A 57,671-nucleotide genomic window follows, 5' to 3' on the forward strand; every position below is an offset into this window, starting at 1 on the left:
GACAAAAGAGGTCCAAGAACACTGTCATGCATAAGATAAAAGAACTCCCGATATGATCGACCGTCCAAGGATCGAAGCATATCGGGAATTTTGATTCAAGGCGTGTCGCCACGGCGGGCTTACTATTCCGCTGCGGTGGAATATGAGAGTACCCACGATGAGCTGACTGGTTTACTAAACTACCGGGCCTTTTCCGAATTCGTTGAAAATACCCGGGGCAACGATATTCGCGGTGACCTGAAACTAGGGGTCGTGGACATTGATCACTTCAAGTGGGTCAATGATCGTTACGGCCACTTAGCTGGCAATGAACTTCTGAAGGGCTTTGCCACCTACCTATTGACCAGTTTGCAGGAACGTTTTCAACAAAATGTGGCTGTTTATCGGTTCGGGGGCGAGGAGTTTTGTATTGTTTTTGACGGGATTGAGGAGACCAAATGCACCCAGGCGATGCAGGAGATTGAAAAGCATCTCCAAAACCATCCCTTTGTGCTTGATGAGGGCCAGCGATTAACGATTAGCTTCTCATGTGGAATTGCTCGTTCTGAGGAAACCGATCCACACCGTAGTCTTCGTGCGGCCGATGAACAACTATATCGGGCTAAACGTCAAGGACGAGCTCAAATTTGTACCAATTTTGCGTGATTGGTACTATCATAAAGGTTAAGAAAGGTATTCGGAGGATAATTGTAAAAGAGTGGGGTGAGTAGATGGTGAGTTCAGCGGTTGACTGGCAATTATTTGCCCAGCCAATTTTAAGAGTTGATAGTTGTACAAAATACTATCCCCAAGACTATGAATTGCTGATTCGTGATGCAAGTGGCCGGGTACCACTGCAGCAGCTTCAGCGTTTATTAGGCTCGGAAGAAGGAAATTATTGTTTCTGGGGATGGAAACGGAATGTTTTGCGGCCATTGATGGAAGAACATCAAGTGGGGATGCCTAGCTATTGGATTAATATTGATCCGGTCCAATTGGCCTTTGACAGCACCTGGCAATTCCTGCAGGATTTTTCCTGTTACCGGGACACGATGATGATTGAGGTGACGGAACGCCCGATTCAGGATGCCGCGACCGTTGTTGATCTGCCAGTGGCCATTCACCAGCTCCATCAGTTAGGATATTAAGTGGCGATGGATGATGTTGGAACCGGCCAAAATCAATGGCGGGCAATTCAATTGGTTAGTCATGATATTCAGCGAATTAAGCTCTCACTGTGGAAATTTCGCCAAAATTGCATTAACTGGCATTCGACCTTTCGGAAGTGGGATGATTTTGCTCACGCACACCGGCTCGAAATGGTGGTGGAAGTAGTGGACTCGCTTGAGATTGCTCAGCAAGTTTTTGAGGCCGATCCCCAGTGCTTGCAACAGGGCTTCTATTATGAGGAGCCGGTTAGGTTAGAAAATTAAAGATAGAATAAAAGAGCTGCGTCATTTTTGGCGCAGCTCTTTTTGACGATTGATTATAGTAAGTGTTGTTCACGCATTAATTGCCCGATCCAGTTGTTTTCCAGTTTTTTAAGCAGCGGTTTTTCGACCATCTTCGGGATCGGCAGGTCGATGTCTTCCAGCGGCTTCTGGTCGTTCATGTAGTACATCGCCCGCATCAGGTCCCGGATGTCATAGACTGAGCCGTAAACCTCTGGGACACCTCGGTCGACGTCAAGCAGGGTGTAGACGGCTTCCATCGCGGTCCGGACGGAGTATTCGGTCGTGAAGACGGTGTCCCGGCTCGGCGATTCGGCGAAGTTGCCGATGAAGGCCAGGTTGGCCGAACCCTGTGGTACGACTGCCGGCCGGTCGCCCTTGGTCCGCGGCATGAAGTAGGAGGTGACAAACGGCATGTAGACCGGCACGGTGTTGATCGAATCCTGGGCGGCCAACTTGTCGATCAGGGCCACCGGAACGCCGAGGTGGTAGAGCCATTCCTTGGTGATCTCCTCACCGGTGCAGTCGACGATCCGCTTCTTGATGTAGTTCCCCTTGGTGTTGGAGTAGAGTCCGTAGATCCAGACGATCGTTTCGTTGTCCTTCTGGGTCTTGAAGTGCGGCTGACGGTGAATCGTCCAGGAGAGCATCCAGTTGGAGTCGGTGACGGTGATGATCCCACCGGTGTTGACCTTGCCGTCGTGGAGGTCCCGCTTGGTCAGGCGCTCGATGTAGGGTTCAACCTGCGGATTCTTGACGGTCGCCGTGGCCGAAATGAACCAGGAGCGGTCCGGCAGGTTCTTGCAGAAGACGTCCGGGTTCCCGAAGGCCGGTGACTGCTTGGCGATGTTCTCCCAGAGCTTCCAGGAGCCGCCCAGCTCGTGGGTCGGCTTGGCGGCCTCGTGGTGGCTGCCGTAGGTCGTGCTCTCGGTGATTGAACCATTGGTGACGAAGACCAGGTCGTCGTCGGTCAGGTCGATCTCCTTGTGCTCGCCGCCCTGGGTCATGACGATCTTCTTGGCGTGCTTCTCGCCGTCCTTGGTGTCGACCAGGACGTTCTCCACCTGGGTGTCGTAGTCGAACTGGACGCCGTGGTCCTTGAGGTAGGCCAAAAGCGGCTTGGTCATCGACTCGTACTGGTTGTACTTGTTGAATTTCAAGGCGGTGAAGTTCGGCAGGCCGTCGATGTGGTGGATGAACCGCATCATGTAGCGCCGCATTTCCTTGAGGGAGTGCCACTTCTCGAAGGCAAACATGGTTGCCCAGTAGGTCCAGAAGTTGCTTTCGAAGAACTCGTCGGAGAAGTAGTCACCGATCGTCTTCGTACCCAGCTGGTCCTCCGGCGTCAAGACTAACTTGGTCAATTCCTTGATGGCCTTCTTGGAGAGCAGGTACTTGCCATCGGTCGGCACCTCGTTACCGCGCTGGTAGGTCAGCCGGCAGTTGGAGCTGTTCGGGTCGTCCTTGTCTAGCCAGTAGTACTCGTCGAGGTAGGATGCGCCCGGGATCTCCAGGGATGGGATCGAGTGGTACATGTCCCACATGCACTCGAAGTGATTCTCCATCTCCCGGCCGCCCCGGGTGACGAAGCCGGCTTCCGGCCGGTCCGCACCGTCGAGTGAGCCCCCGGCGATCGGTAATTCTTCCAAAACGTGGATCTGCTTGCCCGGCACCTGACCGTCCCGGACGAGGAAAACGGCGGCCGAGAGCCCGGCTAGCCCAGCCCCGACGATGTAAGCGTGCTTCTTGTCCGCTCCGGCCGGCTTGCGTGGCCGAGCGAAGGCTTCATAGTTTCCGTTGGAATAATACATGAGACAGACTCCTTTCTGTCAAAGACACAACGATACACACCTTAATTGTACTGTAAGCGCTTACCTGAGTCAATCAACGGAAATTGAAGGCGGTAATCAGGCGGGAAAAAGCTTATAATGAAGGTATTAACAAATGCGGGTGAAATTATGATTGAGATCAGCGGACATAAGTATTCATTTCCCAAAATTCTAACCTTTGGCTTCCTCTTGGTGATCATCCTCGGCACGGCCCTGCTCAAATTGCCCTTTGCGACCCGGCCGGGACTGGCTACCAGCTTCATGACGGCCCTCTTCACCTCGACCAGTGCGACCTGCGTGACCGGGCTGACCCTGGTGAGCACCGCTACGCACTGGACGCTCTTCGGCCAGGTGGTGATTGCCGCCTTGATGGAGATCGGTGGTCTGGGCTTCATGACCTTTGCCGTCATGATGTCCCTAATGATTCGGCGGCGGATGAAGATGTCGACCCGCTTGTTGACCCAGGAGGCCTTGAACCTCGACCACCTGTCGCAACTGAGCGTGGTCTACCTGATTATCCGCCTCTCGATTTTGATCCAACTGATCGGCAGCGTCTTCTTGTTCTTTGATTTCTACCCGAAGTACGGCCTGACGCGGGCAATTTGGTACAGCCTCTTTCACGCCATCTCGGCCTTTTGTAATGCCGGCTTCGACCTCTTCGGCAATAGCATGGAGAATTACGCCAACGACCCCTACATGATCTGCGTCCTGGCGGTCCTGATCCTGGCTGGGTCCTTTGGTTTCCTGGTCTGGAAGGATATCCTAGGCTATCATAAGTACCACCATTTGTCCCTGCATACCCAGCTAGCCCTGCGCACCGGGGGGGGCCTGATGGTTACCTCGGTAATCGTCTACTTCCTGACCGAGCATAACCTGGCCCAGCTTAGCGGCCAGCTCTCGGCACCGCAGCGCTTTCTCAACACGATTTTCATGGCGATCACGCCGCGGACCGCGGGGCTGATCACCTTTCCTTACAATAACTTGAGTGCGGCCGGGCTGAGCTTCACGATTTTGCTGATGTTCATCGGCGGGACCCCCGGATCGACGGCCGGCGGGATCAAGACGACCACGGTCGGACTCCTGGTCGTTCAGAGCATCGCCACATTGCGTGGGCAAAAGGACACCGAGTTTGCCCACCGGCGCTTCACCCAGGAGAACGTCTACCGGGCGCTGACCCTGCTCTTCGTGGCCCTGCTGATCCTCTTCGTCGCCGTCCTGCTGCTGGTTGAGACCCAGGCCCTGCCGAAGCACGATTCGCTGTCCTACGTGACTTTCGAGGCCGTGGCAGCGTTCGGGACCACCGGGATTTCGCTGGGGATCACGCCCCAGCTGAATTTCATCGGCCAGATCATCATCATGATCCTGATGTTCGTCGGCCGGGTCGGCATCTACACCGTCATGTTCTCGGTCTTCAACGCCCGGCCGAAGACCAAGAGCTACCGTTATCCAGAGGAGAGTGTTTTAATTGGCTAAAAAAGAAAGCTACGCCGTCATCGGCATCGGCCAGTTCGGCGCATCAATCTGTGAAGCACTGGTCGCCGCCAGCCAGGAGGTCCTGGCGATTGATATCAACGAAGAAGTTATCAACGAACTGGCCAACTCGGTCATGCGGGCTGTGGTTGCCGATGCCCAGGATGAGGACGCACTGCGCGAACTCGACATTGGCAGTTTCGACCACGTCTACATTTCAATCGGACAGAACATCGAGGCCAGTATCATGGCTACCCTGATTGCTAAGGACCTCGGTGCCAAAGACGTGACCTGCCGGGCCGAGAATGCCAACCACGCCCGGGTGCTGGAACGGGTCGGCGCCGACCGGGTCGTCCGGCCGGAGCACGACCTGGCCAAGCGGCTGGTTTTCCAGCAGCTCAACCCGAGCGTCGTCGATTACGTCACCCTGAGCAAGGAGACCACCCTGGCTGAAGTGGTGATCGACAACCCGAAGTTCGTGGGTCGGAGCCTGGACGAGCTGGATTTTCGGAATAGGTTTCACGTCACCGTGATCATCATCGTCAGTGCCGACGATCAGGTCAACCAGATGCCCCAGGCCAACGACGTGATTCAGGAGGGCGACAAGGTCACCGTGGTCGGTAAGTTGGAAGATATTCAGCGCTTGAACGATATTGTCAGTTGATAAGGAAGCAAGCATTATGAAGTTACGTAGAATCAACGTTATGACCCTCTTAGCCGTGGACATCCTGGTAGTGGTCGGTGGACTGATTTACAGCCTGATCAGCACCCACTATTGGAACTTGCTCTGGGGTGTGCTATTGGCTGCCTGGGGCCTGATCCTCACCCACACGATGACGGCCGGGCACCTGCGAGTTTGGCAAGGATTGATTGACCGCTTTGGCTTTGGCGGCCACGATCAGATCTTAGACCTCAGCGGCGGACGGTTCAACGACCTGCTTCTGATAGCGAAGAGTTTGACAGCCCCCGCCAAGGTTACCGGAACGGGGGACTGGCGCCAGGACCAAAAGGAGCTCCAGGGACGAATCAACGCGGCTAAGGTGGCCGACCGGGTTAAGCTGGTTGACGCCGACGTCTTCAACCTGAACTTTGCGGACCGCTCCTTCGACTACGTCCTGGTCGACCTGGCCTTCCACAACATCGGCCCCGCCTTGGAGCGCGGCCGGGCGGTCCAGGAGGCCAGCCGGGTACTGAAGGCCGCCGGGACACTGGTAATTACCGATTGTGCCTACATTGATGAGTACCAACGGGCGTTAGGCAATCTCGGCTTCAACGATATTCGGGTGCTGTCGACCGGCTTCAATGGCTGGTGGGGTAGCCCCTGGACGACGACCAAGGTTTTGATTGCCAAGCGTTATCCACGAAGGAGGTAGAAAAAATGAAGTATTTAACGATCAAGGGTGAGAAACTCAGCCAGATTGGCCTGGGTGGGGCGGACCTGGGCCGCCAGCCCGAAGATGAGGCCGCCGCAATTCGCTATGGCCTGACCCACGGGATCAACGTGGTCGACACGGCGGAAAGCTACCCGGGCAGCGAGAAGATTATCGGTTGGGCGATGCAGGGCCTCGACCGCTCACAGACCTTTATCGTTTCCAAGGTTCTGCCAAGCCACGCGACCCCGGATCAGGAGCGGCGCAGCCTGGAAGCCAGCCTGAAGCAACTGGGGACTGATTATCTGGACCTCTACCTTCTGCACTGGCGGGCCAATGCCGACCTTGCCCAGGCGGTGGCCGGCCTGGAGAGTCTCAAACAGGAGGGCCTGATCCGTCACTGGGGAGTTTCCAACTTTGATGTTGCGGACATGGAGGACCTCCTGAAGGTGCCGGATGGTGACCAGGTCTTTGCCAACGAGGACCTCTATAACATCACGAGCCGCGGCGTTGAGTACGACCTCTTGCCGTGGCAAGCTCAGCGGGGAATTGGCTTCCTCGGCTACTCGCCCTTCCACGCGGTCGGCTGGAACTATCTCCACCCGACGCTGGTCTTGCGCGAGATCGGCACGGCCCACCACGCGACGCCATACCAGGTGATGCTGGCCTGGATTACCCGCAATAACAATGTCCTCAGCCTGCCCAAGGCCAGTTCCGTCGATCACGTCAAGGCCAACATCGCGGCCTTGGACCTGGAGCTGACGGAAGACGAACTAAGGATGATCGATGAGGAATATCCGGCCCCGACGACCAAGGTATCGCTGGAGAAAATTTAGACGAACGAAAAAAACACTCTTCTCGAAATGAGTTGAGTGGTTTTTAAAACTGTTGTCATGTTGGCAACATGAAAGTAAAATGTTAATATATAGATGTAAGCTATTAAGTGCTTACAGGGCCACACATCAACACCGATTCTAGATAAAGGTGGTGGAGGTCTTGTATGACACACTCTTGAAGATCGGTACTTTATTATCGTTATATAGCGGCTCATTTGTTGCCATTTTCACGATAGTCGAGTACCTTACCCAGCTCATTCGCTGGATAAAGAAAAAGGCACGTTCGAAACGGCCTTAACATAGCTTATAAAAGGGGTTGAGCGTTGCACCGCTTACCCCTTTTTCAATTAATGTTATTATACTAAATAAAATGGAGAATGTAAAATGAAGTATCTTTTGCTAATTGCTATATATGGTTTAGCTGCTATCTTTATAATTATAGGAATAAAGCAATGCAAAGCTTTATATCAAGAGATCAAGGACATGATTAAAAAGGGGTAATAGTTTGCCACGAGCTAGGAAATATACGCCAGAAGAGGCTTACCAAAGAAAACTGGAAAGCAATAAGCGCTACCAGGATAAACATAAAGAGGTAATTTACCGCAACCAGCTAAAAAGCAAGGCGAAGAACTTCATAACCAAAAAGGCCACGCGAGACGAACTGCTGTATTTTCAAAATTTGATTACCGATAAATTAAACGAAAAGGAATAGTATTCTTACTATTCTTTTTTGATTTGGCGTACAATTGACGATAAAACTAATTGAGAAGGGAATTTATCAAATGAAAATTACTAATGTCAAGCTCTCCCAGGCTGACTCCTCACTCGATATCTACCAGAGCAACAGCGATGTGGACCTGCCGGCGGTCGTGATTATTCCTGGTGGTAGCTATAAGCAGATCAAGGAGCGCGACTCGGAGCGGGTGGCCTTGACCTTTGCCACCCACGCCTTCCAGTCCTTTGTTGTCCGCTACCCGATCCTGAAACACCGGGATTACCAACAAGCCCAACTGGCGATTAGTCAGGCGTTCGACTACATCGTTGCTCACGCGGCCGAACTGCGCGTCGACACCGCCAAGCTGGGGATCATCGGCTTTTCCGCCGGTGGTCAATTGGCCGCAGCCTATAGCAACCGCCCGGATACGAAGGCCAAGTTTGCAGCCCTTGGCTACCCGGTGATCAAGCCGACAATTGACGATCGGATGAAAGTTCAGACGGAAGACGTCAGCCAGTTGGTGACCGCCAGCACTCCGGCGACCTTCCTGTGGGGCTCGATCAACGACGGCCTAACCCCGTTTCTGGACCACGTCAATGCCTACGCGGTGGCCCTGGCCAAGCAGAGGGTGCCGTTTGAACTGCACGAGTTTGGGACCGGTAACCACGGGATTGCCCTGGCCAACAAGTACACGGGGATTGTCAACCGCGAACGGATCGACCGTCACATGGCCCAGTGGTTCCCGCTCTTTCTGGAATGGCTAGATGAATTGAATTTGCGTTAGAGTAAAAATTGCACCCGATAAATCTGCGGATTTGTCAGGTGCAGTTTTCAATTATTAGAGTGCCGGGTGAACCATTTTGATGTGGGGCGAGCCGGCGTGGTTGTATGGTTCGCCGACCGTGGTGAAGCCAAACTTCCGATAATAGCCTTCGACCGGCACCTGGGCATCAATCTCGATTTCATTTCCCGGGAAATAATCCTTGATGGCCTCCATGATTTCCTGGAGCAATTCATTGCCCAGCCCCTGGCCACGAAAGGCGGGAGCGGTGACTACCCGGCCGAAAGTGACCACGCCGGGCGCCTTCAAAAAGACCCGGGCGTAGGCGGCCAACTGGCCGTTGAGCTCGTCATAAACGTGAACGGCCTTCAAGTCGTTGTCGTCGACGTCATTGACGATCCGCTTCTGGTCGACGATGAAGACCGCGCTGCGCAGCTTGTAGATTTCAAATAGTTTCTTGGTGGTTAATTCATCAAACGTTTCTCGTTGCCACATAATTAGTGCCTTCTTTGATTGGGATTACCTTAGATTGTAACGCGTTTCGTGGCGATCTCATCAATAAAGTGCCGGTCGTGCTCGATAATCAGCATTGCCGGCTTTTCCTGCTTGATCAACCGGATCAGCTGGTTCTGGTTATAAGTGTCAAGATAGTTGAGCGGCTCGTCCCAGAGATAGAGCTGGGCGGGGGTCAAAAGCGACCGGGCCAGCTCGACCTTCTTTTGCTGGCCCATGCTCAGAGAGTCGAGCGGGGTCGTGAAGCTAGACCGCTCCATCCCCAGTTTGCGCAGCGTGTTAAGCAGCTGGTCTTCCGGCAGGTGGTTGTCTTGAGCAAACTGCTTCAGGCTGCCATGAAAGTCAGCGTAATCCTGGCGCACCAGGCTGATTGTTGTGCCATGGGCAATCGTAAGCGTCCCGCCTACCTGGCCTTCAAACCGGCCCAGGATCGCCTTGAAGAGGCTGGACTTGCCAGTGCCGTTATCGCCGCAAAGAACGACCTGCTCGCCCTGGTCGACAGTTAGGGAAAGCTGGTCAAAAAGTCGGCGGCCGGGTAGATCGAGGCTAACGTCGGCGAGGGTTAAGAGGGGCGACTGGTGGCTGGGCTGTTGGTTGATCGTCAGCGGGACGATGGTTTCGACCTCCTGGAGCAGGCCGGTCTTTGCTGTGGCGGCCTTGTCCAGTCGTCGGGCCATCGCCGTCGACTTCTTCATCATCCGGGCAGCCTTGGCCCCGATGAAGCCCTTGTCGGCGTGCGAATTATGTTTCTTTTCACCCTCGGCGCGCTGGGCCCACTGGAGTCGTTGTTGTTTGGCGGCCTTGAGGTTCTTGATGTCGGCGTGCAGCTGCTCATTCGTGCTGATCGCCTCCCGGTCGCGGCGCTCTTTTTGGGCAAAGTAGGTCGAGTAGTTGCCCCGCTCCAGAACCAGCTGGTGGCGCTCAATTACCAGGGTGTGGTCGATCACCCGGTCAAGGAAGTCCTGGTCGTGGCTGGTGATGATGAATCCCTGGCGCTTGCCCCGCAGGTAGTCGGCGATCTGTTGACGGCCGTGCTGATCCAAGTGGTTGGTCGGCTCGTCTAAGAGAGGAAAACTGGTCGGGTCGGCGAAGAGGGCTGCCAGCAGAACCTTGGTCTGTTCGCCGCCGGAGAGGGTGCCAAAGGGCTGCCAGAGGAGGGCCGGGTCGACGCCCATCAGATTAAGTTCCCGCTCCACCTGCCACTGCTCCAGCTGAGGTGCGCCTGCACTGATCGCGTTCCAGGCAAGGTCGTCCGGGTCGGTGATCTCCTGGGGAAAGTAGGAGAAGGTCAGGTTGGCGGTGATTTGGCCCTGATAGTCGCGATGGCCGAGGAGGATCTGCATCAGGGTCGTCTTGCCCCGACCGTTGCGGCCCAGCAGGCCCAGCTTCCAGGAGCCGTCGATGTCAATCTGGCTGTGGTCAAAGAGCGGATCCTTACCCGGATAGGCGAAGGTCAGCTGACGAATTGAAATGTTTCCCATTATTGTCTCACGTTCCTTTCTGGATTGGAACACGAAAAGGGCCTACCACCCCGGGTAGACCCTTTTTTGATACTAAAAACAACCGACCGCTGCCAGTCGCCGTGATCAAGATTAAGCTGCAATTCTACCTAGAGCACCCCTTGCCGTGTCAATTAACAAACGATGCTTTAACTTGTGTAGAATTAGAACTTCAATGCTTGATCCCTCCGTAAATTAACTACCAGTAGCATAGCAAGCCACCGGAACCTTGTCAACTACTTGTTCAATTCGCCGTCCGCGATCTTTTCCAAGAGTGGCCGGGACGGAATGAAGAAGAGTTGACCGGACAGGATGTCGGAGAAGGAAAGCAGGTAGTCGTGCTTCTCCACCATGTTTTCCAGCATCTGCTTGGTGACCTTCCAATAACGAGAATAGCCGATGAAGTAGGTCCCAGTGATGCCGGAGGCCGGATCGGAATACGGCACGTTCATCCGGACGATCTTCTGCTCCACGCCATTGATCTTGGCCTGGGAGGCAACATTGTGGGCGTTCTTGAACTTCTCCTGGTCTTCCAATTCCAGGTCGCTGAACTTCTTCCGGCCCACGGCCTTTTCCTGGTCCTCGGTGGTCAGCTTGTCCCAGATGTCCATGTGGTGACGCCACTTCTGGGCAAAGGCGTAGGAGCCGTTTTCAAAGAACGGATCCTCGTCGCCAATGATGGCGTAATCAGCAGCATCCTCGACTTGCGGGGCCTCAGTGCCGTCGATGAAGCCGATGATCGCCCGGCCCTCGAAGTAACGGAAGCCCTTGGTCTCGTCAACGACGGTCGTGTAGTCCTTCAAGAAAAGCATGCACTGGGAGACCATCTCGTAGACGACGGCCTCGTCGTTGGCCCGAATGTGAAGGAAGATGTCACCCTTCGTGGCCGGCATCGAATACTTGTCACCGGAAATGGTTTGATAAGGTTCCAACTCCTTTGGCTTTGGGGCGTCCGGGAAGAGGTAGTCCCAGGCGGCACTGCTGAAGCCCAGGGAGGCCTTTAGGTTCCCCTTGTTGTCCCGGATCCGCAGCGACCGGATGATCGCCTGGTAGTGGTCGACGAATTCTTGGATGGCCGCCTGTTCCTTTGCTTGGTCGTCCCGGTTGAGCTCGAGTACTGTAAATTGAACGTGTTCACCGGCGTCCTTCCAGACGTCCTGTGCTTGACTTGGATTCATTGCCATAAAAAAGATCTCCTCTCACATCACAAAAAAACTCCAATAACACTATAATTATAACATTTTTTGTCAAAAACCAGGTGAATTAGTACCCGTAATCTGTTCAATTGGTGTTGAAGCCGCTTCCAAATCAAGCTACAATTAAATTGTGAAATTATTTGCTTGATTTTGCTGCACTAATTTTTAGATTTGGGGTGAGGATTTTGCCAGAAGCAAAGAAAAAGCACCGGTTCCATATGCCGACTGCTTATACGATTCTGTTTATTATCATTGTCATTATTGCCATCCTGACCTGGATTATTCCGGCCGGGACCTACGCCACGGATAAGGCCGGGAACATCATTTCCGGGACCTATAAGGCCGTTTCCAGCAAACCACAGGGGATCTGGGACGTCTTCATGGCACCGGTCATCGGGATGGTCGGGGACAAGAAGACCGAGGGTGCGATCTCGGTTTCCCTGTTCATCCTGGTTATTGGGGGCTTCTTGGGGGTCGTCAATAAGACCGATGCTTTGAACGAAGGGATCAGTTCGATCGTTCGCCGCTACAAGGGCCGCGAAAAGCAGCTGATTCCAATCCTGATGATCCTGTTTGCCATCGGGGGATCAACTTACGGGATGGGTGAAGAAACGATCGCCTTCTACCCGCTGTTGATTCCGGTTATGATGGGGGTCGGCTTCGACTCACTGGTTGCCGTTGCCATCGCCCTGGTCGGGACCCAGGTTGGATGCCTGGCCTCGACCGTGAACCCGTTTGCCACTGGAGTTGCATCGCAGACCCTGAACATCTCGCCAGGTGACGGGCTGGGCTCACGGCTCCTTCTATTGATTATCACGACCGCCGTCAGCATCATCTACGTCTACCACTACGCCTCCGTCATTCAGAAGGACCCGACCAAGTCACTGATTTACGACCAGCGGGCCGAAGATGAGAAGCGGTTCGAAATCAAGACGCGGACCGACGACGAGCACCAGATGACTGGTCGGCAAAAGGCCGTGCTTTGGCTCTTCGGTGCGACCTTCGTCATCATGATCCTCGGGCTGGTTCCGTGGACCAACCTGAACGCCCACTGGAACTTCTTTGACAAGTTCACCAAGTGGCTGACCGGGATTCCGTTCCTGGGCAACCTGGTCGGTCATGATATTGCTCCACTGGGGACCTGGTACTTCAACGAAATCACCATGCTCTTCCTCTTCATGTCCGTTCTGATCATGTGGGTCTACCACATGACGGAAGGCGAGTTCATGGATGCCTTCATGAAGGGGATGGCCGATTTCCTGAGCGTTGCGATCATCGTTGCTGTCGCTCGTGGAATTCAGGTCATCATGAACAACGGGATGATTACCGGGACCGTCCTGCACTGGGGTGAAACGGGCCTGCGGGGACTTTCCCAGAGTGTCTTCATCATCCTGACCTACATTTTCTACATTCCAATGTCCTTCCTGATTCCGTCGACCTCTGGTTTGGCCGCTGCGACGATGGGGATTATCGGGCCGCTGGGCCACTTCGCCCACGTCTCCGGTAGTCTGGTCATCACCGCTTACCAGGCTGCTTCCGGTTGGGTTAACCTGATCACGCCGACCTCCGGGGTTGTCATGGGTGCCTTAGCGATCGCTCACGTCAACGTCAGCGTTTGGTGGAAGTGGATGCTGAAATTGATGATTTATCTCTTTATTGTTACCTGTGTATTCTTAGGCGTTGCCGCCGTATTATAAAAGGAATGAGTAAACATGACACAATTGGTAAACGAACAAGAGCAACAAGAAGCCGTTAAAACCTTGGAACGGCTGATTTCCGTGCAGTCCTACAACCAGCCGGCAGAGGATGGGGCACCATTTGGCCGGGGGATCCGCAACGCCCTCGACGAAATGATGAAGATCTGCGACGAGCTGGGCTTTAAGACCTACGAAGACCCGGACGGCTACTACGGCTATGCCGAGGTCGGTGAGGGCGAGAAAGTCTTCGGGGTGATCTGCCACCTCGACACCGTCCCAGCCGGGGATCTTGCTACCTGGGACCACGACCCGTTCAAGGGCACCGTCGTCAACAACGCCATCTATGGCCGGGGTTCCCAGGATGACAAGGGACCTGGCATTGCGGCCCTCTATGCCGTCAAGGCCTTGATGGATGCCGGTTACCATTTCAACCAGCGGATTCGTTTCATCTACGGGACCGACGAGGAAATCCTCTGGCGGGGGATTGCCCAGTACAACAAGAAGGAATCCCAGATCGACATCGGGATTTCACCGGACGCCGAATTCCCACTGATCTATGCCGAAAAGGGCCTGGAGCAGGCCTACCTGGTGGGCCCGGGCACCGACAAGCTGCACATCAGCCTGAAGAACGCCTTCAACGCCGTTCCTGACAAGGCCGTTTACGATGGTCCAAAGCAGGACGAGGTCAAGGCCGCCCTCGACCGGCACAACTTCAAGTACACCAGTGATGACAAGTCCATCACGGTGATTGGGAAGTCCGTCCACGCCATGCTGGCGCCGGAGGGAACCAACGCCGTTCTCCGGCTGGCCATCGCCTTGGACGAGGTCTTTGACTTCAAGCCGCTGGACTTCTTTGGCAAGCTCTTCAAGGAGGACGCCACCGGGACCAACGTGCTGGGGGACGTTAAGGACGAGTCCGGTCACTTGACCTTCAACATCTCCAGCCTGGAAATCAATGAGAAGGAGACCCGGATGCAGATTGACCTGCGGATTCCGGTCACCGTCGACCGTGACAAGCTGCTGGACAAGCTGAACGAAAACGTGGCCCCATACGAGCTCAAGTACGCCCCGTTTGACTACGTGGCTCCGCTCTACGTGCCAAAGGACAGCAAGCTGATTCAGACCCTGATGGAGGTCTACAAGGACCAGACCGGCGACACCACGGCCACTCCACAGATTTCAGGTGGGGCGACCTTTGCCCGGACCATGCACAACTGTGTGGCCTTCGGGGGGATGCTGCCGACGACGCCGGACTACATGCACCAGGCCAACGAACAGTGGCCACTGCCGGACATGTTCAAGGCCATGGAGATCTTTGCCCAGGCAATTAAGAAGCTCTGCGTGGACTAAGTAAAAGTAATCTGAATTAAAGAAGGACGAGCACTTTTGATGGCGCCCGTCCTTTTTTGATTGGGGTAATAAAACAGCCCCTGCCTGGGCGGCAAGGGCTGAAAACCAACATCCGTGGTTTTAATTAACAAGCTTTTAGTGAATTGAATTGAGAGAGATTGTAGATGGGTGCTTGCTAATTATGGAAACGTGATTGAGAAATTACTTTTGAGCGAAGACCTCTTCACCGTTAGCGGTAATGGTGAAGGTCTTGTTAGCTGCGTCGGCGTCCAGAACGGCGACGTTTGCGCCATCCTTGTCGGTCCGGGTGATCTTGATGGTCGTGTCGGTTGGCGTTTCCACCTTGATGGAACCATCCAGGTCAAAGGCAGCGAACTTGTTCCGCCAGGACAAAAGCTTCAGCAGGTTGGCAACGACTGGGCGTTGAACTTCCTTGGCAACTTCTTCCTTGGTGTAGTAGTGACGGTTGATGTTCCGACCTTCCTTGGTCTTTTCGAGGAGTTCCAGGTCGTTGGAGCCGGCCAGAAGACCGACGTAGTAAACCATTGGAATACCAGGGGCGAAGATCTGGAATGCCCGGGCCATCAGGTAGGCACGGTCGTCGTCACCGAGGGCGGAGTAGAAAGTGGTGTTGATCTGGTAGATGTCCAGGTTGTGGTATTCAGCGCTGGAGTACTTCTTCTTAACGTTGGCACCGACCTTGTAGAGTTCCTTGGAAGTGTAGTCGATTTCGTCGTCAGTCAGGATGTCCTTGGCGTCGACAACCCCGATCCCGTCGTGGGTGTCCAGGGTGGTGAACTGCTTCATTGGGCTCATCTTCAGCCAGTTGGCCAGGCGGTTGGTCTTACCGGAGTACAGGGTGTACAGGGTGGTCATTGGCAGCACGAAGTCGTAGATGAAGTAGCCGTGGTTCGAGATCTTTTGTGGCATCGTGTAGTGTTCGTGGATCTCTGGCAGGATTTCAGCCTTGTAAGGGGCCAGGATCTTGCGAACGTCTTCGAGCAGGTCCCAGATTTCTGGTTCAACAAAGAAGTCGTTGGTGTCGGCCTTCTTAACGGCGTAAGCAAAGGCGTCCAGCCGGATCAGGTCGGCACCGTGCTTAACCATGCTGGTCAGAGTTTCCTTGAAGAATTCGTTGGCTACCTTGGACTTGACGTTGATGTCGATCTGTTCTTCACCAAACGTGTTCCAGAGGTGTTCCTTGGTCCCGTCGTCAAAGTCGATTTCCTGTTCAGGAGCCCGATCCTTCCGCTTGTAGATCAGGTCAATGTCCTTTTGGGTAGGACGGCCCTTGCCGGCAGCTTCCCAGAACTTTTCCCAGCGAATGAAGAAGTCGCTGTACTTGGAAGCGTCGTGGTTCTTCTTGAAGTCTTGGTACATCACGGACTTCTTGGAAATGTGGTTGATCATGAAATCAAACATCAGGTAGTAGTCCTTACCCAGGGCTTCAACATCGTCCCAGTCACCGAATGCGGAGTCAACAACGTCGTAACGGTATGGAGCAAAACCACGGTCACCGGTTGATGGGAAGAATGGCAGCAGGTGAACACCACCAATGGCGTCACCGATGTATTCCTTCAAGACTTCATGGGTTTCCTTAATGTTCTTGGCCATGGAGTCAGAATAGGTGATTAACATTGCTTTGTTTTGAATAGGCATGGTAGAAAACCTCCAAATAAATTAAATCTAGTGTTGAGCAGAACGACGAGTTGCAACAAAAATAATCAAGGCGATGATCAGCAGCACGATTCCGTAGATTGGGAACGGTGCGGCCAGTCCCATCCCGGCCAGCGGTTGGCCTAACAGATGATTGGTCCACTCGGCAATCGTTGGTGAGAAGAAGGAACCAAAGTTAAAGCCGATCAGGCACAAGGACGTTACCAGTGGCTGCCGGTTGGCCGGCGCCAGGTCTGGTAAGAGATTGAAAATCAACGGCGAAACCAGCTGCAGCGGGAAGCCAATCAGCAGGAGCCCAATGACCATCAGGACGAAATTATGGCCGGCAAAACCAAACAGGAAGTTCGACAGAGCCATTAAGCCGAGGCCGAGGTAGACGGTCCCGAAGCCGAGCCGCTTTTGGATTGCCCCGTAGCAGATCCCACCCAGCGTGGCCCCGATCAGCATCAGTGACAAGAACATTGAGGAACCGGTGTAGTGGCTGTCCTTGATTGTGACCGCCAGACCAGGGAAACGGTTCTCCATTCCAACATAGTCGACAACCAGCAAAAATGCAAAGAAAACGAGCAGGTAGACAACTGGGCTGATTTTGGTGATTTCCTTGGTTTCATCCTCACCCAGCTCGTCTGCCAAGCTGTCTTCGTCAATGTCGACATCCTCAGAGGCCGTATCCTCAGGAACCCGCATTGCGAAGAAGACCAGGACGATGAAGGCCAGGGCGTAAACCAGGAAGGATGCATGCCAGCCGGCCACGCTCAGGATCAACCCAGCGATCGATAGGGTGCAGGCCTGACCGATCTGTTCGGCTGCGGCCCGCCAGCCCAGCATTTGTGCCCGCTCGGTGCCGTCATACCAGACAGAAATCAGCGAGATCGCCTGCGAGTTGTAGAGCCCGAATCCGGCTCCGAGAATCAGTCGCGAGATCAGGATCGTCAGATAGTTGTTGACAAAGAAGGGAACCAACCCGGCGACCCCGACGATGCCCACCCCAGCCATGATAATCTTCTTGTCAGAAATGTGGAACCATTCCTGAATCAGTGGGGAGAGAACCACGAAGATCATGACGGCAAAGGATGGGGTGGTGACCAGGTATTCCGATTGCGTCTGGCTAATACCCAGTGCCGCTTTCAATTGGGGTAAGGACCCCTGAATGGCGTAGGCACTCGTCACCACGAATGAAACGGAGAGGAATGCCAGTTTGGTAATCATAGAATGTTTAGTGTTCATAATTTATCAGTTACTCTTTCTTTCCTTGAATTCTTGATTGCTAAACGTTTATCATTTTTGAATCCGTGATTAATATACTATGTCCAAACTAAAATGTCAAACGTTTATCAAAACAAAATGGAAACATTTCCATTGCCAGTGTTTCAGCACTTTTTGAAAACAGCATGTAAGCTTGCCGACCGTAGGATTCAACCGACTTCGTGAAAGAGTACATAAAAAAACGACCGCCGCTTGGCAGTCATTTCAAGTCCCTTAATATTGTTTGTCATATTCGTAGGTCAGCTCCGGCTCACGTCCGGTCCGCTGATATTTATTGAGGGCGTCGATTTGGGCCATCTCATCGTCCGTGAGCGTGAAGTCATAGATGGCGGCATTTTGCTGGATGCGGGCGGCGTGGACCGACTTCGGAATGAAGGAGACGCCGTTTTGCAGGTGCCAGCGGAGGATGACCTGGGCTGGTGACTTGTGGTGGACATCCGCAATCCGTTTTAAGACTTCCTCACCCAGCACGGCGCCGCGGCCAAGGGGGCTCCAGGCCTGGGTGACGATTTGCTGGTCCTGATTGAACTTCAGCAGCGGCTTTTGGGTCAGCAGGGGATGAAGCTCGATTTGGTCGACCACCGGCATTTCGCGGGCCTTGGTGGCCAGGTACTGGAGGTGGATCATTTGATAGTTGCTGACACCGATGGAGTGGGTCAGCCCGGCTTTTTTCATGTCTTCGAAGGCCCGCCAGGTTTCGAAAAAGGCCCGTTCGATCGGCCAGTGAACTAGGAGCAGGTCGACGTGGTCCATTTGCAGCTTCTTCAGCGACTCCTTGACCGAGGCGATGGCCTGATCGTAGCCTTGATTATTCTCGGCTACCTTGGTCGTGACAAAGATCTGGTCGCGCGGAATTTCCAGCTCCTTGAAGGCGGTCCCGACCTCCTGCTCGTTGCCGTAGAGCTGGGCGGTATCGAAGAGCCGGTAGCCGGCATCATAGGCACTCTTGATCGATGCGTTCATTGTCTCCTGACCGTCGACCTTGTAAAGTCCGAAGCCTTCCTGGGGCATTCGGTTGCCATCGGCGAGATCAAGATAATTGGTTTTAATATCCATCACTGACACTTCCTTTGCGGTTATTCTACCACGGCTATTTCATCAGCGGCTTAGTGACCCGGGCCAGCTGTTCGATCGTTTGCTGACCAGTGACCATGCTGTCGTTGTTGTCGGTGTAGATGGCGATCGTATAATCCGTGCCATTGTCGTTCTTGACGTAGCCGATACTGTTGACGATCCAATTATCATTGCCGTAAGAGAGCCAACCGTTTTTGATGGCGTAGTGCTTGCTGCCGGCAGAGATTCCCCAGGCCTGGTCGGATTCGACGTTGCTCATCATGCTGCGGATCAGGGCCCGGTCCTGGCTGGTGAGGACCTTAGAACGATAGAAGATATTGTTGAGCAATTTAATCTGGTCGGCAGGGGTGGTAGTGGTGAGTCCCCAGGTTTGGCTGGCCACTGAGTTTTTCATGCCAAATTTATCGAAGGTTGCCTGCAGTCCGGCCTTGCCACCCAGGTACGTCGTAAATAATTCGGTCGTAGCGTCGTTATCGCTTTGCTCAATCATTGCCTTGGCAAGTGCCTCCTGAGTACTGGTTAGCGGTGCGTGCTGCTTGGCCAAGATTCCCGCCAGGATGCTGACCTTGACGGTGCTGGCGGTGTGGAACTTATGGTTCGGCGCATTGGTGGACTGGTAAGTTTTATGCGTCTTTGGTGAATAAACGGCGATGCTAACCCGGTCGCTGGAGGTGTAGACGACCTTATTCCAGCTGGATTTGAGCCGGGCGTCTAGTGATGTGAAATGGTGGATGCCGATAATGGCCGCTAAAATAATGATAATTAGTAGAATTAGTCGGCCTTTTTTGCGGTGACGACGAGTTCGCTGTGGAACACGCTGCATGAATGATACCCCTCTCTAAATGTTGTACAGATTTATCATACTTGGGAACGGCGGAAAAATAAACCATTCTGGCTGATAATCCTGATAGTAGCAGTTGAATTTAACTTGAAAGTAAATCATTTTTCACTGATAATTCATATTTGGAGGTTTATCCTAATTAGTTGGGAAAATTAAAACGTGAAAGGACAGCGAAATGCATAAATTAGGTCGGAAGTTATTTTATTGCTTTTTAGTAGTGCTCACCATCAATCTGAGCCTGGGAGGACTAGTCAAAGTGGCCAGTGCCAGCACTGACTCTTTCTACCGCATGGACGCGCGGGCAGCATACGCCATTGATGCCGATACCGGTCAGGTTCTCTACCAAAAGAATGCAAATAAGACCTACCCGATTGCTTCTTTGACCAAGATCCTGACTTTGGCGGTGATCGAACAGGATATTCGCGATCATAAGCTGAGCTGGAATCAAAAGATCAAGATTACCCCGGCCGTTGCCAAGGTGGCCAACGACTGGCATTTCTCGAATGTCCAGTTGAATGCCGGTGAGAGCTACACGGTTCGCCAGCTGGCCGAGTCGATGATGATCGTTTCAGCGGACGGCAGCACCGAGGCCCTGGCCTTGGCCGATGCCGGCAGTACCGCCGCTTTTAACAAGAAGATGCAGGCGATGGCACGCAAAGCCGGGGTTACCGATGCCAAGATCTATAATATGATCGGCTTGCCGAATAAAGATCTGGGTAAAAACAAATTAAAGGGCGTCGACGGGGATGCCGAGAACAAGCTGTCGGCCAAGGATTTGGCGCTGATTTCACAATACATGATCAAGCATTATCCAGAGACACTGAAGATCACCAAGAAGAAGTTCGCCAACTTCAAGATCACTGAAGGCCAGGAGTACCAGATGGTCAACATCAATGCGCTCCTGCCGCAAAACGGCTACGCGCCGAAAGATTGGGAGATTGATGGGCTGAAGACCGGAAACACCGACGCGGCCGGTAAGTGCATCGTGACCACCGGAACCTACATGGGCCACCGGGTTATCCTGGTGGGCCTGCACACCAAGGGCGACTGGAATAATCAATCGAAGATGCAAAAGGAATTCTACGAGAAGCTGGCGGCCTCCTACCAGCCGGTAGAATTGCAGAATATTCAGCAGTTGTCTAAACGGGTTCAGCATACCCGAATTGTTCATGCCAAGAAGCACCGCACCGTTTCTTTGGCGCTGGCTAAGAAGTCGACTTGGATTTGGGTGCCGCGCAATACTACTTGGAAGCAAACGCATCCCACGGTCGTCATTAAGCATAGCAAGCAGTCGCTCACGGGTCGGCTTGAGGCGCCCGTGAAGAAGGGCCAGCGGGTTGGGTATCTGAATCTTCAGCTGCAGGGCCTCCCCGAAATGCAAATTCCGATTAAGGCCACCCAAACGATTGCGAGTCGGGGCTTTTGGAAGTAAAAAGATATGAAAAAATCCGCATTTATTGCGGATTTTTTTGTTTGCATAAACTTTCTTGACTGGGACTACTGTCGCATATATATACTATCAACGGACGCTTAACCGGATCTGTCGCGACGTTTTTGTATAGGGAATACAGAAGAAATGGGATCGTCAGCAATCTTGTTTGTTCCTGCACAAAACGGGTGGTACCTTTATCAATGTAAGCGTTACCACGAGGGAGGAATGAATCATGGTTAACCGATTTAAATGTTTAGTAGGTTTAGCAACGTTCGGGATGGTAATGGGGACCGTCAGTTCTGCGAGTGCTTGTACGACCGTGCTGGTTGGTAAAAAGGCCAGCGCCGACGGGTCGACGATGATCGCACGGAACGAAGACGTTGATACGGCTTGGGCCAAGCACTATGTTTATCACGCAGCCAACAGCAATGGCCCGACCGAGTATGTTTCAAAGGACAATCAATTCACGGTCTCACTGCCGGCCAACCAGCAGCGCTACACGAGCACGCCGGACTGGCAGCAGGTCGACGGCCAGGATCAGTTTGGTGAGGACGGGATCAACGGCAGCAACGTCGCCATGAGTGCGACCGAATCCGGCACCACCAACAAGAAAGCCCAGAAGGCGGATCCGTTCGTCAAGCACGGCCTGGAGGAGCAGTCAATGCTCGACGTGGTCTTGCCGTATGCCACCTCTGCTAAGGACGGGGTCAAGCGTCTCGGCCACATCATTGAGACCAAGGGCTCAGCTGAAAACAACGGGGTGATCTTCAGCGATAAGAATTCGATCTGGTACATGGAGATCGTCTCTGGTCACCACTGGGCCGCAGTGCGGGTACCAAACAACAAGTACGCGGTTATTCCGAACCAGACCATGATCGGCAATGTTAATACCAAGAAAAGCAATTACATGTCCTCAAAGAACCTGGTTTCCTTCGTCAAGAAGCACAATTTGAAGGGCTACGTCAATGGTCATCAGATCAATCTGGCGGAAGCATTTGGTACCAACGGTAAGGAAGATGCCGTCTACAACCGGCCACGGGTTTGGGATGGTCAACGGATCCTGACGCCAAGCAAGAAGCAGTCGATCACCAAGAAACACTTCACGATGTTCATGACGCCGGACCACAAGATCACGGTTACCAAGGTTCAAAAGGTTCTGGGCTCGCATTTCAACAACACCAAGTATGATAACAATGGCAAGTGGGTCGGCGGCTACCGGCCGATCAACGTTCCAACCAATGTTGAATCACACATCCTGCAGATTCGGTCCAACGTTCCAGACGAGATTGCCGGTGTCCAATGGTTAGCGATGGCTTCACCAGCCACCAGTGTTTACGTGCCGTTCTACACGAACATCACCAACACGCCAACCAACTACCAGAAAGGGACCAATAAGCCGGACAACACCTCTGCTTACTGGACCTACAAGATGACCCGGATTCTGGCCGATCCATACAAGAACAAGCTGGTCAACAAAGACGTTGTGCCGGTTAAGAATCACGTTCAAAAGCATCTGGATCAACAATTGGCAACCAATGATAAGCAGGCTGAACAACTGCCAAGCGATCAGGTTGCGGACTTCTTGACCCAGTGCAACCAGCAGAATGCTGACTACGCCCAAAACAAGTTTAAGAAGCTCAACCAGAAGCTGACGGTTGACGCTTCGAAGCAAACGAAGATTGTTCAGGACAAGAATCTGTAAACCAATAGCACCATTGAAACCAATCAAAAACAACCGCCATTCGCAAGTTTTGCCAATGACGGTTGTTTTAGTCAGTTGTTAAATTTTTAGTATTCAACGTGCCACTTGATCGTGTAGTTCTTTTCTTCGTTGGCCTTCAGGGTGATGTCACCAAATTCTGGGTGGTGAGGTGCGTCCGAAAGGGTCTGAGCTTCCATGGCGATCCCAAGGTGCGGGTGAACCTCACCGTGGTTGTAAACAGCGGAGTCGTCGGAGTTCATGGTGTACATGATCAAAGCATTTCGGTCGGAGTACAATTCCATCTTCCGGCCGCTCTGCTTGTCTTCCAGGGTGGCAACCGGTTCAGTCAGGCTTGGTTCAACAACCCAAATGTCGTCGAAACCGTTCTCCTTCGTGGAAGCCATCTGCTTAAGGGCGTCCCCCAGCAGGGTTGGCTTGGAGAAATCGAATGGCGTGCCGGCGTTTTCGATCATTTCGCCGGTTGGGATCTTCCCGTCGTCAACTGCCAGATGGTGCTTGGAGTTCACTTGCAGGGTCAGACCATCGACGGTCTTGGCACTGGCATCGGACAGGTTCCAGTAGGTGTGGTTGGTTGGGTTGAAGAGCGTGTCGCCGTCGCTGGTAGCGCCAAACTTCAAGGAGAGGTTGTCGTCGTTGTCCAGCGTGTAGGTGGCGGTGACGTGGATGGTTGCTGGGAAGGTGTCATCCTGTTCGCTCAGGGTCAGGCTCAGCGTGATGCTGGCGCTGTCGGCAGTGGTAGCCGTCTTGTCAACGTGCCAAATGTGGTTATAGAAGCCATTCGTTCCACCGTGCAGGGTGTTCTTGCCTTCATTTTGTTCCAGCTTGTAATCGTGGCCGTTGATCTGGACCTCACCATCGGCAATTCGTCCGGCAACCCGCCCGATCAGTCGGTTGGTGCAGAAACCGTTGTTGGTGAATTCATCCAGGTTTTCTGAGGTCAGGACCATGTCGGCCTTGCCGCCGTCCTTGGTTGGGACCTTGAGGGATTGGAGCAGACCGGCAAAGTCAAGCACGCTGGCCTGAACACCGTTGTCATTGGTTAAGACATACTTGGTAACGGGATCACCCTTAAAACTGCCGAATGGCACTTTTGTAATATCCATAATGAAAAAAACCTCCTTGAAAGTAAGCGCTTTACGCTATACTTTATATTCTACCACACTTTTTTTACTATTGTGCAAACGGTTGCAGTGGGAGAGAAGGCTTTGACAGGCCTGAGCTAGCCATTTAAAATTAAAGCAATTAGATCAAGAAAAGCGGGGCATTCAGGATGAAAACGACACGGTGGGAAAACTTTAAACGTGCCTTCAAGCGCAATTTCATAGACTTTTTGCTCATCTTTGCGGCCGAGGATCAGTTTATCCACAAACACCGTCGCAAGAGCAGCCAGATTAATGAACAGGCACGCTACGGTTCGACTAAGAAGGAAAAATAGCTTATCATTATCAAGATAAATAATTTTGGGGGATGAATGAACGTGGCAGAAAAGAAAAGCGACGACCAAATTCAGAAAGTATTGATGGACACTAAGGAAACGCTGGCTGAGGCTGAAAAAGAACTAATTCGGGCGAAGAAAAATAAAGAGATTACCGAAGACGATCAGCTGATGAAGATCATCACCACTAATTACGAGGTAGCCAAGAATAACTTGGCGACGGTCAAGCAATTGGCCAAGGCTGACAAATAAATGAACGGGGACTAGCGAGCCATTTTTTCGCTAGTCCCCGTTCTTATTTTTAAGTCGATTTAATCGTTTTTCTGAACGTATTCCTGAAAGGCCTGGAAGTCCCGGTCAACCTGTTGAACATATTGATGGGCCCACTGGGCTAATCCTGTGTCTAGCGCCTTTTGGTGACGCAAATATCCCCGTAGCATTGGTGAGGTCGGGCTCTGAGCATGGGCCATCGCCAGGCAGAGGGCACAGGTCTGGCAGTACAGCTGGTAGCTCGGTAGGTCGAGACGCTCCAGTTTAATTGATTCCTTCATGTCCCGGAACTGGCGAACGTAGTAGGAACGGTTGCCGAAGCGGGTGCTGGCCAGGAAGGGATCGGAGGTCGACTGCAGGACCCGCTGAGCGGTGACGATCCGCCGTCCGGCCAGCATCCCGTTGTCGATCGCCTGCTGGACCTTGAGATTGAGCAGGTTGTAGCGCAGCGGCATGGCTTCTTTGACCTGGAGGACCAGGTGCGACCCGTCGATCCCGGTCAGCATCAGGAGGTAGCAACGGGTCCCAAAGCTGCCGACGCCGACGCTATAACGGATGATGTCAGTGATGTGGAAGTTAGCGAGGAAGACCCGGATGTCCTGGCGAACGTTATCCCGGTAGTGTTCGTAGCCGGCAACCACCTGTTTGTACTGGAGCGGGCTGAGGTGCCGGGCGCGTGGCGGATTATCCCGGAAGACCAGCTGGCCGCGGTCGTTGATGGTCCCCATCTTGCGAACAATCTCCTCAGAGTTGCTGTGCTGGCTCTTTTTGATGATGTTTTGCAGGATTTTTTCCATCTGGGACGGGGCGTCGCCGAACTGGTTGATGCTGTTGATCATGTCGTGGATTTCAAACGAAAAGTAGAAGACCTCCGGGAGGGAGAGCTTATTGGCATTCTTGATGGCGTGGCGGTAGGTCTTGGTGGTCAGTTCAAGGACCTTGGTGAGCTCGTCTGGAGCAAAGCCGTTCTCATTGCCGGCCAGTTCGATGCTAACCAGGAGACGCTTGAGGTCGGACTCCCAGTTGCCAATTCGGGCCTCGTCGAAATCGTTAAGACCGAAGAGCAGCTTCCGTTCGGGGGAGGCATAGAAACCGAAGTTGTTGACGTGGGCGTCACCACAGATGACGATCGGAATACCGCTCTGGGATTGTTGCTTCATGTCTTGCTCCATCAGTTCGGCCGTGCCGCGGAAGAAAGCGAAGCGGCTGGCGGTCATTCGCTGGTGTCGCAATGGCAAAAGCTCAGGAATCATCTTGGCTTCAGTCTGGCTGATGGCGGCCACGGGGTCTCGTTTGACCGGAACGAAGGTTGACAGCTTTTTGCTGGAGACTTCCTTGAGACGCTGTTTGCCCATCTGTTCTAGCTCCGCCTTGGTGTGATTAATTTTGATTCGTTTCAGGTCAAAAAGATCTAGGGATTGTTCGTTCACGATAACCCTTCCTTTCGGACATATTCTAATGATTTAGTGAAAGTTGGCGGAAGAGTTTGAGTTCTGCCGGCAACTCTGTCACAATTATTATAGTAGAAAATAAAGGAGTTGGTAGGGGTGTTTATTGCAATTGAAAATCGGACTGCAGCGCATCTGCATGTCAATCCGGGTCCGGTGGCTCGTGACCAGTTTGACAGTCCTGCAACCTGGTCCGTCCGTTCCGCGGGCGATTTCATTATTTTTGTCAACAATGCGCTGGCCCTGCCGGTGATTGTCCGTCATCCGCAGCGCTTCAACGATTCCCGGGCCTTTGTGACGGCCTTTAAGCGGGAATTCATTGAATTATTGGGGGAGCTGCCGGTGCCACACGCCAAGATCAGCATGATCCGGTCACAACAGTTCCAGGAGATTGAATTTACCCGGCAACTCTCGTCGTCGGCCCAGCAAAAGCTGCAGCGCTACCAGAACCTGTTGACCGGGCCAAATTCGCCAATCGACTGGGAGGAGCAGCCGACGAATGCCCAGCTGGCTCTCCAGCTGGCCGAAAACACTGCGCTGACAAATCCGCAGACCGGCGATTCGGAAACGGTGATCGAACGCTTTGAGGACCATGTCGCCCAGCGCTACCAGTTGCCGGCCCATCCGCAGCTGAACGAGCATAACCGTTCCTATCTGTACCGGAGCGCTTCGCTCAACGACGTTATGAATGCCACGGCGGTCAGCGAGCTCTTCTTAAATGATTACCGGCGCTATTTGACGAACCGGGACAAGAGCGACCAGATTATCGATCGGGATCTTAATGCGGCGGCCGACTACCTCAGCTTTTGTGAGGGCGAGGGGGTCTCGTTGCTGGCAGACCTCGGTCTAGTTTACAACTATTTGCTGCACTATGAGGAGCTCAACGATGTTCAGATGAGTATGAGCGCGATGCGGAGCCTAGGGACGGCCTTGCGGGAACTGGGCCGCTTCATGCGCAACCAGCAGCTCTTCTCTTCGGCGGACTTCGACCAGTTTGTTCAGTCGGTCGGCCAAGGAATCAACGATCACTATTCCCATCAGCGGGTCTACCACCTGCAACGGCTGCTTTGCAATCTGCAGCAACAGGCTGAACAGCAGCGTGAGGCAATGGATCGGGGACGGCACTACCGGGGTGATGCCTATACCCTGACGGTGACGCTGGCGGACTATCAGCCGGCCATGTGGCGTCAGCTGCGGGTTAGTGGGGCGACCCGGTTGGACATGCTCTGCTACCAGATCCTGGCCAGCTTCAGGGCTAACGGCGGCCACCTCTTTGAACTCAGTGATGGCAAGCGTCACTTCCAGCTGCCGGTATTTGAAAGCGGGGCTGGTAATGAACAGGACATTGAGCTTCATTGGTTGGGCGAGTATCAACCGGGCGACGTGTTAACCCTGATCTATGACTTTGGTGATAGTTGGCGCTTCGAAATTAAGGTTGAGAGCGTGCAAAAGCAATCTCGGCTCCGTAACGCTGGCATGAGTGGAGCGGTTGTGCTGGACGGTGCCGGAGCTGGAATCATTGACGACATCGGCGGGACAACCGGCCTGCAGGAGGCGGCTTCGGATGATCCGTCAATCAACCGGACCCCGAACTTTGCTCAGGAGCAAGAAGAGTGGCGCCGCCGGGTGGAACAGCTCCAGGAAATTTACAACTAACGGTGCGCAATTCTTCACAAGCTGGTGAAAAGGACTACAATAGCCTTGTAAAGTCCAATTAAGCGAGGTTGATAGACATGGATAAGCAAATGGATGATTTACCGAAGACAATGAGGGCCTGGGCCGTCACCACGCCGGGGCCAATCGACGGGGAGCGGGCCCCACTCAAGATGGTAGAGAAGCCGGTGCCGACGCCGGGCCGGGGTGAAGTTTTGGTCAAGGTTTTGACCTGCGGGGTCTGCCACACCGACCTCCACGTCACGGAGGGTGACCTGCCCGTGCACCAGGAGCACGTCACCCCGGGTCACGAGATCGTCGGCCGGGTCGTTGCCCAGGGACCGGAGACCCAGCGCTTTAGCCTCGGCGAGCGGATCGGGATTCCGTGGTTCCGGCACGCCTGTGGAGTCTGCAAGTTCTGCCGGTCCGGCCGGGAGAACCTCTGCCCGCACTCCGTCTACACCGGTTGGGACCACGACGGCGGCTATGCCGAATACGTCACCGTGCCCGAGGGCTTTGCCTACCGGATCCCAAAGAAGTTTGATTCTTTAGAGGCAGCGCCACTGCTCTGCGCTGGGATCATTGGTTGCCGAGCCTTTGAACGGGCCAACGTTCCAGCGGGTGGCCGGCTCGGTCTCTACGGTTTCGGTGGCTCGGCCCACATCACCGCCCAGATTGCCCTGGCTCAAGGAATTGAGGTCCACGTCTTCACCCGGGGTGTCGATGCGCGGAAATTTGCCCTCCAGCTCGGCTGTGCCTCGGCCCACGGCGCCTACGACCTGTCCGATGTGCCGTTGGATTCCTCGATCATTTTTGCGCCGGTTGGCGACATTGTCCTGCCAGCGATGGAGAGCCTGATTCCGGGTGGTACCCTGGCCCTGGCTGGGATCCACATGACCGACGTGCCAGCCCTTAACTACCAGAAGCACCTCTTCCACGAAAAGACGATCACCAGTGTTGAGAGCAACACGCGGCGTGACGGCGAGGAGTTCCTAACCCTGGCTGACCGGCTCGATATTCACCCTGAGGTCCACGAGTACGCTTTTGATCGTGCCGACGAGGCCCTGAAGTACGTTAAGCGGGGAGATATCAAGGGCGCCTGCGTGCTGCGGGTTAGCCAGGACGACTAGTCCCGTGGTATGATTAAAAGAAAAATGAAATGAGGAATGACAATGGATTATCCACAACTAGCACTGGACCAGGTGAAGGGTCCAAAGGCCGAAATCAAGACCAACCTGGGGACGATCACGGTTCAGCTCTTTGACACCCTGGCTCCCAAGACAGTCAAGAACTTTGTTGAGTTGGCTAAAAAGGGCTACTACAATGGTGTGATCTTTCACCGGGTAATTCCGGATTTCATGATCCAGGGTGGGGACCCCACTGGAACCGGCCGCGGTGGCGAAAGCATCTATGGCCACGCCTTTGAGGACGAATTCTCCGACCAACTGTTTAACTTCAACGGGGCCCTCTCAATGGCCAATGCCGGCCCGAACACCAACGGCAGTCAGTTCTTCATCGTTTCTAACGAGCACGTGCCAGCCAACATGGTTGAGCAGATGAAGGCGGCCGGCTTCCCGCAAGAGGCAATTGATCACTACGCCAAGGTCGGCGGGACACCATGGCTGGATCACCGCCACACCGTCTTCGGTCAGGTGGTCTCCGGCATGGATGTCGTCCAGCAGATCAGCAAGGTGGCCCGCGACCAGATGGATAAGCCGAAGGACGACGTTGTGATGGAAAAGGTCACAATTGACGAATAAATGATTAAGGTTTCTGGAAGATTTCCGGAAGCCTTTTTAGTTTCGGTAAAAACGGGGCGCGGGCTTTTTCTATTAACTAGTGAGTTGTTATAATGGAAACATTAGGAGTGAGGAAAATGTCAATCTATGGTTCTTACGACCAGGTTCTGCCCAAGATCCTGGAAACGACGCGCATGCGCATCCAACAACTGAATGACCAGGTCGTAGCGGCCGACCAACCGAAACTATACGAGCACCTGATTGGCCGGGTCAAGGAGCCCGCCAGCATGGAGGAAAAGTGCCGGCGCAAGGGCTACCCGGTCACGACCGAGTCGGCCCTGCGCCGCTGCCGGGACGCAGTTGGCTTACGGATCGTCTGCAACTTCATCGACGACATCGACCGCTGCCTGACCCAGTTGCGTCAGGCCGATTGGTGCACGATTGTCAAGGAGAAGGATTACATCACCAACGCCAAGCCCAACGGCTACCGCAGCTACCACCTAATTCTGGACGAAGAGACCCCGTACACGGACATTGAGGGACAAAATCCCGGTCATTTCTTCGTCGAGATCCAGCTGCGGACGATTGCCATGGATTCTTGGGCCAGCCTGGAACACGAAATGAAATATAAACACGATATCAAAGATCCAGAACGAATCAGCCGGGAGCTGAAGCACTGCGCCGACCAGCTCGCCTCGTGCGACGTTCAGATGCAGACGATTCGTCAGCTGATTCACGAAGACGATGAGGGGATGGGACAATGAGAATTTTAGTAGCGGAAGACGAACAACAACTGGCCCACGTCCTGGCAACCGCCATGCGGACCAAGGGCTACCAAGTTGACGTGGTTGGTGACGGCCAGGCCGCCGTCGATCGCGCCCAGGAGAATCCCTATGACGTTATCATTTTAGACATCATGATGCCGGTCAAGACAGGCCTGGAAGCCTTGAAGGAGATCCGGGCCAGCGGCGATTCAACCTACGTGATGATGTTGACGGCAATGGGCGAAGAGGACGACCGGGTGAACGGCCTCGACGCGGGGGCCGACGACTATCTGACCAAGCCCTTCTCCCTAAAGGAGTTGCTGGCCCGGCTGCGTTCCCGGGAGCGCCGCAGTGAGGAATTCAACCGCGACGTCATCCAGTTTGGTGACCTGACCCTAAACAGCAACGATCAATCCCTGGAAAGCCACAATTCAATCAGCTTGACCAGGAAGGAGAGCCGTTTGCTTCAGTACTTGATCTTAAACGCCGGCAAGAGCCTGACGGCGGAGGAACTGGTCAACCACGTCTGGTCCGATGAGGAGGCCGACGCCGAGGACGTCTGGATCAACATCTCCTATCTCCGGCAAAAGCTGCAGTCGATCCGTTCGGCCGTGACGATTGTCGGTGAAAAAGGCGGCCCCTTTTCGATTGAGCAGGCGGTGACCAGTAAATGATCCAAAAGTTTCGCTATAAGTTCATTGCGATGTCGACCACAGCCCTGCTGGTGGTCATCATGACGATTGTCGGCAGCATCTGCGGGCTGACCTACTACCACGCCCGCCAGGAAATAAACAACGTCTTAACCATCCTGGTGGATAACGAAGGTCAGCTGCCAAGCGGTGGACAGACGAAGCACTACCCGCAGCCGCAGTACACGCGCGAAGGCCTTCAACAGTACCGTTATTTCAGCGTCACCTTTGACCGGGCCGATCAGCTGACCAGCGTTGAGGATGATCATATTACCAGCATCGGCCCCCGGACCGCCAAACGGCTGGCACAACGGGCGGTCAAACGCAATTTAAAGAACGGGCAATTGCGCTACCAGGGGGTGACCTACGCCTACCGGGTTCGCAAGCAAAAGAAGGCGACCACCGTGGTCTTCCTGGATGAGTCGCTGCTGATGGCACGGACGACCGAGCTAATGCACACCGGCAACCTGCTTGGGGTGATTGTGCTGCTTCTTTACGCCCTGCTTTTGACACTCTATTCACGGCGGGCGATCCGACCGATCATCCAGGCCGAGCACCGGCAAAAGCAGTTCATCACCAACGCCAGCCACGAATTGAAGACGCCGCTGACGGTCATCGCCGCCAACACGGAGATGCAGGAGCTGCTGGGGGGAGAAAACGAGTGGACTAAGAGCACCCGCCAGCAAGTTGATCGCCTGACCAAACTAATCAATAATCTGGTTTCCCTGGCCCGGATGCAGGAACAGCCGGACATCACGATGGCCCCGGTTGACATCAGCAAGCTCGCTGAGGACGTTAGCAAGAGCTTTTCCAGTGTGGCTAAGTCAGGGGACAAGCAATTCGTGACGAAGATTGCCCCGAATTTGGTGGTGACGGGGGATGAGAACCTCCTGCGCGAGCTCTTCAACATCCTGCTCGACAATGCCAACAAGTACTGCGATCCCCAGGGGACCATCCGAATGATCGTTCAACCGGCTAAGCACACCAAGAACGCCATGATCACCGTCGCCAACACCTATAAGGAAGGCGAAAACGAGGACTACCACCGCTTCTTTGAACGTTTCTACCGGGCCGACGAGTCCCACACCAAGAACGGCAAGAGCGGCTTTGGAATCGGCCTTTCGATGGCCCAGTACCTGATCAAGCTGATGAAGGGCAAGATCAGCGCCAAGTATGCCGACCATTCACTGGCTTTCGTGATCACTTTGAAATTAAACGACAAGTAATTCTCTTTTTTCACTGAATCGTGTAATTACTTTGTGATCTTGATCTTAAATTACAAAAATCTCAAGAAATTAATTTAACACTTTCTTGGGATTTTTTATTTGACTGGCTTGTGAAAAAATAATTAGTTCCCTGGTAAAAGCCAGCTGTGATAGTGCTTACAAGAATTGATATAAGTGAATTTTATGAAGTGCTAAAGGTTTGACTATGCCCTGGTTCGGGCGGTAGGATAGTGGTGTAAATGATGTGTAGCATTTCACAATCTACATCATAGCACTGATTGTTAAATTAATTTGGAGGTTTTCAAAATGACAGAATACCGTACTGAAGAAGATACTCTCGGCCCCGTTCAAATTCCCGCCGATGCCCTGTGGGGACCACAGACGGAGCGGAGTCGCCACAACTTCCCGACTGGCCAGTACATGCCTCTCGCCATCATCCGCGCCCTGCTGAACATCAAGAAGGCCGCTGCTCAGGCGAACATGGAAACCAAGGCAATTTCCACCGAAAAGGGTGAACTGATTGTCCAAGCCATCGACGAGCTGCTGTCATTAAGCGACGAGGAACTGCGCCGTGACTTCCCACTGAAGGTCTACCAGACTGGTTCCGGGACTCAAACCAACATGAACACGAACGAAGTAGTTGCCCACAAGGCCCACCAGCTCAACCCGGACATTGAGATTCTGCCAAACGACGACGTCAACAAGGGTCAAAGCTCCAACGATACCTTCCCAACGGCCATGAACGTGGTGGCCCTGGAGGCCTTAGATAAGCTGAAGCCGGCCGTTCAACACATGATCGACGAGCTGAAGGTTAAGCAGGACAAGTACTGGAAGACGGTCAAGGTTGGCCGGACCCACCTGCAGGATGCCGTTCCGCTGACGTTTGGCCAAGAAATCTCTGGCTACGTGGCTGCCCTGGAACACGATTTGGACTACATCAAGACTCTGGAGCCAACGCTGAACGAACTGGCCATCGGTGGAACCGCCGTTGGGACCGGACTGAACGCCGCCCCTGGCATGCCGGAAAAGATTGCCGAAAAGCTGAGTGAAGTTTACGGCCTGCACCTGACCGCCAAGAGCAATAAGTTCTTTGGCCTGGCCAACCACTCCGGCTTAGACGTTGTCCACGGTGCCCTGAAGACCCTGGCCGCCGACATGTTCAAGATTGCCCAGGACCTGCGTTTCCTTGCTTCTGGTCCCCGGGCCGGCTACGATGAATTGAACATTCCGGCCAACGAACCGGGTTCCTCCATCATGCCAGGGAAGGTTAACCCAACCCAGGCGGAAGCCGTTACGATGGCTGCCATCCGGGTCTTTGGGAACGATACCGTAGTTACGATGGCCGCTTCCCAGGGGAACTTTGAAATGAATGTTTACAAGCCAGTCATGATCGACGCCTTCCTGGAATCCGCCGACCTCTTGACTGGGACGATCACTGGCTTTGCGGACAAGCTGGTCCACGGCCTGACCGTCAACGAAAAGCGGATGGCCGAACTGGTTGACAACTCCCTGATGACCGTGACCGCCCTGTCACCACACATCGGCTACCATGACAGCGCCAAGATTGCCCAGGCCGCTGACAAGGCTGGCAGCACGCTGAAGGAAGCGGCATTGAAGTCCGGCAAGGTTACCGAGGCCCAGTACGACGAATGGATGGACATGCTCAAGATGACCAATGTTGATCGTCAGGATTAATTAAAAAAGGAGCAAAGCGCAATGGCAGAAGAATTTCAACCATTATCCGTTAGCAAATTAGAGGACAGCTACGATGCCGTCATCATCGGTTCCGGTGGGACTGGTCTGGCCGCCGCCATCCAGGCTCATGAGCTGGGGATGAAAGTTGCCGTCTTTGAAAAGGAAGAGCAGCTGGGTGGAAACACCAACCGGGCCTCTTCTGGAATGAACGCTGCCGAAACCAACGTTCAACTAAAGCACGGGGTGATCGACAACGTTGCCGATTTCTACCACGAAACCTACAAGGACGGGGGCCGGCTCAACGACAAGGACATGCTCGGCTACTTCGTCTACCACACCGCGCCAGCAATCGACTGGCTGGCTGACCACGACATCAAACTGGATGACATCACCGTGACCGGAGGGATGTCCAAGAAGCGGACCCACCGTCCGGCCAGCATGGCGCCAATCGGTGGCTTCCTGGTCAAGAGCCTGTTGAGAGTGGTCGCTGAAGAAAAGATTCCGGTCTTCAACCAGACCAAGGTCACCAAGCTGCTCCGGGACGACACCGGTCGGATTAACGGGGTGCACGTTAATGCCAACGGCCTGATCAAGACGATCAACGCCAAGGCGGTTATCCTGGCTACCGGTGGTTTCGGGGCTTCTAAGGAATACATCGAACGCTTCCGTCCCGACCTGAAGGACTACAAGACGACTAATCAACCGGGGGCGACCGGTGACGGGTTAAAGCTGGCCGAAAATGTCGGTGCCGAATTGATGCAGATGAATCTGGTTCAGGTTCACCCAACTGTTCAGCAGGACCACCCGCACGTCTACCTGATCGGTGAGGCCGTTCGTGGCGAAGGAGCCATTCTGGTCAACGCCGAAGGGAAGCGGTTCGTCAACGAGCTGAACACCCGGAAGATCGTTTCCAACGCGATCACGGCCCTGCCAGAGCACAGTGCCTACCTGATTTTCGATCAGGGCATCCGTGACCGGGCTAAGGCAATCGAATTCTATGACAAGGTTGGCCTGGTCGTTCACGGCGACACGATCGCGGACCTGGCGGATAAGCTGAAGATGGATCCGGCCGTCCTGGAAGAGACGGTCAAGACCTGGAATACGGCCGTGGCTAACCACGACGATGCTGCATTTAACCGGACGACTGGAATGGACCGGGGCATTGACAAGCCGGGCTTCTTCGCTATCCACATCGCACCAGCCATTCACTACACGATGGGTGGGATCCACATCACGCCAAAGACACAAGTTCTGGACGGCAATGGTGACGTGATCCCTGGACTCTTTGCAGCTGGTGAAGTTGCCGGTGGCCTGCACGGAAACAACCGGGTTGGTGGTAATTCAATTGCCGAAACGATCGTCTTTGGGCGGCAGGCCGGCCAGCAGGTAACCCTGTACGTTCGCGGCGAACATTAAGGCAAATGGGGAATTGCCCCCGCACAGCAATCATTGACATTTAAGAGAGAATTGGAAAATGAAAAAATTAGAACACGTTAACTATAAGGGCTTCATCCTGCCCCTGGTGGTGGGGATCGCCCTCTGGCTGATGACGCCACTCAAGCCCGCGGCCGTGCCGGTTGCCGGCTGGCACATGTTTGCCCTCTTTGTCGGTACGATCATCGCCTGCATCACCCGACCCCTGCCGATCGGTGGGGTCTCCATCGTTGCCTTTGCCCTGACTGTTTTAACCCAGACGGTTCCGATGGAAAAGGCGATTGTCGGCTTCGGAAACGCCTCAATCTGGATGATCGCCATGGCCTTCTTCATCGCCCGGGGCTTCATCAAGACCGGCCTGGGCCGCCGGATCGCTCTGAACTTTGTGAAGGCCTTTGGGAAGCGGACGCTGGGGTTGGCTTACTCCCTGATCGGTGTTGACCTGATCCTGGCCCCGGCCACGCCAAGTAACACGGCCCGTGCCGGTGGGGTGCTCTACCCAATCATCGAATCGCTGTCTCAGTCCTTTGGTTCCGACCCGAAAGATGGGACGGAGCGGAAGATCGGTTCTTTCCTGATCTTTGCCGAATACCATGGTGACATGATCACGGCGGCCATGTTCATGACCGCCATGGCCGCCAACCCGCTGGTCCAGACGCTGGCCAAGGGGAGCGGCGTGAACATCACCTGGATGGGCTGGTTCCTGGCCGCCCTGGTGCCCGGCATCATTTCCCTGATCGTCGTGCCGTGGCTGATCTACAAGATGTATCCACCGGAAATCAAGGAAACGCCGAACGCCAAGGAATGGGCGGATAAGCAGTTGGCAGAGATGGGCCCGATGACCCTGCCGGAAAAGATCATGGCAGTCGTCTTCGTCGTCGCCCTCCTGCTTTGGATCACCGGGAGTTTCATCGGAATCGACGCTACTCTGGCGGCCTTCATTGCGCTGGCCCTGCTGCTCTTGACCGGGGTGCTGAGCTGGCAGGACGTCCTGCACGAGACCGGGGCCTGGAACACTTTGACCTGGTTCTCCGTCCTGGTAATGATGGCGGGCTCACTGACCACCCTCGGCTTCATTCCGTGGCTGAGTAAGGCAATCAGCGGCTCGTTGCACGGGATGAACTGGGTCTTAGTCCTGATCATCCTGATCGTCTTCTACTTTTACAGCCACTATCTCTTTGCCAGCTCGACGGCCCACGTTACGGCGATGTACAGTGCCCTCTTGGCCGTGGCCATCTCCGCTAACGTGCCACCAATGCTGGCGGCCCTCTTGCTCGGTTTCTTCGGTAACCTGATGGCCTCCACGACCCACTACGCATCCGGCCCCGCACCGGTGCTCTTCGGTTCCGGCTACGTGCCGCAGTCGAAGCGGTGGTCGCTAAACCTGATCCTCGGGGTCTTCTACCTGGTCGTTTGGATCGGGATCGGCAGTCTCTGGATGAAGGTCATTGGTATGTGGTAAAACATAACATCTAACTACTAAAACACGCGAATTAGCGATTCAAATCGCATTCGCGTGTTTTTAAATTTGCTATAATGGGAGCTGACTATTGATACGGTGAAATGATTGCCGAGACGGAGGAATGAGATGAACACGCGTGACTTACAGTATTTTGTCGCCCTTGTTAAATATAAGAACTACACCCAAGTAGCCAAGCAGTTTCAGGTGTCCCAGCCGACGATTACCCAAGCCATCCAACGCCTGGAGCGAGAATTCAATGCCCAGCTGGTGCGTAAGGACCGGGGGCATCGGGACGAAATGATTACCAGAAGTGGCCAGCTCCTGTTCGAAAATGCCCGGCTGATCAACGAACGGATCGACCTGGCCCACCAGGAAATTTCCCGGGCCAACCAAAAACAGATCCGCTTCGGCCTGCCGCCGATCATCGGGAAGCTTTACATTTCCCGGATCGTCCAGGAATTTTCGGGGGATCTCCTGTCCCGACTGAAGATCACCTCGGTGGGCTCCCGGGACCTGCTCAACCAGATTCGCAGTGGAAAGATTGACATTGCTATCCTAGGTTCGACCGCCCCAATTAAGGAGCCCGGGGTTTTCGCGGACCTGATCACCACCCGGCCCTTTGGCATCGTCGTCAGTGACCACCATCCCCTGGCCCGCCGCAACCGCGTCAGTTTCAAGGAACTGGCCAACGAGCGTTTCATCAACTTTGACCAGCAGTACATCCACCAGGCGGCTTTCCAGGCCTACTGTACCTACAGCCGGATCAAGCCGCAGGTGATGGTCTACCGGCTGCCGGACATTTCCTGGGTGAAGGAGCTGGTCCGGCAAAACCTGGGGATCAGTCTCCTGGTTCGGGACGCGGCCATCAACGAGCCGGGGATCAAGGTCCTAGAATTGACCGACCCGGTCCCGGAGCGTTTCTACATTTCCGTGGCCATGCGGGAGGGCTATGTCTTAAGCGAAGACGAGCAGAATTTCGTGAATCGCTTACATCAGATTCGCCTGGATGATTAGGGTGCCAAGGCTTGACAAGGGTCGTATAATGATTAGTGACTTCTGACGGATTGGAATATTAGACGATGGGAGAAATACACTAGTCATGAGCAAAAATGACGAACTAATGTCTGAATTTGAACCAGCACGGCACCTGTCCAACAAGCACCACATGGCGATCCCGTGGCAGGACTTCTTCACGAACGATAACTTCACGCCGGCCAGCGAGGCTAATCTGGTGGAACGGGCGGCGATCGTCGGGCGGATCGGTCTGATGATGCTCTCGTACGGAACCGGGGCCTGGCGAGTTCGGTACTCGATGAACACCGTGGCCCGGAAGCTGAAGATGACCTGCACCGTCGACATCGGCCTAGTATCATTGGAGTACACCTGTATGGACGCTCACCACAGCTACACCCAGGCGGTTTCTTTGCCCAGCACGGGGGTCAACACGACCAAGTTATCTAAGATGGAGCGCTTCATCGACGAGTTTGACGAACACGGTGACGAGCTGACGATTGGTGAGATCCATTCGCGCCTGGAGACGATCGCCCATTCCAAGGGCAACTACGCCCCTTATCAAGTGGGCTTGGCGGCGGCACTGGCCTGCAGCGCCTTCGTTTTTCTTCTCGGTGGGGGACCGATCGAAATGGTCTGCAGCTTTATCGGCGCGGGGCTCGGTAACTATGTCCGCCGCAAGCTGATTGACCGCCACATCACGCTCTTCGCCTGCGTCGCGGTGGCCGTCGCGGTGGCCTGCCTGACCTACCTGCTTTCACTTAGTCTCCTGCAACTAGGGCTGGGCGTCAGCTCCCGTCATGAGGCCGGCTACATCGGGGCGATGCTCTTCATCATCCCCGGATTCCCATTCATCACCAGCGGCCTGGACATCTCCAAGCTCGACATGCGCTCGGGGCTGGAGCGGATGACCTACGCGATCGCCATCATCCTGGTGGCGACCCTGGTGGGCTGGATTATGGCCCTGGCGGTGAACCTGCGGCCGGAAAACTTCGCCGCCCTGCCGCTGTCGGCCACGGCTCTGCTTCTCTTGCGGATCCCGGCCAGTTTCTGCGGGGTTTTCGGCTTCTCAATTATGTTTAACAGCACGCCGAAGATGGCGGCCATTGCCGGCCTGATCGGGGCGGTGGCCAACACGACCCGCCTGGAACTGGTCGACCTAATCGGGATGCCGGCGGGAGCGGCAGCCTTTATCGGCGCACTGATTGCTGGGCTGCTGGCCTCGATCGTTAAACGCAAGGTCCGTTATCCACAGATCTCGATCACCGTTCCTTCGATCGTCATCATGGTGCCGGGGCTCTACCTCTACCGGGGGATGTACAACCTCGGCCTGACCTCGATCAGCGTCGGTGCCCTGTGGATCACCAAGGCGGTTTTGATCATCCTCTTCCTGCCGCTCGGCCTGGTGGCGGCCCGAATCCTGACCGACAGCAAGTGGCGCCATAACGGCTGACGGGGGTGCGCGGATGATCATTCGCTATCCACAAGAGCTGCTAGCAGCGGTGAAAAAGGCGACGCGGGGCCGGCAACTGGCGGGCTTTACCCCAGGTCAAGGGCCGCGGCACCCCGAACTGATGCTGATCGGGGAGGCACCCGGTCGGCACGAGGAAAGGGTCAATATTCCTTTTTCCGGCGCTTCGGGACAGGAACTGATGAGGCTGGTTGAGTCAATTGGCTATTCCCGCCAGACCGTCTACATCACCAGCGTGGTTCGCCAACGCCCGTACGCGGTCAAAGTGGTGCAGAACAAGAAGACGGGGCAGCAGGTGGAGAAGACGCCGAACCGGACGCCAACCAAAGGTGAGGTGCGTGCCTTTGCGCCCCTGTTCGATTGGGAACTGCACTTCGTTGATCCGCAGATCCTGGTACCGCTCGGCAATACCGCCTTGCAGCGCCTCCTTGGCAGCAAGGCAAATATCGGGAAAATGCATGGGCAGCTGATCGAATCCCCGATTCAGGAGGCGGATCCGGATTCCAACGGTTACCGTTGGGCCACGAAACGTTACCGGATCTTCCCAATGTACCATCCGGCGGCGATTCTTTATGTTCGACGCCTGGAACCGGTTGTCCAGGCGGATTGGCAGCGGCTGGGTAAATATCTGAAAGAAAATCACTAAGGGCGTATACTTTTCGGAGGACAGCCCTTATAATGAACAATAGTTTTTTGAAAGGACTTCTTGCGTGCAAGGAGTTCTTTTTCTTAGTCTAGATAAAACGGGAGGAAAAAATGGAAGATAACCAGCGACGAACAATTGTAACCGGGGCCCTCTTGCTGTCGAACATCATGGCCGGCATGGACGGGACGATCGTCAACACGGCCCTGCCAGCGATCACCAGTGACCTCCACGCCCTGCAGTACATGGGCTGGATTGTGGCCACCTTTTTGCTGGGGATGGCGGTGGCCACGCCCCTCTGGAGCAAGTTTGGTGAGCACAAGGGCAACAAGGTGGCCTACATCTGTGCGACGACGCTGTTCATGGTCGGAGCGATCTTTCAGGGGATGGCGCCGAACATCCTTTGGTTCATCATTGCCCGGACGGTCATGGGGATCGGCGCCGGTGGAATGAACACGATTCCCTTCATTGTCTTTGCCGAGATTTACCAAAACCTGCGCAAGCGGGCGGAGGTTCTGGGCCTTTCCAGTGCCTGCTTCGGTGGGGCCTCAATCATCGGACCGTTGCTCGGGGGCTTTCTGGTCGATACCTGGAGTTGGCACTGGGTCTTCTACGTCAACGTTCCAATCGCCATCATCGCGATCACGATCATCAGCCTCTTCTACCGCAACTCCGGTCAGCAGGCGGCCGGCAAGCCCGTCGACTACCTGGGAGCGGCCCTGCTGGTGACCAGCCTGACGACAATCCTGGTGGCCGTTCAACTGGTCGGCACGGTGGCCTGGTGGATCGTCGCCCTGCTGGTACTGATTGGCCTGGCTCTGTTAGCGTGGATGGCCAGGGTTGACGCCCACGCCGCCGACCCGATCGTGCCGAGCCGGCTCTTCAAAAATCACGAGCTGGTGATCGACTTCCTGCTCTTCGTGATCATTTGGGGATCTTTCATCGCCTTTATCACCTATATCCCGATGTGGGCGCAGGGACTCTTGGGGTTGAGTGCCCTGCTCGGGGGGATGACCCAGATTCCCGGGGCGATCACGAACTTCATCGGCTCGGAATTGGTGCCAGTACTCCAGGAGCGCTGGGGCAAGTACTGGATCGTGACCGCCGGAGCATCCAGCATCTTCATCGCCTTCTTGGGGGTCCTGCTGGCCGGTGAAAATGCGCCGTTCTGGCTCCTGCTTACCATGGGGGCCTTTGAGGGGATGGGTGTGGGCCTGGTCTTCAACATTCTCCAGATCAGCGTCCAGACCGATGCCGAGCTCCGCGACGTCCCGATCGCGACCTCGATGGGCTATTTGCTCCGGATCCTGAGCCAGACCCTGATGGCCGCGGCCTACGGGGTAATCCTGAACAACCAGCTCTTCCGAGGCGTGAAGACCCATCACGGCATCACGATGACGATGCTCAACAAGCTGTCCAACGCGGAAACGGCCGATACTCTGCCCCGGGCGCTGGTCCCGACGATGCGCAACATCCTTTACAGTGGCTACCGCGACATCGTGATTGGGGCAATCGTCCTGATCGTCATCTCGCTGTTGATCGTGATCCCGCTGGGCTGGCGCCACCACCTAGCAAATACGGCGAAGAATTAGGGCTGGTTTTCAAATTGCGGCCTTTACCACCGGATAAATCCACAGATTTCTGCAAGCCTTGCGTAAACCTGTGGATTTGTCAGGTGGAAAAGGTGGAAAAAACGAAAAATTGTAATTTAAACTAAAAACAGGAGGCTGGGAATTAACCCAGCCTCTTTGCTGTTATATAGCTATAAATGCTACAGCGCGGTAGCCGGCTGGATTCCGAACGTTGATAAATCAACGTCCGGAACGCCTAGCCGGTCTCGCGGGGGTGGGAAGACGAACTCGCAAGCGAGTTCTGTCCCACCGCCTATTTCTTTGCCTTAGGATCGTCATCGCCCGGGTGGCGGCGGTGCCATTCGGCAATCTGTGCCATCCGGTTCTTGAAGCGGGGCTCAAAGCCCTGGTTGCCGGGCTGGTAGAAGTGCTGACCGGCGAGTTCCGGCGGCATGGTAGTCATGCTCGTCAGCTTGTCCTTAGTGTCGTGGGCGTATTGGTAGCCCTGACCGTAGTGGAGCTCCTTCATTAACTTGGTTGGGGCGTTGCGGATCTGCAGTGGGACGGGTAGGTTGCCGGTTTTCTTGATCGCCTTTCTGGCCGCCTGCCGCGCCGTGTAGACGGCGTTGGACTTAGGGGCTAGTGCCAGATAGATCACGCACTCGGTTAGGTGGACGTCGCATTCGGGCATTCCCAGGAACTGGCAGGCCTGGAAGGTGTTGAGGGCGACCCGGAGCGCGTTAGTGTCGGCCAGGCCAACGTCCTCACTGGCAAAACGCACCAGGCGCCGGGCAATGTAGAGCGGATCCTCGCCACCGTCCAGCATCCGCGAGCACCAGTAGATTGCGGCGTCGACGTCGCTGTTGCGCATTGACTTGTGGAGGGCGGAGATAATGTTGTAGTGCTCCTCGTCGTGCTTGTCATAACGCAGTGACTTGGTGTTGACCAGCTGGCTCAGGTCGGCCGTGGTGACGGTCACGTCCTGACCCTCGCGTTGGCCATTGAGCACCGCCATCTCCAGAGTGTTGAGGGCGATCCGGGCGTCGCCGTTGGCAAACTGGGCGATGGTGTGGAGCTCGTCATCAGCGCAGTGGACCTTGAGGCCGGGAAAACCATTGGGATGGTGAAGTGCCCGCCTGAGGACCTGCTCGATGTCTTCAACGGTCAGCGAGTGGAGGACGAAGACCCGGCAGCGGCTGAGCAGGGCGGCGTTGATCTCAAAGGACGGGTTCTCGGTCGTCGCCCCGATCAGGGTGATGCTGCCGCGCTCGACGAAGGGGAGGAAGGCGTCCTGCTGGGCCTTGTTGAAACGGTGAATTTCGTCGATGAAACAGACGGTGCGTTCGCCGTACTCCCGGTTCTGCTCGGCCTCCTCCATGATCTTGCGAATGTCTCTGATGCTGGAGGTGACGGCGCTGAAGGTGATAAAGTGGGCCTTGGTCTGGTGGGCGATGATCTGGGCCAGGGTCGTTTTGCCCGTCCCCGGCGGTCCCCAGAAGATCAAGGAGGAGAGCTGGTCGTGTTCGATGATGTCGCGCAGGACCTTGCCGGGACCCAGCAGGTGCTGCTGGCCGACAAAGTCATCGATCGTCGTCGGCCGCACCCGGTTGGCCAGCGGGGTGTTTTGCGGATTTTCCTGAGCAAATAGTGATTCTTGGTGCATAGACGGACCTTCTTTCGCTTTTATTCTAAACTAAATCTTAACAAAATAGTATCGGGAAGCGTGTTACGATAAGGGTAACCAAGTAAAGGGGCAAAATCTGATGGAGAAGTTAATAAGACGACATGGAAATGGACTCGTTGCGAAGTTAATGAACAACCTGGGAGGTAGTCTGCGCGATTTGCGTCGCTGTGGGGACCACCGCTCCAATAAGGCGACCTTTATTGAGATGGGGATCCAACTCAGCGGTTTTAAGCACGCCCTGTCAGATTCGACGGCGTTCAACCAGCTCCTCCAAACGGCGCGGGAGGCGAATGCGGCTTCCTATGTCCTACCCCAGGTGACTTTCAACGTTAAAGTTCGGCAACTGAAGCATTACCAGATCCCGGTGTACGCACTCAACGAACGGGGGCTGGAACAGCCGGTGATCGTTTACCTGACGGGTGGGGCCTACATCCAGGCGCCCGACAAGACCCACTGGCAGTACTTGAATGCCCTGGCCCAGCAGACCGGTGCCCGGGTCTACGTGCCGATTTACTCGCTGGCCCCGCAGAACAATTTCCGCGCCGCCTACCAGGAGATTGCTCAGCTGTATGGCAACCTCTACCAGCGGGTTCCGGCCAGCGACATTACCCTGATGGGTGATTCGGCCGGTGCGGGACTGGCGCTGGGCTTTAGTGAATACCTTGGCCAACGGGGACTGCCGCAGCCGGGTCATTTGATTTTGATTTCGCCCTGGCTCGACCTGGACCTGCAGAATCCGGTGATTGATCGCTACGAAAAAGACGACGTGACCCTTAGTCGGATGGGCTTGCGGCGGATCGCGGACATCTGGGCGGGCGACGTTGACCACCGGGACTACCGGCTCAGCCCGCTTTTCGGGAACGTTGACCAGCTGCGCGACGTCTACGTCTTTGCGGGAACCAAGGAAATTATGTATCCTGATGCTGCCCGGCTGGTGGAAAAACTTAAGACGGCGGGGATTCCGGTCCACTTCACGATCGGGCGGGGGATGTTCCACATCTACCCGCTCTATCCGGTTCCCGAGGCCGAAAAGGCGATGCAGCAGGTTAAAAAAGTTGTTAATTCTTAAGATGGGGTGATTTAAATGGCAAAAGTTGCAGTTGTATTTGCACCAGGTTGTGAGGAAGTTGAGGGCCTGTCGATCATCGACGTTTTGCGTCGGATGGGCATTGACGCCACCATGGTTGGTCTAGAAGGACTCAAGGTACCAGGTGCACACGGGATCGAATTGACCTGTGACACGGTGATGGATGATTCGTTGCTCGACTATGATGTCGTGGCCTTTCCAGGTGGCCGTGGCGGTGCCCAAAAGCTGCGTGACAACGCCCAGCTGGCCGACTTAATGCGGGAACGCAATCGGCAGGGCAAGTGGGACGCCGCCATGTGTGCGGCTCCGATCGCCCTGGCCAAGTATGGCCTGCTGGACGGTCGTGACTACACCTGCTTCCCGGGCATCAACGAGGAGATTGATGCCAGTGCCAAGGATGCTCATTTCAAGGAGGACATCACCGTGGTCGACGAAGCGGGCAAGGTGATTACCAGCCGCGGTCCGGCCACGGCCCTGGCCTTTGCCTTCCAGATTGCCGAAGTCCTCGGCTACGACACCAAGCAGATCAAGCACGAGATGCTTTACGACTACCTGCTGGCACAAAAGTAAACTTAAGCAGACACAAAAAGAGGAGCAACTCCAGCTGGAATTGCTCCTCTTTTTTGTCTGCTTAGATTAGGGGATTACTTGTTGACAACGTACTTAACCAGGTCACCCTGCAGTGCGGCCACGGCATTGTTGGCAACGATCTTTCCCATGACGTCCCGTGCTTCCACGGAGGCGTTCCCGATGTGTGGCGTCAGGATGACATTGTCAAGCTTCTTGAAGGCGTCGTCCACCTCTGGCTCGGCCTCGTAAACGTCGAGAGCAGCCCCGGCGATTTCACCCTTGTTTAGGGCGTCAAGGACGGCGGCTTCACTGATGACCGGTCCCCGGGCGCAATTGATCAGAACAGCACTGCTCTTCATCAACTTCAGCTGGTCGGCGTCGATCATGTGGTGGGTTTCGTCGGTCAGTGGGCAGTGGAGGGTCACGACGTCGGCGCGCTTGAGCAGCTCGTCCAAGCTGACGTACTCGGCGGAGCAAGCCGCTTCGGTGGCCGGGTCGGCCTGGTGACGCTGCGTGTAGATGATCTTCATGTTAAAGGCGTGCATCCGCTTGGCAACGGCACTCCCGATGCTGCCCAGGCCAACGATCCCGAGGGTCTTGCCGGCCAGTTCGTGCCCCAGGAAGAAGAGCGGGGCCCAGCCGTCAAAACCGATGGTCCGCATCCGGTGGTCACCCTCAACGATCCGCCGCATCAGGGCGATCATCAGCCCGCAGGCAACCTCGGCCGTCGCGGTTGAGGAAACAAACGGCGTGTTGGTGACGTCGATGCCCTTGGAACGGGCGTACTTGGCGTCGATGTTGTTGAAACCGGCCCCGAAGTTTGCGATCAGCTTCAGTTGGGGGGCAGCATCAATGACGTCACGGTCAACCTGAGTGGACAGCGGCGTGATCAGGACCTGGCAGTCACCAACGTGCTTGAGCAGCTCGTCCTTGGTAATCAGGCCCTCACCATCGAAGACCTCGTAGTCCAGCTTGGCCTGGTCGAGGATCTTGGTTGCAATTGCTGGTAATTTTGCAGAAAGATAAACAGTTGCCATAATATATTCGCCTTCCTATAAATAAAATACAAAGTAAGCGTTTTCGTATTCTATTGTAGGCTTCGCAAAAGAGCAATGCAAACATTCCGGGATTTAATTATGATTCAGCCAAAAGAAGAAGAGGTGACGGTTCTGTTGGTCGATCCGCTGGTTGACGACGCTGACCAGGATCAACATGTTGCCGACCAGGGAATTCTTCTTGCGGTAGGCGATGTAGCGCGATTCCCAGAAGGAGGCGTACTTATCTTTGTAGTGGCGCAAGCCTTGGAAGCCGTAGAGGTGGTAGCCATACTCGTAGATGAAGTGGGCGATCTTTTCTTTGATAAAGCTGAATTGGTACTCGCCGACGTTGGAGAGCGGGGCCATCCCAAGGTCGAAATAGGTATAGCCGTTTTCCTGACCGTACTGGTACATACTGATGAAGATCTTGTCCATGATGCCGGACGGGGCGTCCTTACTGTGGCGCATCAGATCGATGGTCAGGATCTTCTTGCCCCCGGTTGGCATAAAGGTGGCAAAGGCAACCAGCTTGCCGTCCTTGTCCCGAACGGTGCCCACCGGCGCCTGGTTAATGTAGTAGGGATCAAAGAAGCCCAGCGAAAAGCCTTTTTCGACCTCCTCGCCCAGCCAACTGTCGGAGACTGCCTTCAACTCAGCCATTTGTTTGTCACTAAAGGGCGGCTGGATGACGTTGAAGGTGTAGCCTTCCCGGTCGAACTTATGCATCAGGGCCCGCTGTGACCGTTGCTTTTTCCCGGCCAGGGTGAAGTCGGCCAGGGTGACCATGCCGCTCTCACCGGTCTTGATGAAGTCAAAGCCGAACTCGTGGAGCAAGAGGGTGACGGTATCGGAAACCTCGTAGAAGACCAACTGGTAACCGTAGCAATCGGCTTCACGAATAAACTGGCGGATGGCGGGTCGCCAGACCGCGGGATTGCCGACGGGATCGCCCATGATGACGAGCCGATCGTACTTGCGCCGGTACATGAAGAAGAGCTGATCCTCGCCGTCGACCTGGTAATAATAGATCGATTTGTCACGCAAGAATGCCAGGTGGCTGGTGGTGGAGCCGCCGTACTTGTCAATCACCTGGCGAACCCGGTCGGCTGCAAAGCTGTGGACAGAATAGAAGGGATCCCAACCGGTGGTGAAGTATTTCAGGATAATAAACATTAGGGCCAGGCCGAGCAGGAGGCCGACCATCCCGGACAGCCAAATTTTTTCACCGGGGAAGAAGAGAAAGTCCGGGACGTGGTGTCTGGCAGTGTAATGCGGGTCGTTGATCACGCCGACGAGGATGTAGAGAATAAAGCTGCCAGCGAAGATTACCCCGTCGACGATGAACTTGCCGACCGAGTACTGGAGCTTTTCTCGGTAGAGGACGTGCCGCGACATCAAGACGAAAAGTAAGACGATGCTCAGGTAGATCGTCAAACTCCATGTCCCGAGGTTCCAGATCGTATTGCCAATCCCGATCAGCAAAAGGATTAGGGTCGGCCAGTAGGCTTTTTTCACCTTGGACTGGAGCCCCCGCGCGCAGGCCAGCATGGCGACGGCGAAGAGGATCGTCGTCATCTGATGAAGAAAGAAGAAGGTGTAGGGGTAGAGGTGCTGGATCAGCTTGTTTTGTGCCGTCAGGTCGGGAACGGAGGCGGTTAACAGCATCAAAATCCCGGAGATGTACATGAAGGCGGTGATCAGGAAATGGGCGGCCTTGCGAGACATCATCAGCGGCAGGCCGTCAAAGAATTCGTTCATCTGGTGGGCCAGGTTGTGGATAAACATGCCGGCCGCGACGAACAGCGGGACGATATAGTAGAAAAGCCGGAACAATAACAGCCAGATCACGATCGTGGCCCGCGGGACGCCCAGCATTGCTAGTTCCATCATCATCATCAGGTCAAAGGAACCCAGGGCCCCTGGGAGCATGGAGAGAATCCCCAGCACCTGGGCAACCACGTAGAGCGGCAGGACGCTGAGCAAGTTGCCTCGAATGCCTAAACACCAGCCGACCAGAAGAAAGAAAAGGGCGACCAGCAGCCACTCAAAGGTTGAACTGGTGACGATGAAGCCCTCAAGCTTGGGGGTGATGTCGGCGAACAGCTTGCTGTTGTGGACGATGGTGAAGTAGAAGACCAGGGGGAAGTAGAGCCCGCCGCCGACCAGCCAGATGGCGTACTGACGGAAATGGCCGCCGTCGTGGAAGCCAAACATCACGATCAGGGCCAGCCAGCAGAGGACGGACAGGCCGGAGAGCAGGAAGATGGCAATCTTGGAAATCGCCAGAAGAATCTGCTTCTTGGTGGCATTTTGCCGGTAGAAGTAAGCCCGCAGCGTAGAGCCGAGCAGGCCGCCAAAACCGGCGATGTTGGTCAGGGTGTTGGTGATCCAGCCACAGCGAATAATGTAGGAACGGGAAAATTTCCCGGGTAATAAGCGGGTGATGGCAAAGTCATAGCCCAGCATTGGGATGACGGCAATGCAACCGGCCACCAGCAGGAGAATGATCTTGCCGACAGAAAGGCTGGTGAGACCCAGGCCGACCTGGTGCCAATTGACGGTCCGAAAGAAGGCACCAAGGGCGTGGATGACAAAGACCAGCACCGACGTGACAAAGAGCAGTTTGACGATCCGGGAGTATTTCTCCCACCAGGTCGCCAGGTGCATCCCAAATGATTTCATAATAGTGTTTTCCTCCTCGTAAGTAACAGCTATCTTCATTATAAATGTTCGGCGGAAAGGCGTCAGGCGAATTGGTAAAAATAGTAGTTGACGCCCGGGTTAATATCACGTATACTCTTAGATGTTGTCAAATGGTCCGTTGGTCTAGTTGGTTTAGGACGCATCCCTGTCACGGATGAGATCACGAGTTCGAGTCTCGTACGGACCGTATAAACTGTCAAAGTTGAGTCATTGTACTCAGCTTTTTTTGTACCAAAAATAGTGGAGGGAAAATGGAAAATACGTGGATTTATCGGGGAAGCGAACCGATTAAGATTAAGAAATACCTGCAGGAGCTGGGGATGGGGCACCGGCTCTTTAACGAGATTAAGAAGGGGCAGGGGACCTTCCTGGTGGACCATCGCCCGGTGCGGCCGACGACCAAGGTGTTGCCCAACCAACCGCTGACGATTCAGGTCCAGCCGGAACCGGCCGACCCGACTGTCGCCGTCAGTGACCAGCCCTTAAAGGTGGTCTACGAAGACAAAAACTGGCTGGTGGTCGACAAACCGGTTGGGATCAGCTCCATCCCGGGTCCCAGCACGCCCAACGACACCATCCTGAACCGAGTCAAGGGCTACCTGACAGCTCAGGGCGCAGAAGACCTGCAGCCCCATTTGATTACCCGGCTGGACCGCGACACCAGCGGACTGCTGTTGGTGGCCAAGCACCACGTTGCCTCTAGCATGATCAGTCAGCAGGTCCAGCAGCACCGGATGCTTAAAGAGTACACGGCATTGGTTGCGGGCCGCTTGACCGACGACCACGGCTTGATTGACCAGCCGATCGCCCGCCGCCCCGACCAAGTCCAGCGGGTAGTCGCTGAAGACGGGCAGCGGGCCTTGACTGAGTACTGGGTCAAGCAGCGGGGGAATGACTGGACACTGGTCCGGATCCAGCTGCACACCGGTCGGACCCACCAGATTCGGGTCCACTTCGCATATTTAGGCCATCCCTTGATCGGGGATGCTCTCTACGGCGGTCCGGCGACGGCGGCGGACCACCAGCTGCTTCACGCGGCCAAGCTGTCCTTCAAGGATCCGTTCACGCTCCGGCAGTTGACCTTCACAGCCCCGCTCCCGGCAGCATTTGAGGAATTGATGACAAAAGTGAGTGGGAAATAACCATCAAGTGGGGCGAGAGGCTACTAGGACGGGAGTCGGCGCTGAAGGCGTCGGCTTTCGTCCGTAGCTAGACACTAGCCCCACGGTTATTTTCCACGTTATCTTATTATTAGAATTCAAAAAGGATGTGACTGAGCTTTTGCCCGGTCGCATCCTTTTTGAATCTAGTTTAATTTAATTGTTTTAACATTTGGCGAACCATTTTGGCTTGAAACTCTTGCTGAGCCGTCTGGGCAGTTTGTTGGATCTGCTTGGCACTCATGTGTGGGTTCTTGGCCATTGCCTGTTGAACCTTGGCGCTGACGTAGGTTTTGCCTGTTTGCTGGGCACTAGCCTGCATTTGCGCAGCCTGTGGTGATTTGGCCACGGCCTGAAGCTTGGCCGCCTGCTTGACGGTCAGCTTGACATAGGTCCGGGGATATTCAAGTGTGTTGGTTCGCTTGACCAGAGTCTTGTCCATCCCCGCGCCGGCATAAAGCACCTGGTAGAAGTTATTCTTGTAGCGCCAGCGCGTCTCCTTGGTAACTAGGCGTGGCGTCGACCGATCTGCCCATTTGATTTTGCTGTGGGTGTATTCGTTGGCTTGAGTGTGGACCGGCTTCTTCTGCTGGGCTGACGTCTTATAGATGTAGACGTTGTCCTCACCACTCGTACCCACCGGCTGGTAAAGAGCCAGCGGCATGGTTGAAGTTACCGGGTAGATTCGCTTAGTGGTGGTCGTGGTAACCTGGTGCATACCAAAGTGGTGGCTGTAGTTGAGGGTCATCAGGGCCGTGGAACCGACGAAAAGAACCCCGAAGATGAGGGCTAAGATGGCGCTTAATCCCTTGTTCTTAACCAGCATGACGCTGAGAAAGAAGGCAACGGCGGCCGCAAACATGATGATAATGACCATTATTTCTCCTCCTTTCCATCCTTTAAACCAACGATGTCCTCACTATCGATCCGGGGATGAATTCCGGTCCCGCTGGTAACGAAGAAGGACAGGAGCAGTCCTAAGGCAGCAAAGAAGATCGCAAACCAGAAGGCGGCGTGGTAACCGGTCAGCGTGGCGTCAAACATCTTGGACTTGTACTGAAGCGGTGCCTGGGCCAAGAGAGCGTGGGCCGGCTTGTGGTTGTTGGTTACGTTGGTCAAAACGGAGATCATGATCGCGGTCCCGACGGAGGTCGCCACCTGCCGGGTAGTGTTGTTGACGGCGGTCCCGTGGGCGATCAGGTTAAACGGCAGGGAGTTCATCCCGGAGGTCGTCACCGGCATCATGACCATGGAGATCCCAAACATCCGGATGGCGTAGAGAAAGACGATGTAGATCGTCGGCGTGTCGCGGGTCAGAAAGGCAAAGGGCAGAGTCCCGACGGTCAGGATAAACATCCCAGTCACTGCCAGGCGCTTGGCCCCGTGGCGGTCAAAGAGCCGTCCGGTAATCGGGCTCATGACCCCCATGAACAGGGCCCCGAAGAGCAGGGTCAGTCCGGAGTGGAAGGCTGACATGCCGTGGATGATCTGCAGGTAGAGTGGAATAATCATCTCGGCGCCGACCATCGCCATCATGACGATTGAACTCAGGATGGTCGCCAGGGTGTATTCGGCACTTTCAAAGACCTTGAATTCCAGGAAAGGCTCGTCCAACTTGTTCTGGCGCAGCACCAGGAAGACGACGAGCACGGCCCCAATGACAATGGTCCAGATGACTAGTGGACTGGTCCAACCCTTGTCACCGACGCTGGAGAAGCCGTAAAGCATGCTGCCGAAGCCGGCGGTTGAAAGAATGACGGACAGAGCGTCCAGGTGTGGTCGCCGGTTTGGAATGACGTTCTTGACTAAGAAGAAACTGGCGATGATGACCAGGGCGGCGATTGGGGCGATCATCCCGAACAGCCAGCGCCAGCTGTAGTTGTCGATCACCCATCCGGACAGGGTCGGGCCGATCGCCGGGGCCAACCCGATGACCAGGCCGTTAATTCCCATAGCGGCACCCCGCTTCTCCGGCGGGTAGATCGTCAGCATGATGTTCTGCATCAGGGGCATGTTGATCCCGACCCCGACGGCCTGGATCAGCCGGGCAGCCAGGAGCACCCCAAAGCTCGGGGCCACCCAGGCCATGATGGTGCCGATTTCGAAGGTGGTCATGGCCGCAATGAAGAGCACCTTGGTGTTGAAGCGGCTGCTCAGGTAGGCACTGATGGGGATCATGATCCCGTTAACCATCATGAAGCCAGTGGTCAGCCACTGCACGGTTGAGGTGCTGATGTCGAAAGTTTTCATTAAGGTGGGGAAAGCCGTCGACAGGATGGTCTGGTTGAGGACCGTACAGAAGGCCCCGATCAAGAGGACCAGGACCATCAGTGAACGGTTATAAGGTTGATTATTGATATCGACGCTTTGTGCAGCGTTGTTCACGAAGAAGACCTCTTTTCCTAATTTTTAGTCGTGCTTACGATAGTAAGATAATTTGACATCATTGTCAAATTATTTGACAAAACTATTTGGAATTAGCTATAGTTAAACCGAATTAAATTAGGAAACGAGGTGTGACAATGGAATCACTAACCCAGCGATTTCGCCGGCTGTTTGTCAACAGCAACCTCCGCATCAGCATGACAGAGCTGGCTAAGGAGACCGGGGTGTCGCCACGCCAGATCCGCTACTGGGAGCGCAAGGGCTACATTCATTCCGACCAGGACGCCGAGAATGCCAACCACCGCTTCGGCCTGGTGACGGTCTGCCGGGTCATCACGATTAAATACTTCCTGGACCAGGGCTACACGCTGGCCAAGGCGGTTGAGCATGAACAGCAGCACCGACTGACGATGAAGATTTTTCGTCAGTTTCTCGCCGACCGGATTGAAAATATTCAACAGGTCGATTCAAGTAGCGGTGAGGTGGATCTCGGTCCATTAGATGATGACCCGACCCAAGAGGTGTGCGCCCTAATTAAAGATGGTCAAACAAGTATCCATCTTCGTCCCCGTCGGCAATAAGTGATCTTTTCCACTCCATAAAGCTTATTTTGTGGTATGGTGGAATTGACAATACTGATATGAAAGGGACGACACTTGTGAGTGAACAGGGATTGCACTATGCAGACCTCAATGCCGATGCGAAAGAGACGGCTTTGAAGTCCTTCATTGATTACTACATTGACCAGTATGAAAAAGACAGCTTGGAGATTCTCAGCTCTAAGGTTGACAATGGCATCATGGGGACGATTAATAGCATTCTGAACCTGAATAACTTTATGGGCCACAGTGACTTGGCAGCCGAGAGTTACCGGCTTTCTAAGTCCTTATACGAAAAGATTTTGAACCAGCTCACGACGGTTTACTACCAGGAAGATGGCGAACCGGTTAAGGACTGGGAACAATCTTGGGAAAATCAGGAAGCCAAATTGCCAAGCGAAGACTAAAATTGAACTGAACTAGCAAAAGGACGACATCTTTTAAGGGGATGTCGTCCTTTTGCTTAATCACTATCCTCTATTATCTAGTTGTGGTAAAATAAATCTAGTTTTACGTACGGATAAAAAATAACCCAACTTGATTGCCAATTGAATATTTTCACCGCCCTTGTTCTATCAACAAAGCGGTTCTTTTGGCCTACTTATTTTTCCGTTCTTGACGCGAAGATTAAAAATTTAAAAGGAAAGAAAGGTATTATGGCAAAGTTAAAGATTAAGAATAACGAAGTTGCCTTTTACGCCATGGGTGGCCTTGGCGAAATTGGTAAGAACATGTACTGTGTCCAGTTCCAAGACGAAATTGTCATCATTGACTGTGGAGTTCTCTTCCCCGAAGACGAGTTGCTCGGGGTTGATTATGTCATTCAGAACTATGACTATCTGGTTGAAAATAAGGACAAGATCAAGGGAATTTTCATTACCCACGGTCACGAAGACCACATTGGGGGGCTGCCATTCCTCCTGCAAAAGATCAACGTGCCGATCTACGCGACCCCGTTTGCAATGTCCTTGATCAAGGGCAAGCTGGATGAAAAGCACCTGCTGCGCAACGCCGAACTGCACGAGATCGATGAATTCGATGAGGTGCACTTCAAGAAGCTCTGGGTCAGCTTTTTCCGGACGACCCACTCGATTCCCGACACAATTGGGGTAGCCGTTCACACGCCACAGGGGACGGTTGTTTACACCGGGGACTTCAAGTTTGACCTGACACCGGTTGGTCACTTGCCGGGCCCGAACCTCCAGCAGATGGCTAAGTTGGGGGATGATGGGGTCCTTTTGCTGGCCTCCGATTCGACCAACGCCGAACGACCACAGTTCACCAAGTCCGAGCGGTGGGTTGACGTCCACATTCGGCGGATCTTCGAACGGATCAAGGGACGGATTATCTTCGCATCCTTCGCCTCCAACGTTTACCGGTTGCGGGAAGCCTCCGATGCGGCGATTGCCCAGGGCCGGAAGATTGCGGTCTTTGGTCGGAGCATGGAAAACGCCATTGCGGCTGGGCAGGAGCTCGGTTACTTGAACATCCCGAAGGACTCGCTGATCGACCAAAATGAAATTAACAACTATCCACCAGAGAAAGTTCTGATCATGTGTACCGGGTCCCAGGGTGAACCGATGGCGGCTCTGAGCCGGATCGCCAACGGTACCCACCGGCAGATTTCCATCCAGCCAGGCGACACGGTGGTCTTCTCTTCCAACCCGATTCCGGGGAACACCACCAGCGTCAACGCCCTAATTAACAAGCTGGAAGAGGACGGTGCCTCCGTTGTCCACGGTTACGTCAACAACATCCACACCTCTGGGCACGGTGGCCAGGTCGACCAGGAATTTATGCTGCGCCTGATGAAGCCGAAGTTCTTCGCGCCGGTCCACGGTGAATACCGGATGCAGAAGATTCATACCAAGCTGGCTCAGCTGACTGGAGTGCCGAAGGATAACTGTTATATCCTGGAGAACGGGGATGTCTTAGCCCTGACCAAGGATTCCTGTCGCCTGGCCGATCACATTGACAGCGTTAGTGACGTTTACATCGATGGTCGAGATGCCGGCGACACGGTCGGTAACCCCGAAATTCGTGAACGGCGCCTACTGTCCGAGGAAGGGGTCGTAACTGCCATTGCCGTGGTCGATCTGAAGGATTATCAGATCGTGGCTGGACCAGATATCGTTTCCCGGGGCTTCGTCTACATGCACGAATCCCAGGAACTAATCAAGGCCGCCAACCATGAGGTTTTCTGGGCAATCCTCAATACCTTCAAGAACCACAAGCATGTCGATCAACGGGCATTGAACCGGACGATTGTCAGTCGGCTGCAAAAGCTGCTCTTTGATCGGACGGGCCGCAAGCCAGTCATTATTCCAATGATCACGATCTTAAATGGTGATAACCGGGCAGAGAACCATCATTACCGCCGTTCCAATCACCGCAATAACAATAATAAGAATGAACACCGAGAACACAGTGCCAAGAATGCCAAGGCTCATCAACAGGGCAAGGGCAACAATCACCAGCACCACCGGCGTTCTCATTCCAATAAGCAAGAGCATGAAAAACAAGCCGTGGCTAACGATTAGCCAGTCGAGACAAAAGAGATTTGCGGAAAAGAAGATTTTCGCAGGTCTCTTTTTTCGTTTTCGATTAAAATTAAGTAAATTTTCTGGTATGATCAAAGTTAACAGATCGTGAATCAAAAAAGAGAGGAAGGAATTCCAGATGTCTGGAAGTGATTACCTAAGAATCTGGTACCGGGTACAGATCGGTACCACCCTATTAATTTTAGCGATGATGATGATTCGGAACTACGAATTTGATCGTCGCCGGATCGCGGCTTTGCTGTTGATAATGGTAGCAGTGCTCGCCATCGGATTAGCGGTCGAGGTATTTGCGGATCGGTTACCGGCCATTGTCAACCGCCTGAATGCCTGGCTTCAGGTATTCTTACAGCCCTTAATCTTAATTATGGCCTGGGACGTTATTACCCGGGAAATAATTGTGCTGCTACACTTGCCATCACGGGGTGTGGTAACGCTGATGATTGTTTACTACTTTGTGATGTTCGCTCCCTTTGCCAATGTGATCGGCAGTCAGCTGACCCTAAGCGTAGAACGGTTCATCTTTGCCTGCTGGACAGTTTTGGTGGCCTTTTTGCCTCTAATGGCCCTGCCGACGAATCTGATCGATAATCGATACCTCTTGATGGGCCTGTCGACCGGCGCCGTGGGTTCGGTTGCCTACTTCATTTTGATAATGACGGCGATGCGAGCATGGAAGCTTTCCTGGCCCGGCCTGCGTCCCCAGTGGAGCAGTGACTTCAATTGGTGGATTTTTCTAGGACTGGTGGCATTGGATCTTCTGTTTACGTTCCTTAATGTTGGAGAAATGCCGGATCTGCGTCATGCCAGCCTCGACCTGACCATGTCGGCCTTCGAAGCAGCGGTCCTTGAGGAGACCCTTTTTCGTTTTGCCATGCTGGGGATTCTCTTCTATGCCTGGCGCAACATCAAGCAGCGTCTCCCGCTTGCAATTGTAACTAGCTCGGCCCTCTTTGGCTTGCTGCATCTGACCAACGCTACTTTGCAGCACTGGGACATGACGATCTTACAGGCGATCTCCGCTTTTGCACTGGGGCTTTTCTTCGCTGTAGTCTACGTCTACACTGGCCAACTGTGGCTGGCGATGCTGATGCACGGCCTGCTTGACTGGACCAGCTTTGTTGTCACCGGCAGCGACCTGATGCGGGGAACGACAACCTGGCAGGACTGGGTTAGCGTCTTAATTGAGTTAGCAATCTTTGGCGGAGTAACAGCCTGGATGATGTTCGGCAAGCGACGGCAGTTCATGGAACGCCACGTAGCCCGTTTGACGGGTGAGCATCAGCACTTTGGCTTTATGATTCATTATTAAAGCGCGGCGTTGGGAGGACCTAACGCCTTTTTGCTATCGTATCAAAAGTACTGTTGATCATACTTTTGTTTTAGGACGACCAAAATTAATTATTTACAAACAGCAGATTAGTAGTAACATTAAAGGTGAGTTTAACGAAGACGAGCGGGAAAAGCCTTCATCGTTAAATGAGAACATAGAGAGGGGTAGACTAATGTTCGAAATTAAACCAAAGAAGTTCAAGCGAATCCTCGTTGGGGTTGATGATGCGCCGGACGCCCGGGCAGCATTTTCCTACGCGGTTGATAAGGCCAAGCGTGATGGTTCTGAACTGGGCATTGTGTCCATTTTAGAAACGGGTCATGTGAGCGTATACCAAATTCTCGATAAGGATTATGTCCACAGCAGCGAAGACGAGCTGCGCAAGCGGGTAAATGAATACGTGCAGGCGGCCATCGATTACGGGGTCGAACCAAAGAAGATTACCGCCATCGTTGATCAGGGTGAGCGCCCGGCGGAACGAATTTGTAACCACGTCATTCCGGCCTTCCAGCCTGATCTGCTGATTGTCGGCTCGATTGGGAAGTCGGGCGACCGCAAGGCGGTTGGTTCCCAGGCTTCCTATATGACCCGCCACGCTGGGACTTCGGTCTTCGTCATTCGGACGACCGCAGTTCAGCGCTACGAATAGAATTGTCTTAAAGCCAATGAAAGCGATTGCCAATCCGGCGATCGCTTTTTAAAATTTAATTTGGAATATTTCTAAATACATATGATTGAGAGTGGTAATAGCGTTGCTTATTTGTATTCTTATGTTATAATGATTCTAAATTAGTCAAAGAGGGTGCGAGAATGCAAAGGAAGAAAATGTCATTGGCACAAAAAGTCAATGTGCTGCGGGCCAGCGTCATGGGAGCCAATGACGGGATTATTTCCGTCGCTGGGATCGTCATTGGGGTCGCGGCCGCGACTAGTAATCCATACTCAATCCTGATTTCTGGCCTGTCTGGCAGCCTGGCCGGAACCATTTCAATGTGCATGGGCGAATACGTCTCCGTCTCGACCCAGAAGGACTCCCAGAAGATGGCGCTGATCAGTGAACGGCAGCGGTTAGAAGACCAGTACCAGCAGGAATTTAACTACGTGCAGAAGAAATACGAAGCTCAGGACATTGCTCCCGAGCTCGCCTACCAAGCAACCAAGGAATTGATGGACAAGGATGCTTTGGGGACCGCTGTTCAGGAGCGCTACGGTTTTAACCCGCGGGACTTTACGAGTCCGTACGCGGCGGCCATTGCTTCCTTCATCTCCTTTCCAACCGGCTCAATCCTGCCAATGCTGGCGGTAACGATGGCCCCGGGCAATATCCGAATCATCGCTACGATGG

Annotated in this window: 51 protein-coding genes and 1 tRNA gene (1 of these 52 running past the window's edge); 37 read left to right on the forward strand and 15 right to left on the reverse strand. The window is 54.3% G+C overall.

Annotated features, from left to right (window positions below):
- Nucleotides 1-90 precede the first annotated feature (90 nt).
- The 3 genes from OCT58_RS00005 (at nucleotide 91) to OCT58_RS00015 (ending at nucleotide 1,412) form a co-directional block, all read left to right on the forward strand.
- A complete protein-coding gene (locus tag OCT58_RS00005; protein WP_267200769.1) occupies nucleotides 91-645 on the forward strand; it encodes a GGDEF domain-containing protein in 555 nt (184 codons plus the stop codon).
- 65 nt (nucleotides 646-710) lie between these two features.
- Entirely contained in the window at nucleotides 711-1,127 is a 417-nt protein-coding gene (locus OCT58_RS00010; protein WP_267200770.1) for a hypothetical protein, read from the forward strand.
- A gap of 6 nt (nucleotides 1,128-1,133) precedes the next feature.
- Nucleotides 1,134-1,412 (forward strand): hypothetical protein, encoded by a 279-nt coding sequence (locus tag OCT58_RS00015; protein ID WP_267200771.1) that lies wholly within the window; start codon nucleotides 1,134-1,136, stop codon nucleotides 1,410-1,412.
- A 53-nt stretch (nucleotides 1,413-1,465) separates the two neighbouring features.
- Here the strand turns inward: OCT58_RS00015 and OCT58_RS00020 are convergent, their stop codons facing one another.
- On the reverse strand, nucleotides 1,466-3,241 hold the full coding sequence (locus OCT58_RS00020; RefSeq protein WP_267200772.1) for an oleate hydratase: 1,776 nt from the start codon (nucleotides 3,239-3,241) through the stop codon (nucleotides 1,466-1,468).
- Nucleotides 3,242-3,388: 147 nt separating this feature from the next.
- On the opposite strand from OCT58_RS00020, the gene OCT58_RS00025 reads away from it, so the two are divergent.
- From OCT58_RS00025 to OCT58_RS00045, 5 genes are all read left to right on the forward strand, one after another.
- Entirely contained in the window at nucleotides 3,389-4,732 is a 1,344-nt protein-coding gene (locus OCT58_RS00025; RefSeq protein WP_267200890.1) for a TrkH family potassium uptake protein, read from the forward strand.
- Nucleotides 4,725-5,393, forward strand: coding sequence for a potassium channel family protein (locus OCT58_RS00030; protein ID WP_267200773.1), 669 nt, complete (start codon nucleotides 4,725-4,727; stop codon nucleotides 5,391-5,393). Before OCT58_RS00025 ends, OCT58_RS00030 begins: the two co-directional genes overlap by 8 nt.
- A 16-nt stretch (nucleotides 5,394-5,409) precedes the next feature.
- A complete protein-coding gene (locus tag OCT58_RS00035; protein ID WP_267200774.1) occupies nucleotides 5,410-6,102 on the forward strand; it encodes a class I SAM-dependent methyltransferase in 693 nt (230 codons plus the stop codon).
- A 5-nt stretch (nucleotides 6,103-6,107) separates the two neighbouring features.
- Nucleotides 6,108-6,935 (forward strand): aldo/keto reductase, encoded by an 828-nt coding sequence (locus tag OCT58_RS00040; protein ID WP_267200775.1) that lies wholly within the window; start codon nucleotides 6,108-6,110, stop codon nucleotides 6,933-6,935.
- 782 nt (nucleotides 6,936-7,717) lie between these two features.
- Entirely contained in the window at nucleotides 7,718-8,434 is a 717-nt protein-coding gene (locus tag OCT58_RS00045) for an alpha/beta hydrolase (RefSeq protein ID WP_267200776.1), read from the forward strand.
- A 54-nt stretch (nucleotides 8,435-8,488) separates the two neighbouring features.
- Here the strand turns inward: OCT58_RS00045 and OCT58_RS00050 are convergent, their stop codons facing one another.
- The 3 genes from OCT58_RS00050 to OCT58_RS00060 all read right to left on the reverse strand — a co-directional run bounded on the left by OCT58_RS00050 (nucleotide 8,489) and on the right by OCT58_RS00060 (nucleotide 11,627).
- The gene (locus OCT58_RS00050; RefSeq protein ID WP_267200777.1) at nucleotides 8,489-8,926 is read right to left on the reverse strand and encodes a GNAT family N-acetyltransferase; all 438 of its coding nucleotides are present in this window, start codon (nucleotides 8,924-8,926) and stop codon (nucleotides 8,489-8,491) included.
- 29 nt (nucleotides 8,927-8,955) lie between these two features.
- Nucleotides 8,956-10,425 (reverse strand): ribosomal protection-like ABC-F family protein, encoded by a 1,470-nt coding sequence (gene abc-f / locus OCT58_RS00055; protein ID WP_267200778.1) that lies wholly within the window; start codon nucleotides 10,423-10,425, stop codon nucleotides 8,956-8,958.
- A gap of 254 nt (nucleotides 10,426-10,679) precedes the next feature.
- On the reverse strand, nucleotides 10,680-11,627 hold the full coding sequence (locus OCT58_RS00060) for a Dyp-type peroxidase (RefSeq protein WP_267200779.1): 948 nt from the start codon (nucleotides 11,625-11,627) through the stop codon (nucleotides 10,680-10,682).
- 230 nt (nucleotides 11,628-11,857) lie between these two features.
- Between OCT58_RS00060 and OCT58_RS00065 the strand changes: the two genes are divergently transcribed.
- The gene (locus OCT58_RS00065) at nucleotides 11,858-13,336 is read left to right on the forward strand and encodes a YfcC family protein (protein WP_267200891.1); all 1,479 of its coding nucleotides are present in this window, start codon (nucleotides 11,858-11,860) and stop codon (nucleotides 13,334-13,336) included.
- 15 nt (nucleotides 13,337-13,351) lie between these two features.
- Nucleotides 13,352-14,686 (forward strand): M20 family metallopeptidase, encoded by a 1,335-nt coding sequence (locus tag OCT58_RS00070; protein WP_267200780.1) that lies wholly within the window; start codon nucleotides 13,352-13,354, stop codon nucleotides 14,684-14,686.
- Between the two features lie 201 nt (nucleotides 14,687-14,887).
- Here OCT58_RS00070 and gtfA read toward each other — a convergent pair whose 3' ends face one another.
- The 4 genes from gtfA to OCT58_RS00090 form a co-directional block, all read right to left on the reverse strand.
- Nucleotides 14,888-16,345 (reverse strand): sucrose phosphorylase, encoded by a 1,458-nt coding sequence (gene gtfA / locus OCT58_RS00075; RefSeq protein WP_267200781.1) that lies wholly within the window; start codon nucleotides 16,343-16,345, stop codon nucleotides 14,888-14,890.
- A 27-nt stretch (nucleotides 16,346-16,372) separates the two neighbouring features.
- Nucleotides 16,373-17,590: an MFS transporter gene (locus OCT58_RS00080; RefSeq protein WP_267200782.1), complete on the reverse strand. Its 1,218-nt coding sequence runs from the start codon at nucleotides 17,588-17,590 to the stop codon at nucleotides 16,373-16,375.
- 252 nt (nucleotides 17,591-17,842) lie between these two features.
- Entirely contained in the window at nucleotides 17,843-18,685 is an 843-nt protein-coding gene (locus OCT58_RS00085) for an aldo/keto reductase (RefSeq protein WP_267200783.1), read from the reverse strand.
- A gap of 34 nt (nucleotides 18,686-18,719) precedes the next feature.
- Entirely contained in the window at nucleotides 18,720-19,526 is an 807-nt protein-coding gene (locus tag OCT58_RS00090) for a serine hydrolase (RefSeq protein ID WP_267200784.1), read from the reverse strand.
- Between the two features lie 193 nt (nucleotides 19,527-19,719).
- Here OCT58_RS00090 and OCT58_RS00095 point away from each other — a divergent pair, with 193 nt between their 5' ends.
- Complete coding sequence (locus OCT58_RS00095) at nucleotides 19,720-20,976, forward strand: D-alanyl-D-alanine carboxypeptidase family protein (RefSeq protein WP_267200785.1); 1,257 nt, start codon at nucleotides 19,720-19,722, stop codon at nucleotides 20,974-20,976.
- A gap of 232 nt (nucleotides 20,977-21,208) precedes the next feature.
- Nucleotides 21,209-22,678, forward strand: coding sequence for a C69 family dipeptidase (locus OCT58_RS00100; RefSeq protein ID WP_267200786.1), 1,470 nt, complete (start codon nucleotides 21,209-21,211; stop codon nucleotides 22,676-22,678).
- Between the two features lie 86 nt (nucleotides 22,679-22,764).
- Here the strand turns inward: OCT58_RS00100 and OCT58_RS00105 are convergent, their stop codons facing one another.
- Nucleotides 22,765-23,802: an aldose epimerase family protein gene (locus OCT58_RS00105; RefSeq protein ID WP_267200787.1), complete on the reverse strand. Its 1,038-nt coding sequence runs from the start codon at nucleotides 23,800-23,802 to the stop codon at nucleotides 22,765-22,767.
- 167 nt (nucleotides 23,803-23,969) lie between these two features.
- On the opposite strand from OCT58_RS00105, the gene OCT58_RS00110 reads away from it, so the two are divergent.
- Both OCT58_RS00110 and OCT58_RS00115 read left to right on the forward strand, forming a co-directional pair.
- Nucleotides 23,970-24,134 carry a hypothetical protein gene (locus OCT58_RS00110; RefSeq protein ID WP_267200788.1) on the forward strand — a complete coding sequence of 55 codons (165 nt, stop codon included), beginning with the start codon at nucleotides 23,970-23,972 and terminating at the stop codon, nucleotides 24,132-24,134.
- Nucleotides 24,135-24,176: 42 nt separating this feature from the next.
- Nucleotides 24,177-24,386, forward strand: a complete 210-nt coding sequence (locus OCT58_RS00115; RefSeq protein WP_267200789.1) for a hypothetical protein — start codon at nucleotides 24,177-24,179, stop codon at nucleotides 24,384-24,386.
- 59 nt (nucleotides 24,387-24,445) lie between these two features.
- On the opposite strand, the gene OCT58_RS00120 is transcribed toward OCT58_RS00115, so the two are convergent.
- Nucleotides 24,446-25,834 carry a DUF2252 domain-containing protein gene (locus tag OCT58_RS00120; protein ID WP_438361098.1) on the reverse strand — a complete coding sequence of 463 codons (1,389 nt, stop codon included), beginning with the start codon at nucleotides 25,832-25,834 and terminating at the stop codon, nucleotides 24,446-24,448.
- 117 nt (nucleotides 25,835-25,951) lie between these two features.
- On the opposite strand from OCT58_RS00120, the gene OCT58_RS00125 reads away from it, so the two are divergent.
- The 13 genes from OCT58_RS00125 to OCT58_RS00185 all read left to right on the forward strand — a co-directional run bounded on the left by OCT58_RS00125 (nucleotide 25,952) and on the right by OCT58_RS00185 (nucleotide 41,231).
- Nucleotides 25,952-27,508, forward strand: a complete 1,557-nt coding sequence (locus OCT58_RS00125) for a plasmid pRiA4b ORF-3 family protein (protein WP_267200790.1) — start codon at nucleotides 25,952-25,954, stop codon at nucleotides 27,506-27,508.
- Nucleotides 27,509-27,585: 77 nt separating this feature from the next.
- On the forward strand, nucleotides 27,586-28,635 hold the full coding sequence (locus OCT58_RS00130; RefSeq protein WP_267200791.1) for a zinc-dependent alcohol dehydrogenase family protein: 1,050 nt from the start codon (nucleotides 27,586-27,588) through the stop codon (nucleotides 28,633-28,635).
- 42 nt (nucleotides 28,636-28,677) lie between these two features.
- Nucleotides 28,678-29,265 carry a peptidylprolyl isomerase gene (locus OCT58_RS00135; RefSeq protein WP_267200792.1) on the forward strand — a complete coding sequence of 196 codons (588 nt, stop codon included), beginning with the start codon at nucleotides 28,678-28,680 and terminating at the stop codon, nucleotides 29,263-29,265.
- 116 nt (nucleotides 29,266-29,381) lie between these two features.
- Entirely contained in the window at nucleotides 29,382-30,008 is a 627-nt protein-coding gene (locus OCT58_RS00140; RefSeq protein WP_267200793.1) for a GTP pyrophosphokinase, read from the forward strand.
- Nucleotides 30,005-30,682, forward strand: a complete 678-nt coding sequence (locus tag OCT58_RS00145; RefSeq protein ID WP_267200794.1) for a response regulator transcription factor — start codon at nucleotides 30,005-30,007, stop codon at nucleotides 30,680-30,682. Before OCT58_RS00140 ends, OCT58_RS00145 begins: the two co-directional genes overlap by 4 nt.
- Nucleotides 30,679-31,923 (forward strand): sensor histidine kinase, encoded by a 1,245-nt coding sequence (locus OCT58_RS00150; RefSeq protein ID WP_267200795.1) that lies wholly within the window; start codon nucleotides 30,679-30,681, stop codon nucleotides 31,921-31,923. The genes OCT58_RS00145 and OCT58_RS00150 overlap by 4 nt, the downstream gene beginning before the upstream one ends.
- A gap of 306 nt (nucleotides 31,924-32,229) precedes the next feature.
- Nucleotides 32,230-33,618 (forward strand): class II fumarate hydratase, encoded by a 1,389-nt coding sequence (locus tag OCT58_RS00155; RefSeq protein ID WP_267200796.1) that lies wholly within the window; start codon nucleotides 32,230-32,232, stop codon nucleotides 33,616-33,618.
- A gap of 21 nt (nucleotides 33,619-33,639) precedes the next feature.
- A complete protein-coding gene (locus OCT58_RS00160; protein WP_267200797.1) occupies nucleotides 33,640-35,034 on the forward strand; it encodes a flavocytochrome c in 1,395 nt (464 codons plus the stop codon).
- A 58-nt stretch (nucleotides 35,035-35,092) separates the two neighbouring features.
- Nucleotides 35,093-36,514 (forward strand): anion permease, encoded by a 1,422-nt coding sequence (locus OCT58_RS00165; protein WP_267200798.1) that lies wholly within the window; start codon nucleotides 35,093-35,095, stop codon nucleotides 36,512-36,514.
- Nucleotides 36,515-36,640: 126 nt separating this feature from the next.
- The gene (locus tag OCT58_RS00170; RefSeq protein ID WP_267200799.1) at nucleotides 36,641-37,528 is read left to right on the forward strand and encodes a LysR family transcriptional regulator; all 888 of its coding nucleotides are present in this window, start codon (nucleotides 36,641-36,643) and stop codon (nucleotides 37,526-37,528) included.
- Nucleotides 37,529-37,613: 85 nt separating this feature from the next.
- Complete coding sequence (locus OCT58_RS00175; protein ID WP_267200800.1) at nucleotides 37,614-38,978, forward strand: threonine/serine exporter family protein; 1,365 nt, start codon at nucleotides 37,614-37,616, stop codon at nucleotides 38,976-38,978.
- Nucleotides 38,979-38,991: 13 nt separating this feature from the next.
- Entirely contained in the window at nucleotides 38,992-39,642 is a 651-nt protein-coding gene (locus OCT58_RS00180; protein WP_267200801.1) for a uracil-DNA glycosylase, read from the forward strand.
- A 110-nt stretch (nucleotides 39,643-39,752) separates the two neighbouring features.
- Nucleotides 39,753-41,231: an MFS transporter gene (locus OCT58_RS00185; RefSeq protein ID WP_267200802.1), complete on the forward strand. Its 1,479-nt coding sequence runs from the start codon at nucleotides 39,753-39,755 to the stop codon at nucleotides 41,229-41,231.
- A 292-nt stretch (nucleotides 41,232-41,523) separates the two neighbouring features.
- Here OCT58_RS00185 and OCT58_RS00190 read toward each other — a convergent pair whose 3' ends face one another.
- Nucleotides 41,524-42,873: a replication-associated recombination protein A gene (locus tag OCT58_RS00190; RefSeq protein ID WP_267200803.1), complete on the reverse strand. Its 1,350-nt coding sequence runs from the start codon at nucleotides 42,871-42,873 to the stop codon at nucleotides 41,524-41,526.
- 100 nt (nucleotides 42,874-42,973) lie between these two features.
- Between OCT58_RS00190 and OCT58_RS00195 the strand changes: the two genes are divergently transcribed.
- On the forward strand, nucleotides 42,974-43,963 hold the full coding sequence (locus OCT58_RS00195) for an alpha/beta hydrolase fold domain-containing protein (RefSeq protein ID WP_267200804.1): 990 nt from the start codon (nucleotides 42,974-42,976) through the stop codon (nucleotides 43,961-43,963).
- 15 nt (nucleotides 43,964-43,978) lie between these two features.
- Nucleotides 43,979-44,551: a DJ-1 family glyoxalase III gene (locus tag OCT58_RS00200; protein ID WP_267200805.1), complete on the forward strand. Its 573-nt coding sequence runs from the start codon at nucleotides 43,979-43,981 to the stop codon at nucleotides 44,549-44,551.
- 74 nt (nucleotides 44,552-44,625) lie between these two features.
- Here the strand turns inward: OCT58_RS00200 and OCT58_RS00205 are convergent, their stop codons facing one another.
- Nucleotides 44,626-45,588, reverse strand: a complete 963-nt coding sequence (locus OCT58_RS00205; protein WP_267200806.1) for a 2-hydroxyacid dehydrogenase family protein — start codon at nucleotides 45,586-45,588, stop codon at nucleotides 44,626-44,628.
- Nucleotides 45,589-45,681: 93 nt separating this feature from the next.
- Nucleotides 45,682-48,270 carry a bifunctional lysylphosphatidylglycerol flippase/synthetase MprF gene (gene mprF / locus OCT58_RS00210; RefSeq protein ID WP_267200807.1) on the reverse strand — a complete coding sequence of 863 codons (2,589 nt, stop codon included), beginning with the start codon at nucleotides 48,268-48,270 and terminating at the stop codon, nucleotides 45,682-45,684.
- A 133-nt stretch (nucleotides 48,271-48,403) separates the two neighbouring features.
- On the opposite strand from mprF, the gene OCT58_RS00215 reads away from it, so the two are divergent.
- Both OCT58_RS00215 and OCT58_RS00220 read left to right on the forward strand, forming a co-directional pair.
- Nucleotides 48,404-48,478 (forward strand) — tRNA-Asp (locus OCT58_RS00215).
- A 64-nt stretch (nucleotides 48,479-48,542) separates the two neighbouring features.
- A complete protein-coding gene (locus OCT58_RS00220; RefSeq protein WP_267200808.1) occupies nucleotides 48,543-49,433 on the forward strand; it encodes an RluA family pseudouridine synthase in 891 nt (296 codons plus the stop codon).
- A 169-nt stretch (nucleotides 49,434-49,602) separates the two neighbouring features.
- On the opposite strand, the gene OCT58_RS00225 is transcribed toward OCT58_RS00220, so the two are convergent.
- Both OCT58_RS00225 and OCT58_RS00230 read right to left on the reverse strand, forming a co-directional pair.
- Complete coding sequence (locus OCT58_RS00225) at nucleotides 49,603-50,328, reverse strand: DUF4811 domain-containing protein (RefSeq protein ID WP_267200809.1); 726 nt, start codon at nucleotides 50,326-50,328, stop codon at nucleotides 49,603-49,605.
- Nucleotides 50,328-51,779: an MDR family MFS transporter gene (locus OCT58_RS00230; RefSeq protein WP_305069040.1), complete on the reverse strand. Its 1,452-nt coding sequence runs from the start codon at nucleotides 51,777-51,779 to the stop codon at nucleotides 50,328-50,330. The genes OCT58_RS00225 and OCT58_RS00230 overlap by 1 nt, the downstream gene beginning before the upstream one ends.
- 194 nt (nucleotides 51,780-51,973) lie before the next feature.
- Here OCT58_RS00230 and OCT58_RS00235 point away from each other — a divergent pair, with 194 nt between their 5' ends.
- The 6 genes from OCT58_RS00235 to OCT58_RS00260 form a co-directional block, all read left to right on the forward strand.
- A complete protein-coding gene (locus OCT58_RS00235) occupies nucleotides 51,974-52,417 on the forward strand; it encodes a MerR family transcriptional regulator (RefSeq protein ID WP_267200811.1) in 444 nt (147 codons plus the stop codon).
- Between the two features lie 77 nt (nucleotides 52,418-52,494).
- Nucleotides 52,495-52,842, forward strand: coding sequence for a DUF3368 domain-containing protein (locus tag OCT58_RS00240; protein ID WP_267200812.1), 348 nt, complete (start codon nucleotides 52,495-52,497; stop codon nucleotides 52,840-52,842).
- A gap of 249 nt (nucleotides 52,843-53,091) precedes the next feature.
- Entirely contained in the window at nucleotides 53,092-54,975 is a 1,884-nt protein-coding gene (gene rnjA, locus OCT58_RS00245; protein ID WP_267200813.1) for a ribonuclease J1, read from the forward strand.
- A 139-nt stretch (nucleotides 54,976-55,114) separates the two neighbouring features.
- On the forward strand, nucleotides 55,115-56,305 hold the full coding sequence (locus tag OCT58_RS00250; protein WP_267200814.1) for a CPBP family intramembrane glutamic endopeptidase: 1,191 nt from the start codon (nucleotides 55,115-55,117) through the stop codon (nucleotides 56,303-56,305).
- 193 nt (nucleotides 56,306-56,498) lie between these two features.
- Nucleotides 56,499-56,975 carry a universal stress protein gene (locus tag OCT58_RS00255; protein ID WP_267200815.1) on the forward strand — a complete coding sequence of 159 codons (477 nt, stop codon included), beginning with the start codon at nucleotides 56,499-56,501 and terminating at the stop codon, nucleotides 56,973-56,975.
- A gap of 161 nt (nucleotides 56,976-57,136) precedes the next feature.
- Nucleotides 57,137-57,671: the 5' portion of a VIT1/CCC1 transporter family protein gene (locus tag OCT58_RS00260; RefSeq protein ID WP_267200816.1), read on the forward strand. Its footprint extends 149 nt past the window's final position; only the first 535 of its 684 coding nucleotides appear in the window; the start codon lies at nucleotides 57,137-57,139; its stop codon lies beyond the right edge, outside the window.

Origin of the sequence: Limosilactobacillus kribbianus (assembly GCF_026413145.1) — a bacterium.
Lineage (GTDB): Bacteria > Bacillota > Bacilli > Lactobacillales > Lactobacillaceae > Limosilactobacillus > Limosilactobacillus kribbianus.

What these genes read in the sequence shown, in the direction of transcription:
- mprF (WP_267200807.1), bottom strand. Translation starts at nt 48,270, where the DNA reads ATGAAATCATTTGGGATGCACCTGGCGACCTGGTGGGAGAAATACTCC.
- OCT58_RS00235 (WP_267200811.1), top strand. Translation starts at nt 51,974, where the DNA reads ATGGAATCACTAACCCAGCGATTTCGCCGGCTGTTTGTCAACAGCAAC.
- OCT58_RS00150 (WP_267200795.1), top strand. Translation starts at nt 30,679, where the DNA reads ATGATCCAAAAGTTTCGCTATAAGTTCATTGCGATGTCGACCACAGCC.
- OCT58_RS00170 (WP_267200799.1), top strand. Translation starts at nt 36,641, where the DNA reads ATGAACACGCGTGACTTACAGTATTTTGTCGCCCTTGTTAAATATAAG.
- OCT58_RS00130 (WP_267200791.1), top strand. Translation starts at nt 27,586, where the DNA reads ATGGATAAGCAAATGGATGATTTACCGAAGACAATGAGGGCCTGGGCC.
- OCT58_RS00140 (WP_267200793.1), top strand. Translation starts at nt 29,382, where the DNA reads ATGTCAATCTATGGTTCTTACGACCAGGTTCTGCCCAAGATCCTGGAA.
- OCT58_RS00145 (WP_267200794.1), top strand. Translation starts at nt 30,005, where the DNA reads ATGAGAATTTTAGTAGCGGAAGACGAACAACAACTGGCCCACGTCCTG.
- OCT58_RS00205 (WP_267200806.1), bottom strand. Translation starts at nt 45,588, where the DNA reads ATGGCAACTGTTTATCTTTCTGCAAAATTACCAGCAATTGCAACCAAG.
- OCT58_RS00255 (WP_267200815.1), top strand. Translation starts at nt 56,499, where the DNA reads ATGTTCGAAATTAAACCAAAGAAGTTCAAGCGAATCCTCGTTGGGGTT.
- gtfA (WP_267200781.1), bottom strand. Translation starts at nt 16,345, where the DNA reads ATGCCTATTCAAAACAAAGCAATGTTAATCACCTATTCTGACTCCATG.
- OCT58_RS00185 (WP_267200802.1), top strand. Translation starts at nt 39,753, where the DNA reads ATGGAAGATAACCAGCGACGAACAATTGTAACCGGGGCCCTCTTGCTG.
- OCT58_RS00025 (WP_267200890.1), top strand. Translation starts at nt 3,389, where the DNA reads ATGATTGAGATCAGCGGACATAAGTATTCATTTCCCAAAATTCTAACC.
- OCT58_RS00155 (WP_267200796.1), top strand. Translation starts at nt 32,230, where the DNA reads ATGACAGAATACCGTACTGAAGAAGATACTCTCGGCCCCGTTCAAATT.
- OCT58_RS00050 (WP_267200777.1), bottom strand. Translation starts at nt 8,926, where the DNA reads ATGTGGCAACGAGAAACGTTTGATGAATTAACCACCAAGAAACTATTT.
- OCT58_RS00040 (WP_267200775.1), top strand. Translation starts at nt 6,108, where the DNA reads ATGAAGTATTTAACGATCAAGGGTGAGAAACTCAGCCAGATTGGCCTG.
- abc-f (WP_267200778.1), bottom strand. Translation starts at nt 10,425, where the DNA reads ATGGGAAACATTTCAATTCGTCAGCTGACCTTCGCCTATCCGGGTAAG.
- OCT58_RS00100 (WP_267200786.1), top strand. Translation starts at nt 21,209, where the DNA reads ATGGTTAACCGATTTAAATGTTTAGTAGGTTTAGCAACGTTCGGGATG.
- OCT58_RS00060 (WP_267200779.1), bottom strand. Translation starts at nt 11,627, where the DNA reads ATGGCAATGAATCCAAGTCAAGCACAGGACGTCTGGAAGGACGCCGGT.
- OCT58_RS00160 (WP_267200797.1), top strand. Translation starts at nt 33,640, where the DNA reads ATGGCAGAAGAATTTCAACCATTATCCGTTAGCAAATTAGAGGACAGC.
- OCT58_RS00200 (WP_267200805.1), top strand. Translation starts at nt 43,979, where the DNA reads ATGGCAAAAGTTGCAGTTGTATTTGCACCAGGTTGTGAGGAAGTTGAG.
- OCT58_RS00220 (WP_267200808.1), top strand. Translation starts at nt 48,543, where the DNA reads ATGGAAAATACGTGGATTTATCGGGGAAGCGAACCGATTAAGATTAAG.
- OCT58_RS00080 (WP_267200782.1), bottom strand. Translation starts at nt 17,590, where the DNA reads ATGAACACTAAACATTCTATGATTACCAAACTGGCATTCCTCTCCGTT.
- OCT58_RS00035 (WP_267200774.1), top strand. Translation starts at nt 5,410, where the DNA reads ATGAAGTTACGTAGAATCAACGTTATGACCCTCTTAGCCGTGGACATC.
- OCT58_RS00180 (WP_267200801.1), top strand. Translation starts at nt 38,992, where the DNA reads ATGATCATTCGCTATCCACAAGAGCTGCTAGCAGCGGTGAAAAAGGCG.
- OCT58_RS00225 (WP_267200809.1), bottom strand. Translation starts at nt 50,328, where the DNA reads ATGGTCATTATCATCATGTTTGCGGCCGCCGTTGCCTTCTTTCTCAGC.
- OCT58_RS00105 (WP_267200787.1), bottom strand. Translation starts at nt 23,802, where the DNA reads ATGGATATTACAAAAGTGCCATTCGGCAGTTTTAAGGGTGATCCCGTT.
- OCT58_RS00015 (WP_267200771.1), top strand. Translation starts at nt 1,134, where the DNA reads ATGGATGATGTTGGAACCGGCCAAAATCAATGGCGGGCAATTCAATTG.
- OCT58_RS00010 (WP_267200770.1), top strand. Translation starts at nt 711, where the DNA reads ATGGTGAGTTCAGCGGTTGACTGGCAATTATTTGCCCAGCCAATTTTA.
- OCT58_RS00195 (WP_267200804.1), top strand. Translation starts at nt 42,974, where the DNA reads ATGGAGAAGTTAATAAGACGACATGGAAATGGACTCGTTGCGAAGTTA.
- OCT58_RS00250 (WP_267200814.1), top strand. Translation starts at nt 55,115, where the DNA reads ATGTCTGGAAGTGATTACCTAAGAATCTGGTACCGGGTACAGATCGGT.
- OCT58_RS00110 (WP_267200788.1), top strand. Translation starts at nt 23,970, where the DNA reads ATGAAAACGACACGGTGGGAAAACTTTAAACGTGCCTTCAAGCGCAAT.
- OCT58_RS00065 (WP_267200891.1), top strand. Translation starts at nt 11,858, where the DNA reads ATGCCGACTGCTTATACGATTCTGTTTATTATCATTGTCATTATTGCC.
- OCT58_RS00090 (WP_267200784.1), bottom strand. Translation starts at nt 19,526, where the DNA reads ATGCAGCGTGTTCCACAGCGAACTCGTCGTCACCGCAAAAAAGGCCGA.
- OCT58_RS00230 (WP_305069040.1), bottom strand. Translation starts at nt 51,779, where the DNA reads ATGGTCCTGGTCCTCTTGATCGGGGCCTTCTGTACGGTCCTCAACCAG.
- rnjA (WP_267200813.1), top strand. Translation starts at nt 53,092, where the DNA reads ATGGCAAAGTTAAAGATTAAGAATAACGAAGTTGCCTTTTACGCCATG.
- OCT58_RS00085 (WP_267200783.1), bottom strand. Translation starts at nt 18,685, where the DNA reads ATGGATATTAAAACCAATTATCTTGATCTCGCCGATGGCAACCGAATG.
- OCT58_RS00095 (WP_267200785.1), top strand. Translation starts at nt 19,720, where the DNA reads ATGCATAAATTAGGTCGGAAGTTATTTTATTGCTTTTTAGTAGTGCTC.
- OCT58_RS00135 (WP_267200792.1), top strand. Translation starts at nt 28,678, where the DNA reads ATGGATTATCCACAACTAGCACTGGACCAGGTGAAGGGTCCAAAGGCC.
- OCT58_RS00165 (WP_267200798.1), top strand. Translation starts at nt 35,093, where the DNA reads ATGAAAAAATTAGAACACGTTAACTATAAGGGCTTCATCCTGCCCCTG.
- OCT58_RS00045 (WP_267200776.1), top strand. Translation starts at nt 7,718, where the DNA reads ATGAAAATTACTAATGTCAAGCTCTCCCAGGCTGACTCCTCACTCGAT.
- OCT58_RS00175 (WP_267200800.1), top strand. Translation starts at nt 37,614, where the DNA reads ATGAGCAAAAATGACGAACTAATGTCTGAATTTGAACCAGCACGGCAC.
- OCT58_RS00190 (WP_267200803.1), bottom strand. Translation starts at nt 42,873, where the DNA reads ATGCACCAAGAATCACTATTTGCTCAGGAAAATCCGCAAAACACCCCG.
- OCT58_RS00070 (WP_267200780.1), top strand. Translation starts at nt 13,352, where the DNA reads ATGACACAATTGGTAAACGAACAAGAGCAACAAGAAGCCGTTAAAACC.
- OCT58_RS00020 (WP_267200772.1), bottom strand. Translation starts at nt 3,241, where the DNA reads ATGTATTATTCCAACGGAAACTATGAAGCCTTCGCTCGGCCACGCAAG.